At 39.3% G+C, this 57,671-nt stretch carries 57 protein-coding genes and 1 pseudogene (2 of these 58 cut by a window edge); 23 read left to right on the top strand and 35 right to left on the bottom strand.

What is annotated here, in order from left to right; genetic code table 11:
• Together C5469_RS02935 and C5469_RS02930 are read right to left on the bottom strand one after the other, a co-directional pair.
• Positions 1–296 carry the start of a PhoPQ-activated pathogenicity-related family protein gene (locus C5469_RS02935; RefSeq protein WP_166302108.1) on the bottom strand. It extends 1,201 nt beyond the left edge of the window, so the window shows 296 of its 1,497 coding nt (coding positions 1–296); the start codon lies at positions 294–296; its stop codon lies beyond the left edge, outside the window.
• A 67-nt stretch (positions 297–363) separates the two neighbouring features.
• Positions 364–2,745: a M60 family metallopeptidase gene (locus tag C5469_RS02930; protein ID WP_166302105.1), complete on the bottom strand. Its 2,382-nt coding sequence runs from the start codon at positions 2,743–2,745 to the stop codon at positions 364–366.
• Positions 2,746–3,168: 423 nt separating this feature from the next.
• On the opposite strand from C5469_RS02930, the gene C5469_RS02925 reads away from it, so the two are divergent.
• Positions 3,169–4,776: an ABC transporter substrate-binding protein gene (locus C5469_RS02925; RefSeq protein WP_166302102.1), complete on the top strand. Its 1,608-nt coding sequence runs from the start codon at positions 3,169–3,171 to the stop codon at positions 4,774–4,776.
• 70 nt (positions 4,777–4,846) lie between these two features.
• Here C5469_RS02925 and C5469_RS02920 read toward each other — a convergent pair whose 3' ends face one another.
• Entirely contained in the window at positions 4,847–5,092 is a 246-nt protein-coding gene (locus C5469_RS02920) for a hypothetical protein (protein ID WP_166302099.1), read from the bottom strand.
• Positions 5,093–5,759: 667 nt separating this feature from the next.
• On the opposite strand from C5469_RS02920, the gene C5469_RS02915 reads away from it, so the two are divergent.
• The gene (locus tag C5469_RS02915; RefSeq protein WP_166302096.1) at positions 5,760–6,383 is read left to right on the top strand and encodes an RES family NAD+ phosphorylase; all 624 of its coding nucleotides are present in this window, start codon (positions 5,760–5,762) and stop codon (positions 6,381–6,383) included.
• Between the two features lie 42 nt (positions 6,384–6,425).
• Here the strand turns inward: C5469_RS02915 and C5469_RS02910 are convergent, their stop codons facing one another.
• A complete protein-coding gene (locus C5469_RS02910; RefSeq protein ID WP_242689378.1) occupies positions 6,426–7,115 on the bottom strand; it encodes a hypothetical protein in 690 nt (229 codons plus the stop codon).
• 137 nt (positions 7,116–7,252) lie between these two features.
• On the bottom strand, positions 7,253–7,396 hold the full coding sequence (locus C5469_RS23460) for a ribbon-helix-helix domain-containing protein (RefSeq protein WP_278249742.1): 144 nt from the start codon (positions 7,394–7,396) through the stop codon (positions 7,253–7,255).
• A gap of 197 nt (positions 7,397–7,593) precedes the next feature.
• On the opposite strand from C5469_RS23460, the gene C5469_RS02900 reads away from it, so the two are divergent.
• The gene (locus C5469_RS02900) at positions 7,594–9,204 is read left to right on the top strand and encodes an ABC transporter substrate-binding protein (RefSeq protein ID WP_166302090.1); all 1,611 of its coding nucleotides are present in this window, start codon (positions 7,594–7,596) and stop codon (positions 9,202–9,204) included.
• 287 nt (positions 9,205–9,491) lie between these two features.
• Complete coding sequence (locus C5469_RS02895; protein WP_166302087.1) at positions 9,492–9,782, top strand: hypothetical protein; 291 nt, start codon at positions 9,492–9,494, stop codon at positions 9,780–9,782.
• A gap of 475 nt (positions 9,783–10,257) precedes the next feature.
• On the opposite strand, the gene hcaD is transcribed toward C5469_RS02895, so the two are convergent.
• From hcaD to hcaE, 6 genes are read right to left on the bottom strand one after another with little or no spacing between them, the layout of a single operon-like run.
• A complete protein-coding gene (gene hcaD / locus C5469_RS02890) occupies positions 10,258–11,433 on the bottom strand; it encodes a phenylpropionate dioxygenase ferredoxin reductase subunit (RefSeq protein WP_166302084.1) in 1,176 nt (391 codons plus the stop codon).
• A 13-nt stretch (positions 11,434–11,446) separates the two neighbouring features.
• A complete protein-coding gene (locus tag C5469_RS02885) occupies positions 11,447–12,388 on the bottom strand; it encodes a 3-carboxyethylcatechol 2,3-dioxygenase (RefSeq protein WP_166302081.1) in 942 nt (313 codons plus the stop codon).
• Complete coding sequence (gene hcaB, locus C5469_RS02880) at positions 12,385–13,221, bottom strand: 3-phenylpropionate-dihydrodiol/cinnamic acid-dihydrodiol dehydrogenase (protein WP_166302078.1); 837 nt, start codon at positions 13,219–13,221, stop codon at positions 12,385–12,387. The genes C5469_RS02885 and hcaB overlap by 4 nt, the downstream gene beginning before the upstream one ends.
• A 2-nt stretch (positions 13,222–13,223) precedes the next feature.
• Positions 13,224–13,538 (bottom strand): 3-phenylpropionate/cinnamic acid dioxygenase ferredoxin subunit, encoded by a 315-nt coding sequence (hcaC, locus tag C5469_RS02875; protein ID WP_054476473.1) that lies wholly within the window; start codon positions 13,536–13,538, stop codon positions 13,224–13,226.
• The gene (gene hcaF, locus C5469_RS02870) at positions 13,538–14,080 is read right to left on the bottom strand and encodes a 3-phenylpropionate/cinnamic acid dioxygenase subunit beta (protein ID WP_166302075.1); all 543 of its coding nucleotides are present in this window, start codon (positions 14,078–14,080) and stop codon (positions 13,538–13,540) included. Before hcaF ends, hcaC begins: the two co-directional genes overlap by 1 nt.
• Positions 14,077–15,438: a 3-phenylpropionate/cinnamic acid dioxygenase subunit alpha gene (hcaE, locus tag C5469_RS02865; protein WP_166302072.1), complete on the bottom strand. Its 1,362-nt coding sequence runs from the start codon at positions 15,436–15,438 to the stop codon at positions 14,077–14,079. The genes hcaF and hcaE overlap by 4 nt, the downstream gene beginning before the upstream one ends.
• Before the next feature lie 136 nt (positions 15,439–15,574).
• On the opposite strand from hcaE, the gene hcaR reads away from it, so the two are divergent.
• The 3 genes from hcaR (at position 15,575) to C5469_RS02850 (ending at position 18,321) form a co-directional block, all read left to right on the top strand.
• On the top strand, positions 15,575–16,453 hold the full coding sequence (gene hcaR / locus C5469_RS02860; RefSeq protein WP_166302069.1) for a DNA-binding transcriptional regulator HcaR: 879 nt from the start codon (positions 15,575–15,577) through the stop codon (positions 16,451–16,453).
• A 115-nt stretch (positions 16,454–16,568) separates the two neighbouring features.
• The gene (locus C5469_RS02855; RefSeq protein ID WP_166302066.1) at positions 16,569–17,468 is read left to right on the top strand and encodes an alpha/beta fold hydrolase; all 900 of its coding nucleotides are present in this window, start codon (positions 16,569–16,571) and stop codon (positions 17,466–17,468) included.
• Between the two features lie 70 nt (positions 17,469–17,538).
• The gene (locus tag C5469_RS02850) at positions 17,539–18,321 is read left to right on the top strand and encodes a fumarylacetoacetate hydrolase family protein (RefSeq protein WP_166302063.1); all 783 of its coding nucleotides are present in this window, start codon (positions 17,539–17,541) and stop codon (positions 18,319–18,321) included.
• A 153-nt stretch (positions 18,322–18,474) separates the two neighbouring features.
• Here C5469_RS02850 and C5469_RS02845 read toward each other — a convergent pair whose 3' ends face one another.
• The 9 genes and pseudogenes from C5469_RS02845 to upp form a co-directional block, all read right to left on the bottom strand.
• Entirely contained in the window at positions 18,475–19,416 is a 942-nt protein-coding gene (locus tag C5469_RS02845) for a pseudouridine-5'-phosphate glycosidase (RefSeq protein ID WP_166302060.1), read from the bottom strand.
• A gap of 99 nt (positions 19,417–19,515) precedes the next feature.
• A complete protein-coding gene (locus tag C5469_RS24685; RefSeq protein ID WP_479687568.1) occupies positions 19,516–20,580 on the bottom strand; it encodes a thioesterase domain-containing protein in 1,065 nt (354 codons plus the stop codon).
• A gap of 1,479 nt (positions 20,581–22,059) precedes the next feature.
• A pseudogene (locus C5469_RS24680) lies at positions 22,060–23,304 on the bottom strand (amino acid adenylation domain-containing protein); the annotation flags it as partial.
• A 593-nt stretch (positions 23,305–23,897) separates the two neighbouring features.
• Positions 23,898–25,076: a questin oxidase family protein gene (locus tag C5469_RS02835; RefSeq protein ID WP_166302054.1), complete on the bottom strand. Its 1,179-nt coding sequence runs from the start codon at positions 25,074–25,076 to the stop codon at positions 23,898–23,900.
• Between the two features lie 19 nt (positions 25,077–25,095).
• Positions 25,096–25,533 carry a DMT family transporter gene (locus tag C5469_RS02830; RefSeq protein ID WP_166302051.1) on the bottom strand — a complete coding sequence of 146 codons (438 nt, stop codon included), beginning with the start codon at positions 25,531–25,533 and terminating at the stop codon, positions 25,096–25,098.
• Positions 25,533–26,009, bottom strand: a complete 477-nt coding sequence (locus tag C5469_RS02825; RefSeq protein WP_166302048.1) for a DMT family transporter — start codon at positions 26,007–26,009, stop codon at positions 25,533–25,535. Before C5469_RS02825 ends, C5469_RS02830 begins: the two co-directional genes overlap by 1 nt.
• Entirely contained in the window at positions 26,006–26,674 is a 669-nt protein-coding gene (locus C5469_RS02820; RefSeq protein WP_166302045.1) for an HAD family hydrolase, read from the bottom strand. Before C5469_RS02820 ends, C5469_RS02825 begins: the two co-directional genes overlap by 4 nt.
• 49 nt (positions 26,675–26,723) lie before the next feature.
• Positions 26,724–26,948, bottom strand: coding sequence for a tautomerase PptA (pptA, locus tag C5469_RS02815; RefSeq protein ID WP_166302042.1), 225 nt, complete (start codon positions 26,946–26,948; stop codon positions 26,724–26,726).
• A gap of 53 nt (positions 26,949–27,001) precedes the next feature.
• Entirely contained in the window at positions 27,002–27,658 is a 657-nt protein-coding gene (gene upp, locus C5469_RS02810) for a uracil phosphoribosyltransferase (RefSeq protein WP_166302039.1), read from the bottom strand.
• 906 nt (positions 27,659–28,564) lie between these two features.
• Here upp and C5469_RS02805 point away from each other — a divergent pair.
• The 4 genes from C5469_RS02805 (at position 28,565) to C5469_RS02790 (ending at position 32,024) form a co-directional block, all read left to right on the top strand.
• Entirely contained in the window at positions 28,565–29,320 is a 756-nt protein-coding gene (locus C5469_RS02805; protein ID WP_166302036.1) for an FNR family transcription factor, read from the top strand.
• 120 nt (positions 29,321–29,440) lie between these two features.
• Complete coding sequence (gene uspE, locus C5469_RS02800; protein WP_166302033.1) at positions 29,441–30,400, top strand: universal stress protein UspE; 960 nt, start codon at positions 29,441–29,443, stop codon at positions 30,398–30,400.
• Between the two features lie 293 nt (positions 30,401–30,693).
• Positions 30,694–31,434: a class I SAM-dependent methyltransferase gene (locus C5469_RS02795; RefSeq protein WP_166302030.1), complete on the top strand. Its 741-nt coding sequence runs from the start codon at positions 30,694–30,696 to the stop codon at positions 31,432–31,434.
• Positions 31,431–32,024 carry a hypothetical protein gene (locus C5469_RS02790; protein WP_166302027.1) on the top strand — a complete coding sequence of 198 codons (594 nt, stop codon included), beginning with the start codon at positions 31,431–31,433 and terminating at the stop codon, positions 32,022–32,024. The genes C5469_RS02795 and C5469_RS02790 overlap by 4 nt, the downstream gene beginning before the upstream one ends.
• Positions 32,025–32,354: 330 nt before the next feature.
• Here C5469_RS02790 and C5469_RS02785 read toward each other — a convergent pair whose 3' ends face one another.
• From C5469_RS02785 to C5469_RS02755, 7 genes are all read right to left on the bottom strand, one after another.
• On the bottom strand, positions 32,355–33,320 hold the full coding sequence (locus C5469_RS02785; protein ID WP_166302024.1) for an urease accessory protein UreD: 966 nt from the start codon (positions 33,318–33,320) through the stop codon (positions 32,355–32,357).
• Positions 33,317–33,952 carry an urease accessory protein UreG gene (gene ureG / locus C5469_RS02780; RefSeq protein WP_166302021.1) on the bottom strand — a complete coding sequence of 212 codons (636 nt, stop codon included), beginning with the start codon at positions 33,950–33,952 and terminating at the stop codon, positions 33,317–33,319. Before ureG ends, C5469_RS02785 begins: the two co-directional genes overlap by 4 nt.
• A gap of 52 nt (positions 33,953–34,004) precedes the next feature.
• Complete coding sequence (locus C5469_RS02775) at positions 34,005–34,691, bottom strand: urease accessory protein UreF (RefSeq protein WP_166302018.1); 687 nt, start codon at positions 34,689–34,691, stop codon at positions 34,005–34,007.
• Entirely contained in the window at positions 34,688–35,284 is a 597-nt protein-coding gene (locus tag C5469_RS02770; protein WP_166302015.1) for an urease accessory protein UreE, read from the bottom strand. The genes C5469_RS02775 and C5469_RS02770 overlap by 4 nt, the downstream gene beginning before the upstream one ends.
• 75 nt (positions 35,285–35,359) lie before the next feature.
• Entirely contained in the window at positions 35,360–37,075 is a 1,716-nt protein-coding gene (locus tag C5469_RS02765; protein ID WP_166302012.1) for an urease subunit alpha, read from the bottom strand.
• 147 nt (positions 37,076–37,222) lie between these two features.
• Positions 37,223–37,618 (bottom strand): urease subunit beta, encoded by a 396-nt coding sequence (locus tag C5469_RS02760; protein ID WP_166302009.1) that lies wholly within the window; start codon positions 37,616–37,618, stop codon positions 37,223–37,225.
• Positions 37,619–37,711: 93 nt separating this feature from the next.
• A complete protein-coding gene (locus C5469_RS02755; protein ID WP_054476505.1) occupies positions 37,712–38,014 on the bottom strand; it encodes an urease subunit gamma in 303 nt (100 codons plus the stop codon).
• Positions 38,015–38,320: 306 nt separating this feature from the next.
• On the opposite strand from C5469_RS02755, the gene C5469_RS02750 reads away from it, so the two are divergent.
• The 4 genes from C5469_RS02750 to C5469_RS24390 all read left to right on the top strand — a co-directional run bounded on the left by C5469_RS02750 (position 38,321) and on the right by C5469_RS24390 (position 40,474).
• On the top strand, positions 38,321–39,334 hold the full coding sequence (locus tag C5469_RS02750; RefSeq protein ID WP_166302006.1) for a HoxN/HupN/NixA family nickel/cobalt transporter: 1,014 nt from the start codon (positions 38,321–38,323) through the stop codon (positions 39,332–39,334).
• A 305-nt stretch (positions 39,335–39,639) separates the two neighbouring features.
• A complete protein-coding gene (locus C5469_RS24675) occupies positions 39,640–39,804 on the top strand; it encodes a recombinase family protein (RefSeq protein ID WP_479687566.1) in 165 nt (54 codons plus the stop codon).
• A gap of 197 nt (positions 39,805–40,001) precedes the next feature.
• A complete protein-coding gene (locus tag C5469_RS02740) occupies positions 40,002–40,262 on the top strand; it encodes a type II toxin-antitoxin system ParD family antitoxin (protein WP_242689377.1) in 261 nt (86 codons plus the stop codon).
• 47 nt (positions 40,263–40,309) lie between these two features.
• Complete coding sequence (locus C5469_RS24390) at positions 40,310–40,474, top strand: type II toxin-antitoxin system RelE/ParE family toxin (protein ID WP_166302000.1); 165 nt, start codon at positions 40,310–40,312, stop codon at positions 40,472–40,474.
• 184 nt (positions 40,475–40,658) lie between these two features.
• Here the strand turns inward: C5469_RS24390 and pntB are convergent, their stop codons facing one another.
• Positions 40,659–42,047, bottom strand: a complete 1,389-nt coding sequence (gene pntB, locus C5469_RS02730) for a Re/Si-specific NAD(P)(+) transhydrogenase subunit beta (RefSeq protein ID WP_166301997.1) — start codon at positions 42,045–42,047, stop codon at positions 40,659–40,661.
• A gap of 10 nt (positions 42,048–42,057) precedes the next feature.
• The gene (gene pntA / locus C5469_RS02725) at positions 42,058–43,587 is read right to left on the bottom strand and encodes a Re/Si-specific NAD(P)(+) transhydrogenase subunit alpha (protein WP_166301994.1); all 1,530 of its coding nucleotides are present in this window, start codon (positions 43,585–43,587) and stop codon (positions 42,058–42,060) included.
• A gap of 393 nt (positions 43,588–43,980) precedes the next feature.
• Between pntA and ydgH the strand changes: the two genes are divergently transcribed.
• Positions 43,981–44,934 (top strand): DUF1471 family protein YdgH, encoded by a 954-nt coding sequence (ydgH, locus tag C5469_RS02720; protein ID WP_166301991.1) that lies wholly within the window; start codon positions 43,981–43,983, stop codon positions 44,932–44,934.
• A gap of 73 nt (positions 44,935–45,007) precedes the next feature.
• Here the strand turns inward: ydgH and stlE are convergent, their stop codons facing one another.
• The 4 genes from stlE to C5469_RS02700 form a co-directional block, all read right to left on the bottom strand.
• A complete protein-coding gene (gene stlE, locus C5469_RS02715; protein WP_166301988.1) occupies positions 45,008–45,250 on the bottom strand; it encodes a stilbene biosynthesis acyl carrier protein StlE in 243 nt (80 codons plus the stop codon).
• Between the two features lie 201 nt (positions 45,251–45,451).
• On the bottom strand, positions 45,452–46,600 hold the full coding sequence (gene stlD, locus C5469_RS02710) for a beta-ketosynthase StlD (protein ID WP_166301985.1): 1,149 nt from the start codon (positions 46,598–46,600) through the stop codon (positions 45,452–45,454).
• Positions 46,601–46,604: 4 nt separating this feature from the next.
• Positions 46,605–47,549: a stilbene biosynthesis aromatase StlC gene (stlC, locus tag C5469_RS02705; protein ID WP_166301982.1), complete on the bottom strand. Its 945-nt coding sequence runs from the start codon at positions 47,547–47,549 to the stop codon at positions 46,605–46,607.
• 827 nt (positions 47,550–48,376) lie between these two features.
• A complete protein-coding gene (locus C5469_RS02700) occupies positions 48,377–48,640 on the bottom strand; it encodes a hypothetical protein (protein ID WP_166301979.1) in 264 nt (87 codons plus the stop codon).
• On the opposite strand from C5469_RS02700, the gene C5469_RS02695 reads away from it, so the two are divergent.
• A complete protein-coding gene (locus tag C5469_RS02695; RefSeq protein ID WP_166301976.1) occupies positions 48,618–50,009 on the top strand; it encodes a basic amino acid/polyamine antiporter in 1,392 nt (463 codons plus the stop codon). The two genes, C5469_RS02700 and C5469_RS02695, sit on opposite strands and share 23 nt — an antisense overlap.
• Positions 50,010–50,288: 279 nt before the next feature.
• On the opposite strand, the gene C5469_RS23995 is transcribed toward C5469_RS02695, so the two are convergent.
• Both C5469_RS23995 and C5469_RS02690 read right to left on the bottom strand, forming a co-directional pair.
• Positions 50,289–50,423 (bottom strand): hypothetical protein, encoded by a 135-nt coding sequence (locus tag C5469_RS23995; protein ID WP_278249740.1) that lies wholly within the window; start codon positions 50,421–50,423, stop codon positions 50,289–50,291.
• Positions 50,398–50,880 (bottom strand): alpha/beta fold hydrolase, encoded by a 483-nt coding sequence (locus tag C5469_RS02690; RefSeq protein ID WP_242689376.1) that lies wholly within the window; start codon positions 50,878–50,880, stop codon positions 50,398–50,400. The genes C5469_RS23995 and C5469_RS02690 overlap by 26 nt, the downstream gene beginning before the upstream one ends.
• A gap of 767 nt (positions 50,881–51,647) precedes the next feature.
• Between C5469_RS02690 and C5469_RS02685 the strand changes: the two genes are divergently transcribed.
• The 6 genes from C5469_RS02685 to C5469_RS02660 form a co-directional block, all read left to right on the top strand.
• Positions 51,648–52,178 carry a fimbrial protein gene (locus tag C5469_RS02685; protein ID WP_166301974.1) on the top strand — a complete coding sequence of 177 codons (531 nt, stop codon included), beginning with the start codon at positions 51,648–51,650 and terminating at the stop codon, positions 52,176–52,178.
• Between the two features lie 61 nt (positions 52,179–52,239).
• On the top strand, positions 52,240–52,968 hold the full coding sequence (locus C5469_RS02680) for a fimbrial biogenesis chaperone (RefSeq protein ID WP_242689375.1): 729 nt from the start codon (positions 52,240–52,242) through the stop codon (positions 52,966–52,968).
• 42 nt (positions 52,969–53,010) lie between these two features.
• Complete coding sequence (locus C5469_RS02675; protein WP_166301971.1) at positions 53,011–55,545, top strand: fimbria/pilus outer membrane usher protein; 2,535 nt, start codon at positions 53,011–53,013, stop codon at positions 55,543–55,545.
• A gap of 19 nt (positions 55,546–55,564) precedes the next feature.
• Positions 55,565–56,557, top strand: coding sequence for a fimbrial protein (locus C5469_RS02670; RefSeq protein WP_166301968.1), 993 nt, complete (start codon positions 55,565–55,567; stop codon positions 56,555–56,557).
• Between the two features lie 319 nt (positions 56,558–56,876).
• On the top strand, positions 56,877–57,203 hold the full coding sequence (locus tag C5469_RS02665) for a tlde1 domain-containing protein (protein WP_036771101.1): 327 nt from the start codon (positions 56,877–56,879) through the stop codon (positions 57,201–57,203).
• A gap of 31 nt (positions 57,204–57,234) precedes the next feature.
• On the top strand, positions 57,235–57,671 hold the 5' portion of the coding sequence (locus C5469_RS02660; RefSeq protein ID WP_166301965.1) for a hypothetical protein. 91 nt of this gene lie beyond the right edge of the window; 437 of the gene's 528 nt are visible here — the first part of the coding sequence; it begins with the start codon at positions 57,235–57,237; the stop codon falls past the right edge of the window.

The following is a 57,671-nucleotide window of genomic DNA, read 5'->3' as shown; positions in this document are numbered from 1 at the left end:
ATAAATATATCAACATCGTGTTGCCATTGAGCAGGTAGGACAACGTCCCCCGGAGACCAAAATTGTGAGGTCAATTGATAATGACGCAGCTCAATCTGAAGCAGTTTTTCTTTTCTTAAAAGCGAATATTTAAGGGGCTGTGTTGCCAATGCTGCTCGATAACAGGGAAGTACATTGGTGAAGTTAATATTGGTCCCATCAGAACATTTTGATTGTTCTGCATTAGACTGAGCGTAACTATTAGCAGCAGCCAATAACCACAGAGCAATAATCACCATTTTGGAGAAATTAAACATTATTTACCCTCAATATATAATTAATTAAATAATATACGATCATCATATTAATCTGCATTAAGTATCCTTATTCAGCTAATATCAAATCGCCGGTTTGATAAATAACATAAATTTTCGTACCCATTCTAACTTCGATACTACAATGATCATCTTCTGTTAAAGTCATGTTAGTTGACCAGACTTTATTCGATAAAGATGAATACGCTGGCTTACCCTTATTTATTTCTGATTGATAAGCACCATTCTTTAGAGAAACATATTTATTATCCCGGAAATTTTCGTTAGCGAATGTGACTATCAGTTTATTTTTAGCCAATTCAACACGGACTATGGTTTGTTTTAAGAACATAAATTGTGCATCATCTACTTGTGAAAGATAAATATCCTTCTTCTTATACGATATTCCGCTATCATTTATATCTTTAATCAGTTCAGATAAAGTGTTTTGAGTAATATTATCATTTATTTTAGATTGGGATGAGTCCGTATATAAACCAGCAATTCTTTGCTTTATATTTTCTTCTGCAAAAGTTGTTTCGAATATTGCATAAGTCCCATTAGGTAATCGTGCTTGAATAGCTAATTCATTAGCATCATTTAAATTTTTATTTGTTACCCACGTTGATGGCGGAATAGAGCTGGAATAATAAGGTTTTCCTTTATTTATTTCCGATATATATTTGTTATTTTTCGTTGCAACATATTTATAATTTTTAAATAATTCATCCCTGAAATTCACGGTTAGATGATTAGAATCGATATTTATACTCATGAAGGTATTTATCAGGAACATCTCCTGTGCACGATGAAATACAGATGACATTTTGTTACTGTCATTGGCCTGTTTGATAGCCTCAAATATATTATCTAACTCGCTCTGGGTTACATTATCAGCAATTTCTGTATGATCTTGATCTTTGAATAAATTATTCAATCTTTCCCATAATTTAAAATCATAAACTGTCATGTTATAAACAGTGTATCTCTCTCCATCAAGTCTTACTTCAATTTCAATGAGATCATCTAAGGTAAAATTATGCGAGACTTTAACATTCAGACCACTTTCATCTAATTTTACGCTGCAATAAAACGGCTTGCCATCTTTTATTTCTGCAAGATATTGGCTATTCTTTTTGATGACATATTGATATGGAGTATGCCAATCAAGATCGATAGTAAATTCAAACTTACTTTCACTTAATAATGTTTTACTTATACTCTTCATAAAGTAAGCCAACTCAGGAATATATTTCTGCTGTGGCATCTTTATTGTAATCGAATTTTTGTCATCATTTTCCCAAATATTTTTCTCTAATGGTGGTAATGTTCTTAATATTTCTAATGTTTTCTCATCAGGTGTAATTCCCCATTTATCGAAAAAATCGGCTAAATTGATATTGGTCAGTTGAGATGAAGATATTATAAGCTGTTGTTTTTTATCATTATTGCTAACAGGCAATGAATCCATTAGCCTATAAGCTTGATGAAGCTGAGGATAAAATCCATTGCCGAATGTTAGTCTTAACTGCCATAGCATTCCTAACTTTATATTAATATCTTGAGCGTCAAAATTCTTTTCTTCGGCAACTAAATATTCTTTGATTTTAGGATAGTATTTATCAATGAAACTCGCTCTATCATAAAAACCTTCTTGTACAGCTAAAGAATACAAGTTTACTGTAACCTCAGACATTCCTGTTCCACCACTCCAGGTATAAGGAGATTGTTGCCTTTGATGACCACTTTCATGCCAAATTCCCCAGCCATTATTGGTAGTTAATAATCGTTGCAGGGCCGCATTGCCATTAAAGCCCATATGTCCATTAGTTGCAAACATATATAAACGATCCGCTTCTACATATAATAATTTATTTGGATCGGCCCTGTAGTCTACTTTCCCATCCTCTAATATTCCCGATATGCTATCCTGATGACGAATAAAGTCATCATAATATTTCATTAACGCATTAGGATCAGTCAGATATTTCTTAGCACTATTATATCTTACAACAATTATTGCTCGTTCACTGCTAAGTTGAACGACAAGTGCATCAGAATATAAATCCATCATATCTTCCCAATCTGTATTATTGGTTTCATTCAATTTAAATGATGGAACTTTCTGTAACTCTGATTGAATAATAATCTTCACATAACCATTATTATTGTTGTTGGTAAAACTGAGTAAACCTTCATTTTTTGAGGTGAATTTATTTAACCCTTCCGTTAACAAATATTTTTCTGGTTTATTAAGTTCAGGAACACCAATCACTGCATTTATAGAACTATTTGTTTCTCCTTCAACATTGATAATAATTTCCTGTCCGAAAATAACGTAAAATCCCGTTGGTTGCATTTCACTGTGTGCAAAAGATCTTCGCTGTATTTTTTTGTATTCATTAGCAGATCCATTACCATGTAAGGTTATCGCTTTCTTATTATCTATCATATTATTACTACCTTCTAGTTTGGGTTTGGAACATTGAAAAAATGCAGAGTAATTGAATCACGAATTAATGATTTCGTTTGAAATAATACCACTGTCAAAAAATTACCCAACAACTATAAAAGTAAAGTCGTCCATCAAGAAATGATTCTATAACACCCAAAAACTCCCTATTTCAAATAAAACAACAACTCCTGCGGTAAAGGGCCTTTAGATTCAGAATACATAATTAAATCCATTATTTAAATCTCATGACATTGATGAAGCTTCACTAAACATTTTATACTAATACTTCATTGTGGTTATATCTATCCCATTTAAAATAGGATATTCAATATAATCATATAATTTTAATCTGAATTTTATCAACCAATTGATTCCCCTGAATTAAATACCAAAAAATGAGATCCTCCTGGAGAACAAACAATGGCGAAAACAATAAGAAATATATCTTTACTCACAGGTATTATACTTGGCAACTTGACATTATCTCATGCAGCAATTATTCCATCTGGTACACAACTGGCAGTTAACCAAGATATTATTCGTAATAATGGTTCAGAACCCGCATCTCTTGACGTCCATAAAGTCGAAAATGATGTCGAGTTTAATATTATTAACGATTTTTTTAGTGGATTAGTCAGTACAGATCGTGATGGCAAGTTAACCCCTGATTTAGCTGCTCGTTGGGAAACCAAAGATAATAAAGTATGGTTATTCCATCTAAGAGAAGGAATAAAGTGGTCTGATGGTTCACCGATTACTGCACATGATGTGGTTTTTAGTTGGCGTCGTTTAGTTGATCCGCAAATGGCGTCTCCATATGGCAGCTATATTGAAAATATGCATATAGTAAACGCCAAAGATATTCTCTCTGGAAAGAAAAAAACCAATGAATTAGGTGTAAAAGCACTGAATAATCTGACAGTAGAAGTAACGTTAGAACAGCCCGTATCCTATTTTTTACAGATGCTGGCATATCCTATTATGGTGCCAATTAGCCAAAAAGCCGTTGAGAAATATGGCGAGAAATGGACTCACCCAGATGTATTCGTCAGTAGTGGCCCATTTAAATTGGCTGAATGGATCGTCAATGAAAAAGTGGTTGGAGTCAGGAATCAACAATATTGGGATAATGTACATACCGTCATCAATAAAGTCACCTATCTCCCAATATCATCAGAAACAGCAGATATAAATCGATATCTGTCAGGAGAAATCGATATAACAAAGAGCATCCCATCGACTTTATTTAAATCTTTAAAAGCAAAATTAGGTGATCAGGTTCACATTACACCCGCATTAGGTGTTTATTATTATGATCTGAATAACCAAAAAGCGCCTTTTAATGATGTTAGGGTCAGGCAGGCATTAAATCTAGCTTTAGATAAAACCATTATAGCAAATAAAATATTAGGGCAAGGTCAAGAACCTGCTTATAACCATACTCCACCGAATACCGGAGGAATGAATCTAGAGCAGCCTGATTATGCATCGTGGACACAACAGTCAAGGATTGAAAAAGCCAAACAGTTATTGAATGAAGCCGGTTACAATAGCAATAATCCATTGAAATTTAACTTGCTTTATAATACATCAGAAGAGCATAAAAGAATTGCGATCGCAGCAACATCAATGTGGAAGAAAAATCTGGGTGTAGATATTGTCTTACAAAATCAAGAGCGAAAAACAATGTTAGATACAATACGTCAAGGTAATTTTGATATGGTGAGATATGCACGGATTGCTGATTACAATAATCCGGCATCATTTTTAAATAACTTTGTTACTCATAGTTCCAATAATACATTTTTATACCGCAATGAAATTTATGATAATTTGGTGAGAAAAGCCAAAGCAACAAATGATCAGAAATATTTCCAGCGAGCAGAAAATATTCTGGCAAAAGACGTCCCTGCTATTCCTGTGTTTTATTATGTTGGTGCCAGACTGGTAAAACCTTATATTGGCGGATATTACCTGAGTCCACTCGGTTTTATGTCGTCGAAAGATCTTTATGTTATTAAGCACTAGTGTGATATTATTGTAGTATTTTAAATAAAAGGGAAGTTAGTGATCGACTTCCCTTTTAAAGGACGATTGATTAATCAGATACAAATTCAAATTCTGCAATAGTATTATCAAAAGAACACATATCTTCTTTAATCACTTTATTTAGCTCATCGACATTTCCACCATTAAAAGGAATTATAATTTCATTCCCTCTATAATCAACCTCACGCCAATCTACGCCCCAGTTTACTCCGGATTTCTTTCCCCACTTCTCCATCCATGCCCGAATTGTTATCGGACTTAGATTATATCTTATCGGAATTCTCACACGCGGCATAATCTTACCCTATAGTATTCATGTGGAATACAGTTGTTTATTATTCATCATTATCAATTTCTTTAATGACATCACAAATTAATGATATAGAGAAATCTACTGATTTGCAGTTGGTTGATGTAATCCCTATATTTTCAGAAAACAAACCTATCCTGCTAATTAAACAATAGTATAATTATGTAATAAATCAATCATCAATATAAATCTTGATAATTGATTTATTATTCCATTTTGTTATTAATAATTTCTCTGCCACAAATTAAATAGAGATAAGTCTGAGTGTGGATATTATTTTACAGAATCAAGAATAAGAAACAATGTTAATTACAATATATCGAGATTATTTTGATATCAATTGAGATTATATAAGCCAATCTTATTTTACATCGTCGAAAAATCTACTGGCGTTATTAAACACAATCACCATATCCTTTCTCTTTTTCATACAGGTTGTCATCAATGTAAATTCAAGTTGTCGTTACGCCCCCCGAGCGGGTTAGGTCTCATATTTAACTTTATTTATCAAAACATGTACCGTCCCCCCTTGTGCGATCCCTTTTCTATAATACACTTTTAGTTACTGGACAAATGTCCGGCGTTACACTTTTGTCGTAACCAGACCGGAGACAACTTATAGCTGAAACAGGCAGGAATAAAGGAATGTTCAATGGTAACAAAATCAGGTGAGACCCCCGATTCGGTGGCAAAGAAGATCAATACACTCACCATCGATAAAATCACACAAAGCATCATCACCATTTCAGCCGGCACGGTTTTTTATCGACTGCAAGAGGGTGAGCATGCAGGCAGTGGCGTGTTCTTTAACCACAACGGGGAACACTCTCGATACGGGCTAACAAACGGTTCAAATGGCAGCCTGTATCTAGCCAACTCACCGAGAACATCGATGAAAGAGGTATTTCAAAACCTGCCAGCTATTACAGACCGAGAACTAGACGAATACCACATGGTTACATTGGTGACAGAAAAGGACTTGCGCGTTGTGGACATTACCCTGCTTGCGCCGAAAATGCACGTAACCGCCCATCAACCAACTGGAACAGACTATCGGAACACCCAGAAGCTCGCCGCGAAGCTGTTACCACACGCAAACGGGCTAGTCTACATGTCTAATGTCACACTCGAACCCTGCGTAGTACTTTGGCATAACGATCCATCGGGTAAAGGCGTGATACACACCGCAGAGCTAAAAGTGCTTAGAGATTTTGAGTACGAAGGGGAAATAGCCGAAGACATTCTGGTGAACGACCTGGATATTCCAGTAATATGACAGAATGGGTAACTAGCAAAAGAAGCAGTTACCCTTTTTTTATTATGCGGCGTCTTGAGTACCAAATAACTTAGCCAAGCGAATAATTGCCTGAAGTTTATCATCCGAAATACCCTCTCGCAGTATATCGATGATAGTGAATTCTTGATCCTCCGGCAGGCGATAATCCAGCACGTTACGTTTCTGCGCGAAAAAGCCGTACTGCATCACGCCGCTGAAACGACTCAGGTGAGGTAGAATCTCCGCCATTCCTTTCAGCACACCTTTTTCACTTTTACTTTCATCATCTGAAAACTGAAAAACGGGATAGATAAACTCACCATCCTGTTCAAGAGCCAATAATTTACCGGTGTCCTTTTTCTTTTTAACCGTTACCTTACTGACACCCAACAGCTTTGCTACTTCAGCAGAACTTAACACCCCGCCATTTTCACGTACATTGTCAAAAAAACGCGCGCGACTACGCACACGGTTGAGTAGCCTTCTCTTTTCTGGCGTCAGTTCAGACAGCGCCCACGCCGGCATAGCCTGAAACAACATGCTGACTAGAAACTGGTTATCCGGCAACGCTAACTGACGCTTAATACCAGCATTACCTTGACTACGGATATTATTTGCCAATTCTTTTACGATATTCTCAAGGCGATCAGCCGCTGCATCTGCATCATCGTACTCATGATGAGAAACCGCCACGTTACTATCAAGACTGGTTCTCCTATATAAAACTTGCATAATGCACCTCATATTAACGACTGATGATACAAAAAATATACATACAATCGTTAACCAATGCAAATCTTATCCACCTGTACCGTGATCAAAAATCTGCCCTTTCCTTATCAACTGATATCAATCAAGAACAACTTTTATCAGTGTTTACGCGCCCAGTCCAGAGCCTCATCTACCATCGAAGTTAGATCCATTTCGCTTATATCCGCGTTAGAAACCTTAATCTGTTCCGCGGTCAGCTCCAATATGTGTGACCGCACCGCCTCTACTATAAAATGGGACAAATCCCCGGGAGCATAGATAACTATGTGACCGGGGTGAGTGAGTGCAGCCGACAAAGAGGCAACTTGAAAGATAACGGGTATATCTATAATTATCCCTGTTTACTTACCTAGACAGAGTAATTTACAGAAAAGCAAATATCAGGTATTGCTCAATTTGCAGTTTAAATTCTAAAAAATGTGAGCTTATTGGAGAAATTATGATGAAAAAGGCGGTAAGAAATATATCTTTATTCACAGGAATAATAATTGGGAGTTTGACATTATCTCATGCAGCAATTATTCCACCAGACACACAATTGGCAATTAATCAAGAAATTGTCCGTAATAATAGTTCAGAACCCGCTTCTCTTGATGTCCATAAAGTTGAAAGTGATGTTGAATTTGATATTATCAATGACTTTTTTAGTGGATTAATCAGTATAGAACGTGATGGAAAGTTACATCCTGGTTTAGCTGCCCGTTGGGAAACTAAAGATAATAAAATATGGGTATTTCATCTCAAAGAAGGAATAAAGTGGTCTGATGGTTCACCGATTACTGCGCATGATGTGGTTTTTAGTTGGCGACGTTTAATTGATCCGCAAATAGCATCTCCATATGGCAGTTATATTGAAAACATGCATATTGTAAATGCCAGAGATATTCTTGCTGGAAAGAAAAAAACTGAAGAATTAGGTGTAAAAGCATTGGATAACTTAACAGTAGAAGTGACGTTAGAACAACCGCTATCCTATTTCTTACAGATGCTGGCCCATCCGGTTATGGTGCCAATCAGTCAAAAAGCTGTTGAAAGATATGGTGAGAAATGGACTCAACCGGATGTGTTTGTCGGCAGCGGGCCATTTAAATTATCGGAATGGATTGTCAATGAAAAGATAGTTGGAGTCAGGAATCAACAATATTGGGACAATGAACATACCGTTATTAATAAAGTCACTTATCTTGCCATAACATCAGCAACAGCAGCCGTAAGTCGCTATTTATCGGGAGAAATAGATATAACAAAAAGCATTCCATCAGTTTTATTTGACTCTTTAAAAACCAAATTAGGCAATCAGGTTCATATTTCACCTACATTAGGTGTTTACTATTATGGATTTAATACCCGGAAAGCACCTTTTAATGATGTTAGAGTCAGACAGGCATTAAATTTAGCTTTAGATAAAAATATCATAGCAAATAAGGTATTAGGGCAAGGTCAAAAATCTGCTTATAATCATACCCCGCCAAATACAAGTGGAATAGATTTAAAACAACCTGATTATGCATCATGGACACTGGCGAAAAAAATTGAAAAAGCCCGGCAGTTATTGAATGAAGCCGGTTATAATAGAAATAACCCGTTGAAATTTAATCTTCTTTATAATACATCAGAAGATCATAAGAGAATTGCTATTGCAGTGTCCTCAATGTGGAAGAAAAATCTAGGGGTAGATGCCATTTTACTAAATCAAGAATGGAAAACCATGTTAGATACAATGCATCAAGGTAATTTTGATGTCGTAAGACATGCATGGATGGCTGATTATGATCATCCAGCATCGTTTTTAAATAATTTTGTTACCAATAGCTCTAATAATACCTCATTATATAGTAATGATATTTATGATGACCTGATCCAGAAAGCTAAGGCAACAAATGATCCAACATATTTTCAGCAAGCAGAGAATATTTTGGCAAAAGATATTCCAGCAATTCCTATTTACCATTATGTTAGTGCCAAACTGGTAAAACCTTATATTGGCGGATATTATATCAGCCCTCTCGGTTTTATATCGTCGAAAGATCTTTATGTTATTAAACACTAACCGGACAATACTGGAGTTATTATAGCATTTAAATAAACATTACGGTTTGAAAAAATTTAACTCGTTTCAAACCGTAATAAATCATCCGATAGTTTAAATTAAAAACTGCTTTGATAATTTATTTCAAATATTAATTGTAGTGATCAGTTATTTTATGAAATGAAAACCATAAAGAATATCAGATTAAATAGGATTTTCTCATCTACACTTAATGTTGTTAGTCCAAAGCAACATCCTAATAAGTCAAATCTTAATAAAATCAGATTGGAATAGTGAGGGGTTGTAATATGGGCATGATTCATGTTACCAACAATACGAAAAATGATACGATTGAAGTTTCAATTAACTACTGGAGCACTGATTACGCACGATTCACAGTGTCCGACAATTATTTTAATATCAATCCTGGATATTTTAGGGCTGCTTGGTTTGTTGAAGATTCGCGCGGTTATATCATGTCAGTCAAAAAGTTAGGAATCACAGCTTCATATTTCATTTTACCTGACACCAAAATTATTGTCGGAGAAAATCGAGTAACAGAAAATGAGTATGTGATAAGACCTTTATTGGTAAGCTAGTTCATTTATATTTAATGTTGTTAGTCCGAAACAGCATCCTAATAAATCAAATCTTAATGAAATCAGATTGAAATAGTAAGGGAGTTGTAATATGGGCATGATTCACGTTACCAACAATACGAAATGTGACATAATTGAAGTTGCAATTAACTACTGGAGCACTGATCAAGCACAATACAAAGTGTCCGACGATTATGTGACTATAGTTCCTGGAGGTTCCAAAGATCCTTGGGTTGTCGACGATTGGCGTGGTTATATCATGTCAGTCAGAAGGCTAAAAATCATATATTCATATTTCGTTTTACCTGATACTAAGATTATTGTCGGAGAAAATCGAGTGACAGAAAATGGGTATGTAATAAAACCGTTACTTGTAAGATAGTTCATTGCCTTAATTGAGTATAATCGGTGACCATCTAAACGGTCACCGAATTCAATAATAAAACCACTTATATACAAGCTAGCTATTCAAATATTACACCGAAACCGAAACAACCGTAGGATTAGCAAGTAATTTCCGTAAATTCCGCATTTCCCTTCCCTGATTGATGGCAACAGCACCTACTAAGATTTTATTTTCTGTACCGATCAAAATGGCTTTATCTGATTGCAAATCACCTTTGATATGCCAATTTTCAGCCTGCATTTTACCAATCATTTGAATGTTAATGCCCCATTGATCGGTCCAGAACCACGGAGCACCTAGTTGCGGAGGCTCCAGCCCCATCATGGCATGCGCGGCAATAGTCGCCTGGCGGTTAGCATTTTCCCAGGTTTCGCGGTGCTGGAGTTCACCGGTCAGTGGTTCTCTCTGGAGGCAAACATCTCCGGCTGCAAAAATATCCTGCTCAGAAGTCTGACAGTGATCGTCAATGACAATACCCCCATTGGTAACCAAACCCGCATCAACCGCGAGCTTATCCCTGAATTCGGCACCAATACCATAAATAATGATATCCCCGATCACCGTTTCTCCAGTGTTCAACATCAGAACTAATTCACCACCCCGCTTTTGCGCGGAAACAATATTGGTATCAAGGAAGAATTGAACCCCTTTTTCTTGATGACGATACAAAAGATAGTCCTGCAATAACGGAGGGGCACAACGTGCCATGACACTATCAGCCTGCTCAATAACTGTCACGTTTGCACCCAGTTCACGAGAAGTTGCCGCCAGTTCCATACCAATAACACCACCACCGACAACTAAAACCCGTTTACCTTCTTTCACCGCCTGGCGTAAACGTTGCGCATCATCCAATGTTCTCAAGGTATAAACATTTTCACCCAGTTGATCGAGTAACGGAAACCGCCTGGCTCTCGCCCCCATTGTAAGCAGGAGTTTGTCATACCTGAGCTTGTCACCATTTTCCATAACCACGCAATGTTCCAATGGGACAATATGGCTGACCGGCTGACCTATGCGCAAATCTATCCGGTTATTCAGATAGAATTCTTCAGAGAACAGATACTTCGGTTCTGTTTCCGATTGCGTCAGATACTCTTTTGATAAGGTAGGCCGCTCATAAGGCGCATGATATTCTTTACCAATTAAAATAATATCACCATCAAACTGTTGCTGTCGCAAGGTTGCGGCAGCCATAGCTCCCGCTTGCCCAGCCCCGACAATAATAAAAGTCTGACCTCGCATATTACGCTCCTATTTAAGCCACCGGTTGAGCGCTGACCATTGCCATCCCAGCCAACCATTCCCGAATAGGTTGGTAATAATGCCGTTGTACCTGATATTCACCATAAACAGAAAGCGCTGCAAAAGCCGCAATCCAACAGCGAATCTCCTGTCCCCCTTTACCACCCTGAATGTCGATTGCTTCATCCGTTAATGAAGCAAGGCGCTGTATATCTCCACTACAAAAAGTATTCAGCAATTCGTCATCCCACTGGGGACTCAATGGAACAGCAACATTTTCGCCACGAACCAACGCTTCTCCAACCGCAATCACTCGGCTTTGCCGTTTCTGACGAGCCTCTTTTGTTGGATTTCTGCCTGCTATCAAGAATTCCTCAACTTGTGGCGAAGCCTGTCCAATCTGCGATATCGGTGGATCATGTGATAAACCACCAGAACCGAGCAGCAGTACCCGCTGATCTGTAGTAGACAGAAACTGACCAACTGCGCGGCCCAACGCAACTGCACGATGGCACCCAGGTAATGGCCTGGCCGCACAGTTAATAAATATTGGGATGGTTGGATAATGCTGTAAATCCTGACAAAGCAACATCAAGGGTTGAGTAAAACCATGATCAGCTTGCATCCGCCAGGATTGGGCAACATCAATTCCTGCGTTATATAAGGCAGAAATTAATTCTTTCGCTGTGTTTTCAGGAACATTTAGTGGCCCTTTACCAATATCCCAATCCCCCACAGCATTCGCCCTCACTCCAACACAAAACGCTGGCATGAGATCATAGAAGAAGCCATTAAAATGGTCAGGTGCGAAAATCACAATTAACTGTGGATCATATGCTTTTACCTGTTCAGCCAGTTGCTGAAAAACCTGCCGAGCATGCTTTTCTGTCGTCTCAGTTGGAGAACAAAAATCCATCAAAGGCGTGTGTGAGGTACAAATCAACTTAATGGTCATCTGAAATTCCTCTTCTTATCTGGTGACATGACTCCCGCTGTAACCTGGCGAATTCCACGGATACTTAGCCCTGCATCAGCCGTTATCATGACACCGGTTAAAGTGCGATTGTTTGCACGAGAAGCGAGCATGACATACGGGCCGGTGAAATCCTCCGGTTGAGGGGTGAATTGCAGAGGTAAAATCGCACCGATAATTTCCGGGGACAAGCTATCTATAACGGATTGATCTTGTTGGGATAATGCTACAGGACCTCGAAGATCACTTGGCATACCACAAGGCGCAACCCCATTAACTCTAATAACCGGCGCCAATTCATAAGCTAACTGACGGATCATCCCGACGGCTCCATGTTTGCTAGCGGTATACAGCACACCACCCCCACCAGAAAACCATGACGAACCTGACAGCGTAAAAATCATGCTGCCTTCTGATGCTGTCAGAGCAGGTAATGCAGCTTTAGCGCCTAAAATGTACCCTTTCAAGTTAACAGCCATCAGTTCATCAAACCCTTTGTCAATCTGTTCTGCTGATGCATCAAGCAAGCTAATTTTGTGATCCCAAATGCCAGCATTACCAACAAAGCAGTCTAGTTTGCCAAAACATCGGACAGTTTCAGTCACTGCCCGCTCATTATCTTCAAAAGAGACAACATTACCCTGAATAACGCAGACACTTTTACCAAAACAATGAACCAAGGCAGCCGCTTTCTCCGCAGATAATTCCAGTATACCAACTCTGGCACCTTCAGCGATAAAACGCTCTACCAAAGCCAATCCCAAACCAGAACCGCCGCCAGTTAATAAAATGACCTGATCTTCAAGCCAACTCATTATTACTCCTCCGCTACTGTGATATAGATTTTTCCATCCTCAACAACAACAGGATACGTTTTCAATGGTTCTGTAGCGGGAAGACAAAGCGCCTTCCCGGTTTTGAGACAAAAGCTGGCCGTATGCAGTGGACACTCAACTGTCGCATTGTCTTCCAGATACCCTTCGGATATAGAGGCATTACCATGACTGCACCGGTCATCAACAGCATAGAACTCACCGTCATAGTGAAAAAGAGCAATATCAGGCGTGTATTCAACCTTACGCGCTTCTCCATCGGGCAGTTCTTCAACAGTACATACAAATAACTGGCTCATCAGAATAAAACACTCAAGTTATGGAAAGTTAAAACCGCCTGGTCTAGGGTAATTTCACGTCGGCAAATTAACCAGCTACCGGTTTCCAAATTACGGCGAACACAATCCAACCGCTTGCCGACATAAAAAGCTTCATCTCGCTCTTTTTGTGAACGGTACAACAGATAGTTGGACTGAACATGAAATTGGTCAGGCGAATCAGTTTCAGTAATCACCAAGTTTGTTAGTAAATGACGAGTGCGGGACGGCGGTTCTTCTGCCCACGCCATACCGGTTTCCAACCGAGCAATTCGGCGTTCAAGCTGAAATTTATTATCGTTAAATAACCAAGTTGTTGGTGGTTGGATGCTCTTGCGGCGATCACGGGTTTGTGCATTAACAATAGTGCGCATGGTATAGCTGAGATCTTCTGATAACAGCTCAAGCCAATCACGAAATTGCCATTCATCCAGTAAAGCTGCTTCGTAATACAGAAACTGGCTTATTTCATAATGCAGCTCTGACGTTACCCGCTTTTCTTTATTGATGATTAGTTCTTTCATTTAACCAACTCCTGCTGATAAGCCCGACTCTTTTCCTCTATCTCATCCCAAGTTTCACTGGTGAGTAAGTCAGCCCAGCGTTGATACATGCCGCGGGCTACAGTTTCAGAAAAAACATCGTTGGTCACACCTGGAATTCCATCATTTCGCACCCTTTCTCGTCCCAGTCCCATTTCCAGACACAACGTGCTGTTACGAGCTTTGTAGCCTTTAAGTACCTTCTGGATTTCCACCCAATTTTCAGAATCATCTTGTTCCAGAAAACCTGATGGGCCAAATGCACGAGTAGTACTGTTTTCAAACGCTTGTTTTACCTCTGGAGAAGCCGCTTTATCTGCAATGCAAAATGCCCATACCTCCACTTGGTCTGGCCCTCGTGGATGCCAAACCCGCATAGTAGCGGTACCGTTCAGCCAGGAAAGTGTCGGGAAAATATTGTTGTGACCCGCAAGACGCAATGCCCGGACTTTCCCCAGACGTTGCTCTACTTCGGTATAGGTTTCACGGTAGTAACGGGCAACAGCACCATCAACCCAAACATTGGCATCCGGTTTTTCTGTCAAGAAAAATCCACAGCCGTGACCATTTTGAGCGAATTGCACCGCATCTTTTGCTGTTTCCCAAACGGGTCGTGCAGTCTGACCAGCACCTAATGCTTTTTCATCGTCCCCCTCTTTTACCCCTAAAACTTGTACAGCAGAGGCATGGCTAAATAAAGCATGGTATTGATCGCCGGCAAACTGCTCAGCCGGGAATTTCCAGTTACAATTGATGAGCCATTTTTGTACACCGCCAATGACTTCTGTTCCTCCCTCACGGCGATCAAGTACACCATCAAGATACCAAGCCATATCACCGAGATAATCAATCAAGGACGGTGCCGTGGTATCCCAGTTACCGAAAATTAACCCTTTATAACTTTCCACACATGGCACTTCCTGAAGACCCCATTTCTCTTTACAAAGCCCATGCGGATAAGCTCGCGCTTCCAACGGAACATCAACTAATCGCCCATCAACACCATATGCCCAGCCATGATAAGGACAAGTAAACGCGCGAGTATTGCCGCTATCCGCGTAACAAACCCGCATAGAACGGTGACGGCATTGATTTAGAAAGGCTTTAACGGAACCATCTTTCTGGCGGACAACGACAACACTGTCTTCTCCCATATAAGTATTAAAAAAGTCGCCCGGACGCGGGATTTGGCTCTGGTGAGCCAGAAATAGCCAACAACGACCAAATATTCTTTCAAGTTCTAATTGGTAGAGTTCAGGATCGATATAAATCTGAGGAGTTACACGACCAGCTCGGGCATCAATCAGGCGGTAGATATCTGAATTTTTGCTCAATGTCATATTATCTGATCCTTATGTAAAAGAAAGGTTGACTTTTTGCCAACATGAAAAATGAATGCTATTAATAGATTAATATTTTGTGAAATACATTGTTTGTTTAATTTAAGACTTTTTTTCGATATATGAGGAAACGGCAATGGAATTAAGACACTTACGATACTTTATTGCAGTAGCAGAAGAATTAAATTTTACTAAAGCTGCGAAAAAGTTGCATACCGCACAACCTTCGTTAAGTCAGCAAATAAAAGATTTAGAGGATTATATCGGATCTACGTTGTTAGAAAGGAACAAACGCAGAGTTTCTTTAACCAAATCTGGGGAAGTTTTCCTACAACAGGCCAGAATTATTCTTGATAACGCAGAGAAAGCCAAAAAAATGGCTCTCAGAGCGGCCCAAGAACAAATTGTGTTAACCATTGGATTTGTGCCATCAGCCGAAGTTAAAGTATTACCTGAAATTATCCCAACATTTCGTTTTTCTCATCCTGGATCAAAAGTAGAACTCATCAGCTTATTTCAACCAGGACAAGAAGAGAAATTATTACAAGGTGATATTGATGTCGCTTTTATGCGTCCACCAATAGAGAGTGATTATATTGATTTTAAAGTTATTCTTAATGAACCACTGGTCGTTCTGATGCCAGCTAACCATAGGTTAAGATACTGTGAAAAAATCTCAGTCAATGACTTACACGGTGAAAACTTTATTGCTACTGATTCCATACATTCCGGTATCTTACAACAGATTATAGAAAACTATTTTGCTGAACATAATGTTGTCCCTAACACGATTCAGACAGCTAATAATCTTTTATTAATTTTAAATATGGTCAGTATGAATTTAGGATGTGCAATAGTGCCATTTTATATCACTAGCATTATGACAGATGCCGTTGTCTGTCGGCCATTATCAGGGTATTCACCCACAATAGATATAATAATGGCATGGCGAAAAGACAATAAATCAGAATTATTAGCACATTTAATAGATGTTGTTGAGAATAAATATTTATAAATATAACAGTTATCGTTTTCACATTTAAGACCAGACATATTAAGTATTAGTGAATATTTCTATCCACCGTTATATTAATAATGAATTAACTCAAAGAAAATAAAGGAGATATCACGTGTCAATATCGACTAATCTTCAACATAAACCCGTACAACCGGAGTTCTGTTCTCTTTGGTCTGCAATTGCTAGTGGTGAAATTCATCTGCATTATATTGATGTAAAAGGGATAAGAACTCGTGTTCTTGAAGCTGGCAATGGCCCTACTCTGATTTTCCTACATGGTATTGCAGGCCATCTTGAAGCCTATATGCGCAATATTCTGCCTCATGCCGCCCATTTTCGTGTACTAGCAATTGATATGTTGGGACACGGTTTCACGGATAAACCTGACCGTGCCTATGAAATTGCCGATTATGTAGAACACTTGCGGGATCTTATCGAAACATTAAATCTGGAGAAAATTCATCTTTCTGGTGAGTCTCTGGGTGGGTGGGTTGCAGCCCGGTTCGCTGCAAAATATCCACAATACATTCACCGCCTAGTGTTGAATACCGCGGGTGGTATGATTGCTGATCCAAATGTAATGGAGCGCCTGCGTACTCTAAGCTTGAATGCAGTGAAAAACCCAGATCGGGAAGCGACTCGCAAACGCCTTGAATTCCTGATGGAAGATCCGGCTATCGTGACAGAAGACCTGGTTGAATCCCGTTTTGCTATTTATCGTCAACCAGATATGTTGTCCGCAATGGAAAGCATCATGTGCCTGCAAGATATGGATACCCGTTTACGTAACCTCCTGACCGAAAATGAACTGAGGCAAATTCAGGCTGAAACGCTGGTATTATGGACAACCCACGATCCAACAGCATCAGTTTCTGTGGGGCAACGGCTTGCCAAACTGATCAAAAACAGCCGTTTTGTTGTTATGGAACAGTGCGGTCACTGGCCTCAATATGAAGATCCGGACACATTCAACCAAATTCATATTGATTTTCTGCTAAATGGCAATAAATAACGCCTCTTTCAAACGAGTGATATTCCAATCGGAATGTCACTTTTTATCGCCTGGCCTGGAGCAACAACCGATGAATAATATAATAAACCACCTCAGCGAAAAACTGTTTCAATCATGGCGAAACAATCAAGCTATCGCTCCAATTTCCGATAATTATCCAGAATTGACATTACACGATGCTTATCTTATCCAGCAAAAAGTTATTGCTCATCGTCTGGAAACAACCGGTGAGCGAATTGTTGGTAAAAAAATCGGTATCACTAGCCAAGCGGTTATGGATCTATTGGGCGTAGACCAACCAGATTTTGGTATTCTCACCTCAGATATGTATTGCGAAAATAATTCCACTGTATCCGTTAAACAATTAATTGCCCCCAAAGCTGAAGGTGAAATTGGTTTTATCTTGAAACGTAATTTGCGTGGCCCGGGTATCACGGTTGCAGATGTGCTGCAAGCGACAGATTATGTCGTACCTTGCATCGAAATTGTCGATTCCCGTATCCGTGACTGGAAAATAAAAATCACAGATACCGTCGCCGATAATGCCTCATCAGGCTTATTTATCATTGGTGATGGAACCCGTCTGCCATCAGAAATTGATTTAGCTACCATCACAATGACGCTGGAAAAAAATGGTAAATTGATTGACACCGGTATTGGTGCCGCTGCACTGGGGCATCCAGCCAACGCAGTTGCCTGGCTAGCGAATATGCTAGGAACGCTGGATATGACATTGCTCCGTGGAGAAATCATTCTCTCTGGTTCTCTCGCCACAATGGTGCCAATTAATGCTGGTGATAAGTTGAAAATTAACTTACTCGGCTTGGGATCTGCTGGAGTCAATTTCGTCTGACAAGGTGAGTCACCCAACACCCACTGAAATAGGTTTGTTCCTGACAAACATTTATCCACTCAAGTTCAGTGTCTTAGTCGCCAACCGTGGACTATTAAAAACACAAATTACCTACCTCCCAAAAGAGGCGGTAGGTTCAGTGACTGCGATATTTTAAAACTGATATCCATTTTCATAAAAGCCGTGGGCTACCGCCAACTTTCCAGCAACTTCTGCGGTATTAACTAATACAGCCATATTTGCTTTCGCAGAGACCCCATCGGTTTCTCGGTCAATCATTCTCATCAGATACTTTGTCAACGAGTTACCAACAATATTATTCCTCTTAGCCTCTAATACCGCTTCTCGTATAATCATATCAATCTTTTGACTATCTATCGCATCCTCAGGCTTGGTTGGCGTCGTAATTAATATCCCTTTTCCTCCCGGCAACATCCAATTTATTTCAATAGCTTTAGCAATTACAGCGAGTTCATCAAGACGTTGTGGGCTTTTGAATCCGCTGGAACGGCAGTAAAATGCAGGAAAATCATCCGATTGATAGGATATAATTGGCACATTCCACGTTTCCAAAAACTCCAATGTTAATCCAATATCGAGGATATTTTTTGCGCCAGCGCAGACTACAGCAACACGGGAACGCGTTAACTGAGTCAAATCTGCTGATATATCCATACTCGTCTCCGCGCCTCGATGTACACCACCAATACCCGCAGAACAGAAGAACTTAATACCCGCTATTTCTGCTGCAAGCATCGACGATGCCACCGTTGTAGCCCCCATTCCACCACTCGCTAACACAACCGGAAGATCTCGACTCGTGACTTTTGGAACGTGAGATGCTGTAGCAAATTTCTCAATTTGCTCATCTGACATCCCAATTAAAAACTCACCATTATCTATTCCTATCGTTGCGGGTACTGCCCCACTTTTACGAACAGCCTGCTCAACACTCTTAGCTGTTGTGACATTATCAGGATAATCCAAGCCATGTGTAATCACATTGGATTCCAAAGCAACAACCGGTTTTCCCGAATCAAGTGCTTCTTTTACCTCAAGGCTGAATTTAAGTGGAGCGCTATTACTGATACTCATGTTATATACCTTTTAATTCTCTTAATATTATCTTCTAAATATATCTATTAATATCGACTTGTTACATCTTACGGATTGCATTTCTATATTACTGGCAATTTAAAATTGCTGGATTATTTTCTCAATCTCAGCAACACCTTCATTTTCCAACAGTTGATAGTGATCCGATATTAATTCAATTATTTTAGGCGATATTGATGAAACCACATCCGATTTTTCAATAAATGAATCATTATCTTTATTCGCCTTGAAAATAGTTATAGGCGTCTTTAGATATCGGCGATAAAGCTCATCAGCACTGTACCTGAAATCATAAGTTAAAGTCACAATCCTAACGATACGTTTTACTAATGATGGTTCCAAGTTTTTAAAACGACTACATATAAAGTTAATAAATGTCGTTTCACTATTCACCTGTTCTAAGCAAGTTTTAACCATTGGGCTATTGATCGAACGGGCAAACACAGAAAAAAGTATTTGAACAAAAGCCGGATTAGTAAATTCAGCTCCTTGATCATGATATTCCTCTTGCGTCATATTAAGATGAGGAGATCCCGGTGCTAACAGGTTCAACACCTTAACTTCTTCTCCAGCTTGTTCAAGCTGGTACGCAGCCTCAAATGCTACCCTGGCACCAAATGAATATCCCCATAATGTATATGGCCCTTCTGGCTGTATTTTCTTTATCTCTTTAATATCTTCTTCTGCCATTTTCTGGATAGATGAAAACGGTATTTCACTCTCGTTTATCCCATGTGCCTGTATTCCATAAAATGCCCTGCCAGGGACAACTTTATTGGCAAGCAACCTCAAACTCATAGGATATCCGCCCAAACCTGGCCAGCAGTAAATGGGATCTTCACTTGCTTGATTCAATAAAATTAATCTTGATATTGTTTTAGAATCTGCTTGTTCAATCCATTTAGCCAATGCTTCTATATTAGGAGATTGAAAAAGTATCTGTAGCGGAAAACAAATATTAAAGGCCACATTGATCTTATTAACCATAGCAACAGCCATCAAAGAATTACCACCACTTTCGAAAAAATCATCGTGAGCAGACACTGAATCCCATTTCATCACTTCCATCCAAATTTTTCCAAGCCTCAATTCAGTATCTGTACGTAATGGCACTAATGGTTTCTGTGTTGAGATATCCTCCATGACTTTTGATTCTGACAAAGACTGGTAATTTACTTTTCCATTAGCCATCAAAGGTAATTTATCGAAAACTAATACCTTATTTGGAATCATATATTGAGGAAGTTGTTGATAAAGATCATCTTTAATGATCTCAACCGGCCCTTTCATATGAACAACATCTTCTTTCATGCCTTCACAAGTATATTGCTCCTGGCTAATACCTCCACCTATGCAGAAATAAAATGCCGCCATGGGTCGATCAAGTGCATTGAGAATAGATCGCATCCTTTTCGCCGAAGGTAAATCGTTATTACTCTTAGAGCTGTAACCTGATGACATTAATCCAATACACAATTGATTACTTTGCAACGCGTGTAATCGACGACCCAGTGTAATATAATAATGCCATTCAGGGACACAATGTGGAATAATTGACACACCAAAACTGGAACGATCATAAACTTGCTGATTAATCGCGATAACATCCTTTTTCCTAACAATATCATTACTTATTCGTACAAATTCTCCGTTAGAAAAGTGATATAAACCACACGGCATCTCAGATATTTTATTATCATGTGTTTGTAAATAAATATCAGTATCAAATGGTAGCAATCGATTTTCATAGCTACATATTTCAAATGCACCGAGGTAATCATCCTGAATATCACCATCATACCAATCAGGGCATTCAGCTTGATACTCACTTTCACCAATACCTAAGCCGATTTCCGGCAATATATCGTCAAAGAGACCCAGCATATGACCCGCTTCCATTTCCAGAACTTCTTGTATATTGTTCTTATAAATGGGTTCAATGGCTTCATGCTTTCCAATAAAATGCACTTTTATCGTTGGCTTTTGCCGACGATTCAATGTTGAAATTTTTATTAACTTATGTGTCACTGGATGATAATAGTAAATCCCCGCATCCAAACTGAGAACGTTATGCAATTCAAAATACATTTGCGTCGCATAGAGAGCACCTGGTGAAGCATAGGCATATTTGGGCAATAAACGTTGATTACTGGTAAATTGACCAAAATAACGCAACACATAGCCAAAATCTTTGAGGGTTAAATGACTCAGTGGCAAAGAGCAAATTTCACTCGATTTAGTGGCTGTCAGCAATGTTTTTAATTTCTCTACCGTTATTTCTTCTCCTTCAAAATAACGATATGTCTTGCGACAAAATGCAGATTCTCTTTGCTTTTTCTCCCCTTCTTTAAAAGGAAGTAAGATTTCAGTACGATTTTTACACAATTCTTCACTTCGACAACCCGAATTAGAAAGTTGAGCTTTCACCTGTAGTTTATTGGCTTTTGATTTGTGATGAGAACTACTATTACCTTGATCCATCAGCGCAGCCTCTTTCTCATCCAATTCCACACAGGCTATAAGATTTTGGAAACCCGTTCTGGCATCTTTCTTAATTAACATTGCCGCCGTTTTTATCCAGCTATGCTCTTCAATCGCATGACGTATTTCATCAAGCTCAATACGGTAACCTCGTAACTTGACCTGGCTATCAACCCGACCAGCAAAATAAGTATTACCATCAGCCCCTCTGGTCACCAGATCTCCCGTTCGATATAACTGCTGGTGTTGAATTCCGGATACAAGGTGATTAAAAATAAACTTATCTTTTGTCATTTCTGGCCTGTGCAAATAGCCACGTGCTAACTGAACACCTGAAATATAAAGTTCGCCAACTTCTCCAACAGCCACAGGTAATCTGTTCCTATCAAGAACATAGTATTCTGTATTATCTACAGGTGTACCAATTGAAATAGACGTTTGATAATTCGGCAAAGTCTCATTTGTCACCCGGAAATACGATGAATTAATCGTACATTCTGTTGGACCATATAAATTAATTAATTCACAATGCGTAAAACTATTCAAAAATTGCGCGGCTAATTTGGTTGTCAGTGCTTCTCCCCCACTGAATACTTGAGTTAATGATAAGCAATCCAAAAAATTAGGATTATCCAGTAACGCTTGTAGTAAAGTAGGAACACATTGCAAAGTCGTTACTTGATGCTGAAGAATAGTTTTGATAATTGCATCCGGATCACGATAGCACCCTAAAGGACCAATAATCACCGGGCAACCGATTGCAGGTGCTAAAATTTCCCATTGAGCAGCATCAAAACTCATTGGCGTTTTCTGCAAAATCCGAGAGTGAGATCCTAACCTAAACGCTTTTGCAAGAAACCTCATTTGATTCACAATACTGTGATGTTCAATCATGACTCCCTTTGGTTTACCCGTACTACCAGAGGTATAAATAATATAAGCCAGACTGGTAGATTTGGGGGCTTGAGCCGTGTTTAGAATATCTTCTATTGTTCGTGTTTTTATAGTCAGAGCGACATCTTCTGGTGTCACAATTAATACTGATTTTGGTGCAATATCCTGTAGCTGTCCTTTTAAATGCGATTGCGTAAAAATCACATCAATGCCAGAATCTTCTATCATATATTTAAGGCGTTCAGCTGGATAATCAGGCGATAATGGCAAATAGGCTTTATCCGCTGATAAAATACCCCATGCACCACAAATTAAATCTATAGAAGGGTCACAAAAAAGCCCAATACCCACCGAATTCTTTGAGCTAATTTCTGACAAACAATACCCTATCTCTTTCACTTTCAAATAGAAATCAGCGTAGCTGAGTGATTCTTCTTTATCAATAACAACATACCTACCTGCCTGGCGTTTAATAAGTTGACTCTCAAGCATATCCATCAAGGTTATTGCTTTTTCTTTAAAGTCAACATCAGTGATTAAATCACATTGTGTAATATTATTTTCTAACATTTTCAATAACTTTATATAAAAATAAAATGAATGTCTTCGTAGTTAAAAATGACATTTTATCTACGAAACTATAAGTGTCTTTTTACTCATGATTTATGACTTATATTTCATTAAAATCATTCAATAAAATGACGTCAACAAAGGCACACTCTTTGCGGCAGGTTAATGCCTTAAAGATTATCTAAAAAGATTAATTTATTAGATGATGAGATTCAAAAATTTATATTTTGATTATTCAACACTCTCCGTAAATAAAACGATCATAACTTTCACTGGTGATATTAGAATATTTATTCGTAGTTTCGTGATCAAATCTACCTATCTGATCACGATAATAAATTATACCCTTCATCCTTTAACTTGCTGCTTTGTTGGCTGCTTTCACTTACCCCAGTCACATAGTTATCTATGCTCCTGGGGATGCATTCATTTGCCGCCGCGCTGCAACTTGAAATCTATTGGGTATATACTACTCATCATTATCTCCATTAAATAAAATCTTAATAGCCAATTTATTACTCAATCGGTAATTCTTCGAAAGAAGGAGGAAGCAAAGGCGTACTTGTAAATTGATTTGCTGCTGCCCTATAAATAGTTAAACCATATTCTTTCCACAATTGATGCATAACATAAACAAGTTTCGGATTATGTTCTTCTTCTTCCTCTAATGCCCTTGCAATAATATGCGCCCACTCCTGCTCCCAGAGAGAATAAGTCATTTCGTCTTGCCTGAAAGAATAAACCTGATTAAGCACAGAAAACTTAGCAGGCTTCGATAAGTCAGTTGTTGAGAACAGAATGCACAACATACCAACCCAATAACCTTTAATAATATTTTTACTTTCATCAGCAGGCAAACGTGCAGCGATCTTTTTCATTGCAAACAACGAAGTAACTAAATGAAGAAGCAAAAAATCACCGGGTTTAGCGAGATAAATCAATGTCACGACATAGAACAATTGAGCCCAACTTTCTTCTACATTTTGTGTCTCTATCCAAACCGGCAAACGGTATATTTCTGGATGGCCTTGCATCAAGAGGCGAGCAATACGATATTGAAGGCCGGATCTTTTTAATTCAGGATGTATTAAATCTGTATCGGCTAAATCTTCATTATCAATCAACGAATTCACCCAATCGGTCAATTCTACTTTTCTCTTTTCCCACAGTGTTGAAATTCTCAATATAGAATCAAAAGCATTCTTATCGTTTAGAGAACTATCAGTAAAAGCGCTCTCTGAATGGCAAGGCACATACGAAAATGCCATGTAAGCAAGCCCTTCAATAATCATCCAGGGATGATCGATATCCAATGCCCAACCTAAATGGATTGTACCGTGAGTTAATGCACCAGCCCATCCAGGCCAAAGAGTCGGCATATATTCTTGTAATACCTGTTCAATCCCTTTCTTTTTAATTTCTTCTTCAAAATAATCACAGTAAGAAGAATAACTTGTTCTTTTACCCAAGAAATGTTGCCAGTTCGTCCTATCTATCACATGCTTTAATGTTTTAGGTGATTCAAGCCCCATACCATAGGGCGTCAATTTAGCATAATTATCATAATAGTCTTTAATTCTGCCAGCGTTGATCCCTAAGCCATGAAGCGCTATAACAGCATGTTTAACATGATTAGTCAGATGGCCGTTAAATTCAATATGATATGAACGATCATTAAGTAATTTGTTAATCATTTTTTTACCCCATTGTTTCTTATTTTGACTCAGTCGTTTTCCTAGTGAGATAAATCCCAACTAATACAAACAATACTCCAACAATCCTCGCTAACCCGGGAGTAATACCCTGATATAGCCAATCAAGCAATACCGCTGATAACATTTGCCCTGCAATAACAAGGACAGCAGCATTCATCGCACCTAATTTAGGAAAAATATAGCTACTTACTGCCACAAACAGAGCGCCAAACACCCCACCCATATAAGCCGCTGTGGGGATAGCGTTAAAATCCCATTCATTCCACTGCCAGCTCGATAAAAGCGTTAAGATCACTGTGAGTAGAAAAAAACCACCTATATGATTCCAAAGCGAAGCACCAAAAGAACCAATTGAGACACTCAACTGTCCATTAATCGTTCTTGCCGCAGCGATAAATATGCCATTTAACAAGGCAATAAAAATCAAACTCAACATTAGTTGCTTCCCCCAAAGAGAATTAACATACTGCCAAATAGAACAAAGCAAATAACATATAAATCTTGTATCACTATCTTTCTTTTTCTTGTTCCTAAAAGTCCAAAATGATCAGCAACCAAACCAAAAAATATTTGCCCAACTAAACCTAATGAAATTGTACTAGACAACGGTAGTCCACCATTAATAACAACAGCCGCTAACACAACGGTAAATGCACCAGGAATACCACCGAGATAAAACCATATAGGGATATTCGATTTCGTCTGTTTCTTTTCGTTCGTTTCTTTTTTAGAAAAGAGCGCAGATACAATAATACATAATATCAAAGCAACAATCGCTCCAATACCATGAGCTACCCATGATGCAAAAAAGGGTGTTGTACTTTCCGACAAAATGCTATTGGTGTAAATCATCAACGTCAGTAGACTTCCACCAATAATTGCTAGTAAAATATTTCTTATCGTATTAATCACTTAAACATATTCTCCTCAATAATATGGAGTACATCATCAAAACAATTAGCTATCCAGGTTGGCTTAGCTTCTTCCAAGGTACAGACATTATGTATACCATATGTCACAGCGATTGATCGCATACCAACTGAATTCGCCATATAAATATCGTGAGTTGTATCACCTACCATGACCGCCATCTCTGGCATAGCACCGTAGTATTCCAGGATTTTCCTTCCTGATTCTGGATCTGGTTTAGGTTTTGAAACATGATCAGCACCAATTACCCTATCAAACACAGCGTCTATACCCGCAGCCTGAAGTAATGCTGTTGCACTTGCTGTAAATTTGCTGGTCGCTACCGATAGTTTTATTCCCCATTTATTTAAAGTCATTAATCCATCTTCAACACCAGGAAATAACAACTCCTTTGCTTTCGGCAGAATACATAGACGATACTGCAATTGATATTGTTCAACGGCTTTAGCGATTAATGCCTCTTCAGGAGATACATTTAAAAGCGTTGCAAATGCTTTCTCTAAAGGTAACCCAATCGTAGTGCGAATGTTTTCATCTCCCGATAATGGAATATTTAACACCTTAAAAACAGCATTGAACGTTTCCACTATTGCTCGAGAGGTATCAAACAATGTACCGTCCAAATCGAAGATGAGTATTTTGCTCATTAAAACACCTTTAAAAGATCATCAATCATAAAAATGAAAAAATACTCACTTAGTAATTTGGATATTTAATCAAAAAAGTTTTTTTAAATTTAATTTCAGGGGAATAAACCTTTTCATTCCATTTGTCTTTTTCGATTGGCTCTAATGAAATGGAAATAACATCCTCTTTGCAATTAAACATTTTTTTTACTACCTTCATCAATTCTAAAGATAGGGTGTCTTTATCTTCTTGTGAAAGATAAACAGGAAAATGTTTTATACTAATATGTGGCATATGTAATCCTTGAAAATATTAAATATAATTAATCTACTTTTGTTATATCGTATTCACGATGGTTGATAAGTTCCAAAATAGCGATCACCAAAATCACCTATGCCTGGATTCATAAAAGCATCTTTATTAAGCCCATTCTCAATTGAAGAAGTCACAAGTTGAATTTTAGGGTATGACGCCATGATCCTTTGAAGACCAACAGGAGAAGAAAGAAAATTAACAACAATAATATTATCTTCAGGCACCCCTTTTTCCTTTAATAAATCTATAGCCTTAGCTAATGATCCTCCCGTAGCCAGCATAGGCTCAAAAAGTAAAATAGTTCTCTGCGCAATATCATCAGGTAAGTTCGAATAATAATAATGAGGCAGTTTTGTTAATTTATCCCTTTGAATAAGAATTTTCCCCGTTGGAAAATCAGGATACATTCTTCGGTATTCACCTTCTATACTTTCTCCTGCTCGTATTATCGAAACACCACAAAGTTTAGTATTTAAAATAGCTCCGTTATAAATATCCCCAATTGGGGTTTGAATATTATGAGAGGTATAGGGGAGCAACTCGGATGCCGCCTCTAATAATAAACGAATGATACGATCAGAATAAAATACAAACTCCGATTGTTCGGCTTTACGATTACGTGCTTTTGTATGCAAAGAAGCCAAATACTGACTTTTCGGCAAAACATGTACGTTATTATAATTATCCATTATAACTCCAAATTAATATTTATAGATAAATGCTATTCAGCTGTACCCAGTATCAAATAAACCCGTGACAATCAAAGTGTCTTCTATAGTTGCAAACGAAATCAGGTAACGCAAGACAAATATTTTGGCATATTTTGACGTTTCAACGGTGTACTGAAAAAACCAAACCTATTTTTGGGAGGATGTCTGATGTCGATTTTATAGGGAGAGTGCTTAGCAGAATTATATTCACTGTGCTTTTACCTCTTAATTATACCACTACAAATTTAGATCACCACATATCGATTGAAAGATAAACTCTCATATTTATTTTCTGAATGCAATAGCCCGAATCTACGGTATTAGTGTTATATATTGCTATTTTATTATTCAAATAGTTGTATTTAACAATAAAATCAAAAATGAAGGTGCTTAAATTCAAACCGTATTTTCAGACTTGTCTTATTTCTCTATAAACCTTTATAGGGCTCGTAATCTGACTTATCAGAGAAATAAAAAAATAGATAGACTCTAAAAGATAACTGTTATCCACCTTTTCTTTACTGATTGAGGGGTAGTTCGCATATTGCCGGTAATATTACAAACATTAATGAATGAATTGCAACATTTTACCCAATACCGCAACGCCTTGCTTTCCCTCAGCGCCAAAAAGGCCAAGAAGTATGTCTTACCCTACTTAAGCCCCTCACCAAATTCAAGCCACTGATATTGAATACCGTCTTGTTATGACAACGACCAAACATCAACTTTGCGCCACGTAATAATTTAATGTGATAATTTCTTATCGCTAAGATAAAGGATAATACATTTTCTCAAATAAATTGCAGAAAACTATTATAGCTCTTACCAGAATCATAAAGAGATGCTAAAGTTGAGCCATATCAATATTTCTAATGAGCATGCCATATGATCCAGGAAAAACGTGTTATTCGTCGAATCCAGTCCGGTGGTTGTGCGATCCACTGCCAGGATTGCAGCATTAACCAGCTGTGCATCCCTTTTACCCTGAATGAGCACGAGCTTGATCAACTCGATAATATCATTGAGCGTAAAAAACCCATCCAGAAAGGACAAACTCTGTTTAAAGCAGGCGACGAGTTGAAATCTCTTTATGCTATCCGTTCTGGAACAATTAAAAGCTACACCATCACTGAAGAAGGTGATGAACAAATTACAGGTTTCCATCTCGCTGGGGATTTAGTCGGTTTTGATGCCATCCTTAATACTCAGCATCCAAGTTTTGCACAAGCCCTGGAAACATCAATGGTCTGTGAGATCCCATTCGAAACATTAGATGACCTGTCTGGTAAAATGCCTAATCTCCGCCAACAAATGATGCGTCTAATGAGTGGCGAAATTAAAGGCGACCAAGAAATGATACTGTTGTTATCCAAGAAAAATGCTGAAGAACGATTGGCTGCATTTATCTATAATCTTTCCCGCCGTTTCGCTCAGCGCGGTTTCTCACCAAGGGAATTCCGTTTAACCATGACCCGCAGTGATATTGGTAATTATCTTGGTTTAACCGTTGAAACAATCAGTCGTCTGCTTGGACGTTTCCAAAAAAGCGGAACTCTCGGCGTAAAAGGTAAATATATCACTATCGAAAATATGGATGCATTATCTGACTTAGCCGGAAAAAAATCTGTTTCAATTTCCTGATTTTTAAGCCAGATCATCTTATTTTGTTGATCTGGTTCACCACTGACCTGTCCAGTTTGCTTATATTGGTTTATCTTTAGTATTGAAGAATGTTTTGTCTAGCCTCTGTGAGGAACCATTATGGCAAACTATCAAAACCTTTTAGTTGCAATTGACCCAAGTCAGGATGATCAACCGGCATTAAGACGTGCAGTTTATATAGTGCAACGTAACGGTGGCCGGATTAAAGCCTTTCTGCCTATTTATGATCTATCCTATGAAATGACTACCTTGCTTTCCCCTGAAGAAGCTAGTGCTATGCGTCAAGGTATGATCAACCAGCGTACAGCCTGGCTTAAGCAACAAGCTCACTACTATCTGGAAGCCGGCATTGATATTGAAATAAAAGTGATATGGCACAATCGGCCTTACGAAGCGATTGTTCAGGAAGTCATTGCTGATAAACATGATTTGCTTCTGAAGATGACACACAAACATGACAAGCTGGGATCTTTGATTTTCACCCCACTTGACTGGCAGTTATTACGCAAATGCCCATGTCCGGTATGGATGGTAAAAGATCAGATATGGCCGGATAAAGGCTCTGTTCTGGTAGCGGTTAACTTATCTGATGAAGAGTCATACCACCATGAGTTGAACTTGAAACTGGTCAGGGAAACCCAAGACTTGGCAAATCAGATAGTGAAAAACCCAGAAATTCATTTGGTCAGCGCTTATCCTGTAGCACCGCTGAATATTAGTATTGAACTACCGGATTTCGACCCAAGCGTTTATAACAGCGCATTGCGTGGTCAGCACCTTATCGCCATGAAAGGACTTCGCCAGAAATTCTGTATTGATGAAAAATATACTCACGTTCATGAAGGGCTACCGGAACAAGTTATTCCTGGAATGTGTGATGAAATGAGTGCAGGTATTGTTGTTCTCGGTATTCTTGGCAGAACTGGACTGTCTGCTGCTTTTCTGGGAAATACCGCAGAACATGTGATCGACCATCTAAAATGTGACCTTCTGGCAATCAAACCAGATGGTTTTGAATGTCCAATCAAAGCTGCCAAAGGAATAACAGCAACAAAATGATAGCAATTCAAATGTGTAAGGTACTTGTCTGTCTGTTCCGGTTATCTTCCGTTTCCTCGACCAGACAGACGCACCGCCAGCGTCACCCACCCTAATCAACGAATTGCGGCGGATATTCGAGCATACAGCCGAGTATGGGGATAAACAGTCCGCTCCAAACTGAAATAACCCCCGAAAATTTAAATACAATGAATTAACTTTCGAGAGTAACCACAAGGTTAAGTAAGATTTTAGCAGTTGGAAAAACAAGTAAATATTGATAACTAAATATTTTCAAGGGGGATATTAAATTAATGAACAATTTAGAAGATACAGAAAAATATTACGATAATTTAGCCAACGACTATGATTATTTTTATAATGACAACATAAGCCTGGCGGAAGATGAAATTATTAAAGACATTATTTCCAGATTAGTAACTCCATTTAGCAGTGTACTAGACTGTGGTTGCGGTACTGGATTGGCAAGATATCTTATGAAAGATATTCCTTGCCAATATACAGGAATAGATATTTCAAAAAATATGTTAGAGATAGCACAAAATAAGTATCCAGAATGCCATTTTATTCATGGTGATTGCTCAAAAATGCCCTATATAAAGGACAATTCCATTGATAACATCATTTCGCTGAATGGTGTCTTCTCTCACATTATTAATTATAATGATGCCATACATGAGATGTGGAGAACACTCAAACCCGGTGGTAATCTATTTATTATGGTATACAGTCGCTTTGCTATAAGAAGGTTACTTTCCGGCAAATCTTTCAGTATCAAAAGCGGGTATGATATACGGAACAATATAAAAAAAAGAAAGTCTTGCGCACCTGCTGTTTTTTGGTCTTTAAAATCATTAAAGAAAGAATTTAATTGCTTTAATGAAATTGAAGTTTTTGGGTTAAATATATTTGCCAGTATTTTAAAAAGACAAAGTTCAATTGAGGATATAATTTCTTTTTTAAGGAAGGAAAAACATCTTCCTCTGTTTGTGCAGCAGTTTTCTCATGCATTGATTTTAAAGGCTAAAAAATGAAAGAAGTCATAATGTTTTTGAATTTTTCTCAATATGTACCATATTTTATATCAATATTTAACGGGAAGACAAAGCCATCCGTCAGTGGATGGCTCTGCTTTTCATTATCACTATTGGTAACAATAATAGCTTCTCTTTCACTTGGAACTTACAGTGTAATCATTTCATGTGGTTTTAGCCTATTATGCCAAATAATTATTATGTTCATTGGCTTACGATACAATATGGCTCTGCGACCAGATAAAACTGAGAAATTTATATTGTTGATTATTTTCATAAGCATAATTGCATGGGTGGGTTCAGGAAGTCCATCATCAGCAATATATATAAATATATGCGTTGATATTATTGGCACAGTTCTTATCATGAAAAAATTATATCAATTACCAGATACAGAATCACTCTCTACCTGGTTTATTGGCACTATTGGATCTGGAATTGCTGTCTGGTATTTTTCTATTGCTATAGATAGCCTAGTTAGTTATATCTACTTAGTAACTGTTTTCACTTCCAATCTTATTATCATAGGATTAATAATATTTCAAAAAATAAAATTTTTAGAGAAAAGAGAAAATGATAAAGTTTTTTAAATTTACTTTCATTAAACAAAGCTTCTTTACGGCCTTGTTATTCGATAGTTCCAACAAATATTTTTATACCCGTTATCACTCAAGTTGCCTCTTTGTTGGCTACACTCACTCTCCCCGGTCACATAGTTACCTATGCTCCCGGGGATTCGCTCCCTTGCCGTCGCGAAGCCTCTTGAAATCCATAGGGTATATATCGCATTTCCTCTTTTTCACTATAAATCACAAATGATTTATTCTACGTCACTTTTGCTCATAGCCTATGCAAGATAAAAAAACATTCGTTATCAGTATATAGCGATGAAACCCAAAACCAGATTTTTGTCCTGGATTTCAACGCCAGATAAACGGCTCAGGCAGTGTAACACCAAGGATCTCCTCCCGCGCTATACACCAGAAAAGACGGATACTGGCTTTAACTTGATGAGTTTCTTTCCCCAGTGCCTTAAATATCAAGCCACATTGATTAGGTAAGCGGCTAGCACCGCTAGCTATACCCGTTTCAGCATCGTACTGCGGCGCTATACGCGCCAGAATACTATCGTGATGAACTTGAGGTGTCAGCAGGATTACGTTACCAAACACATGAAATGGCCCCATCACCCCTACGTTGTCCAGCGGTTGTTTTTTAGGTTCCAGTACATAACGTTCTGCAAACAATATCTTGTCATCGAAATCAATCGCCGTAATAAGTGATGAGTAAACATCAAATTTAAATCCCTGATCCGCTGGGTGATATTTACGGCCAGACATGATTATCTCAGAATAAATCAGCGTGGCCGTTGGGTGGATGACTATTTGAGTATCAGTGATAAACCGAGAGCCACTATGAGGTATCACCGGATCGGGCATCATTTCCAGATAGCCTCCCTGCTCTATCTGGATGGTTTGTGCCTGCGCCGCGTAATTATTCACCATCGAATGAATCTTGGTAGCCGATTGGGTAGTAACATGCCCAAACGCATCCTGAGCAACATGAATGTCCAGCGCCAGCCTATCTCCTTGCAATATGCATCCTGATGTGGAGATCATAAATACACACGGCATCTGGGGTAATGCCTCATCCCAATACAACGCTCGCTGCACCAGATAAGGAACCTGACGCTCCATCTGAGCCAGAATACTGCGCTCACCACGCTGGGCAAACCCCAATCGAAGATAGCCACTTTTACCCACATCACCACTTGCCATCTGCGGAGGTTCATCCTGAAACAACGCAAATTCCGGAGCGTTGACACCAAGATCATGAACGCGTTGACGTGCTTCATTGGCGTTTTGCTGCAAGCCCGTAGACGTCATTGTGTCGCCTGTAGCGCATGAGTAAACAGAAAATCACGCATAATCATATCTACCAACGCTTGAACACCCTCACCGGTTTTGCAATTCGTGAGGATATAAGGACGCTGACCACGTACCACCTGAGTGTCACTCTCCATTACCGCCAGACTAGCACCGACATGAGGGGCCAAATCGATTTTATTGATCACCAGAATATCGGCCTGAACCAAACCGGGACCATTCTTGCGTGGGATTTTCTCCCCTTCGGCCACATCAATCACATAAATATAAAAGTCTGCCAGTGCCGGACTAAAAGTCAGTGTCAAATTATCACCACCACTTTCAATCAACACGACATCGCTGTCAGGAAAACGCGCTTCCATTTCCTCCACCGCAGCAATATTCATACTGGGATCTTCTCGTACTGCTGTGTGAGGACAAGCACCCGTTTCTACACCGAGTATTTTCTCCTCATCCAAAATGCCTTTCAGTGTCCGCTTGACCTGTTTAGCATCTTCAGTAGTGACAATATCGTTGGTAATAATCAGCGGTTTTATTCCGCGCTGGATCAAGATAGGTGTGATAACTTCAATAATGGCGGTCTTACCTGAACCCACGGGACCACCAATACCAATACGGGTAATCTTTTTCACAGGAATTTCCTCACACGATTAAGACGTAGTTTAAAGCGATATCAGGATCAGGTTAGTTACTGAATAACCGGGTAAAAGCACTAACATGTAATGCTGCCAATACATCAGTCACGGGTGCATAAGATGTCATCTGCTCAATTCCCCCTTTCTCCGCCTCGTCACAAAACTGCTCAATATCCTGATTCAACAAGAACAAAATACGTTGAATCTCAATATGGGTAACACGCATTAGACGTATAGCCGCACTGAGTATTGTCATGGCAACGCCATATTGATGCATAACAATCACTTCACGCGGAGGAGCGCCCAATGCACTCATGACCACCGCCAGGGTAATCGGATAGGTGCCAGCAGCAATATCGCTCTTTATTTGTGCCAGCCACCATGCAATCAATGACTCACCCGTTACCTCAACAGCCATTTCTGCTAACTTTTTCCCCATCCGCGTTACCATAGTGCGACCTTCTTCATTCAATTTGCGGTTAAGCACTGCCCAATCATGAGAGATAACGGCATCATGCTGTCCACTATTCAATGCCTGACAAGCAGCAACGACCGCACGACCATCACCGCTAACGGCCTGTAACAACGCTGTCCGGGTAAACTCGCTTAGCGTCACCACGTCATAGACGATTTTGCTTTGAATAGCTGATTCCAAACCGTTTGAGAAAGAAAACGCACCAACAGGCAACACTGAATCCGCAAATTGCATGATTCTGATTAAGCGGAGAGCATTCATTTCAGTTTAATCACATGCTGATTGAGAAATGTGTTATCGACATGAACGTGTGTTGCGGAATCCTCTGCCCCACCAAATAATAAACGTGCCTCAGCGTTGTTAAGAGAAGGCAAAATCTCTTCGCCTTTGACAAAAGAATAAGGCAATGCATGAAAACCGTGAGTTTTCATGACTGAATCCATCACCTTAGTTGATACTGTCAGCGGAATATAAATCTGGTTATTTTTAATCACTGATTTCCAATGTTGGTTACCTAAAGCGTGACCAAGTTCAAAACTGGTTTTCATTATCGTTTCTGAATCTACTGACAGTAATGACTTCAAATGAATAACCATCACATCACGCAAACTCATCTGTACAATAACAGCCAGTCTTTTGGTTTCATCCCACAATAAAATATCGCCATCAGACAATACCTGATGACGGTCAAGGGAAATACCCAAATCCAACCCATTAAGCGTGGATTTACGGCAACGGCTTTTTTGAGCTTCCCATTGCGAAAGTACTAAGATATCCGGCGAGATCCCTTGCAAACGATCTCGCCAGAAAACATCTTTTTTGGCATTACCAAGAATATGTTCAATAATAATCATCAAATAATCCTCTAAACGCGTGGATCGGTTAATCCAGCCAGAAAAATATTCTCTGACCAGACAGTAAAAAATAGATTAACTGAAGAAATAGCGCTGATTAAGCGCGACTGTCCTGACCGGTTTCACTGTGGCATATTCACCATTCACCTTGACGGCAAAGGTTTCAGCATCTACTTCAATGGTTGGCGTTTCGGCATTACGTACCATATCTTGCTTGGAAATAGCCCGGCAGTTGCGTACCGCTATGACCTGGCGCGCCAAATCAAGCTGCTCTTTTATCCCCTGTTCCATTGCCGCCTGGGATACAAAAGTTACACAAGTTTCTTGAAGAGTTTTGCCTAACGCGCCAAACATCGGACGATAAAATGTCGGCTGTGGTGTCGGTAATGAAGCATTCGGGTCGCCCATTACCGCCCAGTTAATCATACCGCCTTTGATGACCAACTTAGGTTTTGCGCCGAAGAAACGCGGCTCCCATAACACAAGATCAGCCATCTTTCCCACTTCGATTGAACCAAGTACGTGGCTTATCCCCTGTGCAATCGCCGGATTAATCGTAATTTTGGCGACGTAACGTAATACCCGGAAATTATCGTTATCCGCTGCATCTTCCGGCAACTTACCGCGGGCTGCTTTCATGGCATGAGCAGTTTGCATCACACGCAGCCAATTTTCTCCCACACGCCCCATGGCCTGGGAGTCACTGGAAAACATCGACAATACCCCCATGTCATGCAAGACATTTTCCGCAGCAATGGTTTCCGAACGCACACGGCTTTCAGAGAAAGCAACATCAGCCGGTACATTGGGATTAAGGTTATGGCAAACCATAATCATATCAAACAGTTCTGCTTGACTATTGATACCGTAAGGCAACGTGGGATTGGTAGAACTGGGTAACACATTCATCTGACTGGCAACTTTAATGATATCCGGTGCATGCCCGCCACCAGCGCCCTCAGTGTGAAAAGTATGAATGGTGCGCCCTTCAAAAGCATCAATGGTATCTTCAACATAACCACCTTCATTCAAACTGTCGGTATGTACTGCCACTTGAATATCCATTTCATCCGCCACCCGCAAGGCATTACGTAATGCAGAATTGGTTGCTCCCCAGTCTTCATGTACTTTCAGCCCCACAGCTCCGGCCTTAATCTGCTCCACCAGTGGCATAGCCACCGCAGCATGGCCTTTTCCCAAAATACCTATGTTAACCGGTAAGCCTTCAAAAGCACGCAACATTCGGTGAATATGCCACGGACCCGCGGTGACAGTTGTACCGTTAGTACCATCAGTGGGACCAACACCACCACCAAAGAAAGTCGTCACACCATTGGACAAAGCATGTTCAGCTTGTTGGGGAGAAATAAAATGAATGTGGGTATCAATGCCCGCCGCCGTGAGAATCAGATGTTCACCAGATATCGCATCAGTACTGACGCCAACCACCATACCGGGAGTAACTCCATTCATCATACTGGGATTACCGCTTTTACCTATCCCGACGATGCGGCCATCTTTTATACCGACGTCAGCTTTGACTACCCCTTGACGTGCATCCAAAATAGTGACGTTGGTAATCACCAAATCCAGGACATTTGCGCTGGTCATACGATTATCTGCACCCATGCCATCACGCAGAGATTTACCCCCGCCGTAGACTGACTCCTCTCCATAACCGCGCAGATCTTTTTCAATTTCAACAAACAGATTGGTATCACCCAAGCGAATCTTATCACCGATAGTCGGACCAAAAAGACCCACATATTCCTGCCGGGAAATGGTTGGCATAGTTTTATTCCTTTGTTCGAAAGATCTTACGATGTTCGTCAACCCTACTCGATAGTTTTATACCCAATAGATTTCAAGTTGCAGGGCGGCGGCAAGTGAACGCAGCCAACAAAGCAGCAGCTTGAAAGATGAAGGGTATATACCCCGTTAGCTAGCCCGGCGTACAACAATGATTTTTTCTACATGCTCACCGGTAGCAACAGTGCCTTTACCCACCCAGCCATCAACTAAGTTATTAAATCCATAAACATTTTGTTTCCCACCAATCAGGATCAGTGACACTTCAATTTCATCTCCGGGTTCAAAACGGATTGCGGTTGTGGCAGTGATATTGAGTCGTTTACCGAACGCAGACGCGCGATCAAATTGCAGAGCGTTGTTCACCTCAAAAAAATGAAAATGAGATCCCACCTGAATAGGGCGATCACCTGAATTACGAACTTTCAATTGAATAACCGGACAATCTTCATTAAATGAGATTGGGTCTTTAGCAAGGATATATCCCCCTAACGGAGTGATATCTTCTTTATTATTATTTTTCATCAGAAAATCTCTACGTTATAGACGTGAATCAAGACCATAAATTAATATTCTGTCTGGATAACTTTTCCTGCTATTTATAATCTATTCTGAAAATTATTGAATAGGATCATGTACAGTCACCAAACGACTGCCATCAGTAAATATTGCTTCAACCTGCACATGTGGAATGAGATCAGCCACACCATCCATAACATCTTCTTTAGTTAGGACGTGCCTTGAATCATTCATGACTTCTTCTAACGTTTTCCCCTCTCTAGCCCCTTCCAAGGCAGCTGTGGTAATAATAGCGACAGCTTCAGGGTAATTGAGCTTTAAGCCGCGAGACTTACGCTTTAATGCAACATCAGCCAATGTATATACCATGAGTTTCTCAATTTCTCTTGGCGTTAATTGCATAAAACCCCCTAATAATTGGTTATTCCATACAGTTACAATATTATGTCAAAATAATTCTGAATACTGGGTCATATATCCTTTAGAAAAAAGTTTTGACATAAGAATCATATTATGTCAATTAAGATATTCTCCTTAAAACAAGTTAGTCCTCTTACCTCTTATTTAAGTTTATCCAAGGTAATATTACAAGTTGACTATTATTATGGTTTAGCAGAAGACCGTACATTATTGCGTACAGCGGATACTAACTGTTTTTTCTCTTAGAAATCACCCGCAAGCGGGTTTAATATCAATAGGTCTCTTATTATGCATAAAAAACGCGCACTCTCTCTTCTTGTTGTTCTGGTTGCTGCCAACATACTTGCCTGGATTTGGGCATTTATTGCTTTCCGTCATCATGCGGTAATGATGGGAGCTGCTCTGTTGGCTTACGGTTATGGTCTACGCCATGCGGTAGATGCCGATCATATCGCCGCAATTGATAACGTCACCCGTAAACTGATGCAGCAAGGCAAATCATCCATTGCGGTCGGCGCTTTCTTTTCCCTAGGACACTCTACCATTGTTATTCTGGCCTGCCTCGCTATCGTCCTGACCTCAATGGCTTTTAAAGATCAGATGGGTTGGGTCCATGATTATGGCGGCATTATTGGTACCTTAGTTTCTGCCTGTTTTCTACTAGCAATAGCGCTGATTAATTTACTGATACTGAAAAGCGTCTATCAGAAGTTTCAGGAGATCAAACGAGGAAGGACTCTGGCTAAAAGTGATTTATCTGTACTAGAAACAGCGCCGGGGGGAATAATGACCCGCTTGTTTCACTCAGTGTTTCGGCTGGTAAACAAAAGCTGGCATATGTATCTGGTTGGCTTTCTGTTTGGGTTGGGTTTCGACACGGCTACCGAAGTTGGGCTGTTAAGTATATCCGCTGTCGGCTCTCTTAGTGGGCTTCCGTTGTGGTCAATAATGGTATTTCCTGCCCTATTTGCCAGTGGTATGGCGCTAATCGACTCACTGGATAATTTTGTTATGGTGGGAGCTTATGGTTGGGCTTTTTCCCAGCCAGCGCGCAAGATCTACTACAACATGACTATTACCGCCGCCTCCGTTGCCGTAGCACTGTTCATTGGTGGGCTGGAAGCGCTCGGGCTTATCGCTGACCAGTGGGATTTACACGGCATTTTCTGGGACACCATTGGCGCATTGAATGACAATATGGGTAACGTTGGTTTTTGGGTCGTTGGAATTTTCATTCTGTTCTGGACATTATCAGTGATGAATTATCGCTGGCGGGGATACGATACGCTGGAGATTAAGTAACAAACACGGAATTCTTTACATGTGTGCGGTGTATTACACCCAGAAATGTTGTTATGCTCGCGACATAATGATAGCATTTGTGTTACTAGTAGGGGTTATAAGCCGGAATCCCAGAAAATTCCGTCACTCTGATTTTACCCTCCAGACTAGTGAAGTTATCATCACCATTCTTTTCAGAAGATCACTGAGTTGTCCGACAAACGAACATTAGCTGGTCATGCCGGATATAGTCCGAAAACTACTTGAACAACGGAATTTCGGACAATAGGATAGACGGACGGAATAACGGACAAACAAAGAGAAAAATGACACTGATCGGCTATGCGCGAATATCAACAGCGGAACAAGATATTGCTTTGCAGACGGATGCTCTACTTAAGGTAGGTTGCGAACGAATTTTTGAGGACACTAAGCATCGTCCACTAGATCAGCATCAATATCACAGTAAAATATTGACTTTATTCCCCTAATAGGGAATTTATTTTGATAAGTTAGAAAATATTGATTTTAATAGATTACCATTTAAAGCTCTAACATTAGAAAGAGTAAAGTGACCATCTATCTGGAGTGTGCAATAAAGAACACCCTATGTACGTAATGGAATACTTTCGGAGTGTAAGAATATGTCTTATACTATAGAATGTTAATTATCTGAATGAGGTGTATTATGGTATCGCGTACAATGACGGTAGATACCGGCGAAGAATTATGTGGTTTTGTAGAAAGCCTAGTTGAATCAGGTTATTACAAAACTAATAGTGAAGTCGTTCGGGAGGGATTACGGTTATTACAGGAAAAACAAGCTGAGTCCAAACTTGAAGCACTTCGTCAGCTAATTGATGAAGGTGATAACAGTGGAGAAGTTATAGCGTGGGATCTCAATACTTTCCTTACACGTATGAAAAATAAAACACACAATGTCCAGTAAAACATTTTTTCTAAAGCCTAAAGCTGAACAGGATTTAGAGGCTATTTTTGAATACAGTTATCAAGAATTTGGCCCGGAATTACAGCCATATTCGACTTGGGCTAAAGGCATTCCCGGTTGCTTCACACATTATCTTTTTTCGTTTAATTGCAAATGGGATCATTATCGTAAGAGTCTTACACAAATCTATGGATTATCAACGGCACATCTGATCATCATGGGGTTGTAAGCCGAAATCCCAGAAAACTCCGTCACCCTAAATTTAGCTCCGCTATAAGCGCATCGAGGTCAATAATTTTACCCTCGTTCAGGAAGGTATAATGCCCGTTCAGCAAAATATGCAATTAGAACCCCACAAAATATTTATGTGGGGTTTGTAGTTATAACGATAAAAAATCACAATGCACGCAGGATTGCTTCTACGCTTGCCTTCGCATCACCAAACAACATTTGGCTGTTGTCTTTAAAGAATAGCGGGTTCTGCACACCAGCGTAACCTGTGTTCATGGAGCGTTTGAACACAACAACGTTCTGTGACTTCCAGACTTCCAATACTGGCATACCAGCAATCGGGCTGTTTGGATCTTCCTGTGCAGCCGGGTTAACGGTATCGTTAGCACCAATGACCAGTACCGTATCGGTATCAGAGAAATCATCATTGATTTCATCCATTTCCAGAACAACGTCATAAGGAACTTTTGCTTCCGCCAACAGTACATTCATATGTCCAGGCAGACGTCCCGCCACTGGATGGATACCAAAACGAACCTTAACCCCCTTTTCACGTAGTTTGGCGGTGATGTCATGTACCGGGTACTGTGCCTGTGCAACAGCCATACCATATCCCGGTGTGATAATGACAGAAGTTGAATTTTTCAGCAGCTCAGCAACTTCTTCAGCCGTGGTTTCGCGGTATTCTCCCATCTCCTGATTATCACCGGTTGAAGAACCATCAGTACCAAACCCTCCGGCAATTACACTAATAAAAGAACGGTTCATTGCCTTACACATGATGTAAGACAGAATCGCCCCTGAAGAACCTACCAGCGCACCCGTTACAATCAGTAAATCATTGCTCAGCATGAAGCCAGCTGCCGCTGCCGCCCAACCAGAATAGGAGTTCAACATTGAAACCACTACCGGCATATCTGCCCCACCGATAGAAGCCACCAAGTGCCAACCAAACGCCAGTGCAATTGCAGTCATAATTAACAGCGTGAATACTTGTAAACCGATACTTTCCGTTTTCACAAAAGTAACTAGCAATACAAAAGAGATAACTAATGCTGCAAGATTTAATTTATGACGATTTGGTAGCATCAGCGGTTTAGAAGAAATTTTCCCACATAATTTACCAAATGCGACAACAGAACCTGTGAAGGTAACCGCACCGATGAAAACCCCCAGGAATACTTCTGTCAGATGGATATTTTCCATTATCGGTTCAGCAAAACTATCGTGAGCAATAAAACTGTTAAACCCGACTAATACAGCAGCTAAGCCGACAAAGCTGTGCAAAATTGCGACCAGTTCCGGCATTTCAGTCATTTCAACTTTATTTGCCAAGCGAATACCAATAACCGCGCCGATCACCATCGCTAGAATAACCCAAACAACACTTCCGGTATCTGGCCCGAAGATAGTCGCAATCAATGCAATTGCCATCCCGGTAATACCAAAAATATTCCCACGTTTGGAGCTTTCATGACGTGACAAGCCTGCAAGACTAAAAATAAATAAGATAGCGGCAACAATATATGCCGCTGTAACTACTCCACTCGACATAAGTTACCCCTTAGTCCTTACGAAACATTTTCAGCATGCGTTGAGTCACAGTGAAACCACCGAAGATATTAATGCTGGCAATTAATATAGCGATAAATGAAAAGAAACTGACCCATCCACCATCACCAATTTGTAATAACGCGCCAACGACAATAATTCCCGAAATCGCATTAGTTACCGACATTAGCGGTGTATGCAAGGCATGGCTGACATTCCAGACCACGTAATAACCCACCACACAGGCCAATGCAAATACAGTAAAGTGAGACAAAAACTCTTTTGGCGCGACATTAGCTAACCAACCAAACAGGATAATAGCCAGTGCCAACAAACCATATTTTAACCAAGGAGAAGTGGGTTGGGACTTTGGTTTTTCTGCTTTAACAGGTGCTGTTTTTTCCTTCGACTGGACAGAAACCTGAATGGGTGGCGCCGGCCAGGTAATTTCCCCTTCTTTTACTACTGTCACACCGCGAATAACAACATCGTCAAAATCAATATTGATTTCGCCATTTTTCTCTTTACACAGTAACTTGAGCAGATTAACCAGATTGGTACCGTATAGTTGTGAGGATTGCGTTGGTAAACGGCTTGGCAAATCTGTGTAACCAATGATTTTTACACCATTGGCTGTAACAACCAACTTGTCTGCCTGCGTTAATTCACAATTACCACCCGTTTGAGCTGCCAGGTCAACAATCACGCTACCCGGCTTCATAGATTCAACCATCTCTTTGGTGATAAGACTTGGAGCCGGTTTTCCAGGAATAAGAGCAGTGGTTACAATAATGTCAACTTCTTTTGCCTGTGCAGCAAAAAGCGACATTTCAGCTTTGATAAAAGCTTCGGACATGACTTTTGCATATCCGTCACCACTGCCGGCCTCTTCTTCAAAATCCAGTTCCAGAAATTCTGCCCCCATGCTCTGAACCTGTTCTTTTACCTCAGGACGGGTATCAAATGCGCGAACAATAGCCCCCAAACTACCCGCAGCACCAATAGCAGCCAAACCAGCGACACCAGCACCAATAATCATCACTTTGGCTGGCGGGACTTTTCCGGCTGCCGTGATCTGACCCGTAAAGAAACGACCAAATTCATGAGCGGCTTCCACTATTGCCCGGTAACCTGCAATATTCGCCATAGAGCTTAGCGCATCCAGTGACTGTGCTCTGGAAATACGCGGTACTGAATCCATAGCCAGAGCCGTTACTTTGCGATCAGACAATTTTTGCATTAACTCAGGGTTTTGTGCCGGCCAAACAAAGCTGACCAACGTACTCCCTTCTTTCATTAATGCTATTTCGTCATCATCAGGCGCATTGACCTTTAAAATGACATCTGAGCACCAAATATCATTACGATCAGAAACTTCAGCGCCTACCTGTTGGTAAGCACTATCTCCGAAGCTGGCCAATAGCCCTGCTCCATTCTCAACAACGACATTGAATCCCAATTTCAGCAGTTGCTCCACAGTACCTGGCGTAGCTGCAACACGTGCTTCATTGGTAAGTCGCTCTTTCGGTACACCAATACGCATAATGTCCCCTTATTAAGGCTTAAGATTAATGACGATTATTGCTTGTTGAGGTCAATTTATCGACTAAATTAACGTTATTACTGCCATTAGCAAAATCTATCAATGAATATTTTAATAACCAACGGAAAATCCTATCGGTGATCCATCACTAATTGAGTAAGAAAAATAGCTAAATAGTATTACCAAAATAAATTGCAATTTTAACCAGGTCACTCGCTATGTTGATGAAAATTTATGGTGTCATATTCTATAAATTTGTATTCATTCATACTGATAGCATAAATTCGTGGGACATTAGCTATTATTACATGTAATAATTGTGGGCTATGTGATACACAACGATGTTCAGCAAGTTATAAATATATTTAATGCGCAAGGCGGAAGGATTTTTTTATGAAGCTGAAAACAACGATCATCGCAGTTGCGGTGCTCTCATTAACTAGTATTACCATTGCTCAGGCAGCCCAGGAATTATCCCCGGAGAAAGCAGCAGAACTGAAACCATTCAAACGTATTACAGTTACAGGTCCTTTTAATGCTATTTATGAAGCTGCTGATGCCGTTTCCCGTCGGGCAGATAAAATGGGCGCAGATGGGTTCTATATCCAAAGCCTTGACGATCTGAATAATAGCGGTAACCTGCGCGTTGTAGCTGATCTGTATCACAAAGATGCAGAAAAAGTTGATAACTCAACTAAATATCGTATATTTCGCGGTATTAAAGAATTACCCAAAACAGAAGCAATTACACTGGAGCCATTCGATACCGTAACCATCAGTGGTTTTTACTCCAGTGAACCAGATTTGAACGAAGCCATTGCAAAAGAAGCAAAGAAAAAAGATGCTGATTCTTTCTTTATTGTGCGTCAATTCTCAACCAATGATGGTGGCAATCAAACGGTTACAGCTTATGTTTACAAAGCAGATGCCCCAAAACGCCAAATTCAAGCTAACGAAGCAGTTATCCCGGCTGATTCAGACTCAGGACGTGCTGCACTGGCCGCTGGCGGCGAAACGGCTAAGAAAGTGGAAATTCCAGGTTTAGCCTCTTCAACGTCAACCAGTAATTCTGTTGGTCGTTTCTTTGAAACTCAGTACTCTAGAGGTGAACGTTACACTGTCACTCTCCCTGATGGTACGAAAATCCAGGAATTGAATAAGGTTAGTGCTGCTCAGATGGTACCTTTTGATTCCATTACCTTCTCAGGTTACTACAACAGCATGACTGATGTTTCCTATGAAGTTGCTAAACGTGCGGCGGCTAAAGGCGCTAAGTATTATCATATTACCCGTGAATGGCAATCCACTGGTGGAACCGCTACTATCAGTGCAGATCTGTTCAAATAGCTCTGGATTACCCTAAGAAAAAGGCACACATGATAACCATATGTGCCTTTTTTACTGAAGGATACCAAAATTGTTAGCTAGCAGATTCTAATTTCAGACGAATACAATCAATGGCGTTTTGTATAGTTACCATTTCTTCCGCTTCTGAATCATCAATCGTTATCCCGAAATGTTCTTCCAGAGCCATAATCAGCTCCACATTGTCTAACGAATCGGCGCCCAATTCTTCAAATGTCTGTGTGGTAAGAATCTGGGCTTCAGGGATTCCAAGTTGTTCTGCAACAACACTTTTAACATGATTCTCTAAATTTTCCACGCTATTATTTTCCTAATGTACTAATTACACGGGGAAACTTGTTGTTTCCCCATTTATACCCGTTATCTTTCAAGTTGCCTCTTTGTTGGCTGCATTCACTCTCCCCGGTCACAGAGTTACCTATGCTCCCGGGGATTCGCTCCCTTGCCGTCGCGATCCATCTTGAAATAAATAGGGTATATCATTGATAAGATTAGATATTTATACAACAGTTAGGTGCATGAATGCCCCTGAGAACCGGGCACTTTCCGGGATATAACATAAAAGACTTTGATCTTTTTTCAGTTTACCCGAATTAACAAGCTCTTCCAGCATGATATAAATAGAAACGGACCCAGTATTCCCTTTAGTCGTTAAGTTAGTAAACCAACGCCCCTGATCAATACTAAAATTAATATCATCAAGACCTGCTGACATTTTCATACGGAAATATTCAGATGATATATGAGGTAAGAACCAATCAATGGAGTCTGCTGATAAATTACGCTTTTCTACAGTTCTTCTCAGAGGTTCACTAAGCGTATATTTAACGACCCGCTCATTTAAGTGTCTAACATCTTGTTTAATACAGAAAACAGAATAAGCAAGCCAATCAGCCGGATTCATTTGCGACCAACCTTTTAAACTGCCATCTGCTAATTTTTCTGCACCAGAATACATACATGTATCTAGCTCATTAGCAAAAGAGTACATGTCTATCCAATCAACTCGTAACGAAATACCATCAGCCCGCGGTTTATTTTCGAGCAAAACAGCACCAGCACCATCTGAAAGCATCCAGCGCAGAAAATCTTTCTCAAAAGCAATTTCAGGACGCAGTTCCAACTCAGCAACCCGAGCGTCACTTTCATTCTGGAAATTACGCGCATGTAGTACAGATGAAGCTATTTCCGATGCTGCTGCAACCGCATTATCTGTCGTTCCCGAGAGAATAGACAAATAAGCATATTTCATCGCTGTCATGCCCACAATACAAGAGCCTGAAGTTGAAACAATTTCGCAGGGTTCATTCTTGAGTTCACCATGAACCATAACAGCATGGCCAGGTATAATCTGATCTGGGATAGCTGAACCTGCTGCCAGACTTTGCATATCATCTAAAGAAAAATGTTCATCGACCAAACCTTTTATTGCTTCAGCCGCCAGTTGAGCACTTGAATAGGTTGTCTCACCAGTTTCCGGGTCCAGTGCATAATGGCGGTACTTGATACCATTATTACGCAGTACTATATGGCGAGATCTTGATGGTTTGTTACCAACAAAACCAAGGACAGATTCCATTGTGTCATTATCTATTGGATTTCCCGGCATAAAGGCGGAAACTTTAGTGATATAAACGTTATTACTCATTTAATTATCTATCTCCTTTATTATCATAGCGGGCAGAACCGGATGGTTGTTCATAGTATTTTTGTAATTCATTAAGACGTTTCTTAAGTAATATTGTAAGTAAACGGCGAACAACGATTGAAATGGGCAAAACCACCAACACCATCAATACCAAATAGATCACAAACAGAGTCAATAGAGAACGCCTTACCCACTTTCCTCGTTTACCTACACGGTAAATAAACCCGGACCAAAATCTAAATCCTCGATGTATAGAACGCTCACCGAAAATAAAAGATTTATCTACAAATACCGCCCCTAAGCCTTTCAACATTGGGGCATCATCTTTCTCTTTATCCGCTTTAAGAGCTGTTAGTAACGCATCTCCAAAACGTTTAGCTCCTTGAATATCTTCCTTTGACACCCCAGCTGGCGGTACACTAGAAAAAGGCTGTTTTTTTCCTGTCATTAACCATAGCGGGGTTGTGAACAATGTTACAAAGAAGTTTGTTTTATCAACAAAAACCACATTGTCGCGTAAGTACGCTCCACTTTCGTGTAAAAATTTTTTGACCGTTTCCTGGGCTATCAGCCACATGTTTCGACAAGCTATAACCGTCACTACCGGCTTACCGTTAAGTAACCGTTTTCCTTCTTCGCTCTTAAGAAATGCTGTTATTGGAAGAGATGGTGACAAATACCAAACTTGGTAGCCCAATATCACCAAATCAAAAGGTTCTTCATCTTCCAAATGTAAAGGTGCTATTTCGGGTGGATGTAACTGCACTGTTTCAGGAAAAGCATTAATAAATTTAGAAAACGACCAGGGAAATTCATATTCTGGAATCGGTTTCAGAACGACTTCACGAATGTATATCTCGTCAGATTCATGCAGAGGTGCGATTAAGCTCTTCACCACCTCGATCAATTGACCACTTTGAGAATACGACACCACCAGAACACGTTTCATATGTTCTAACCTTATGAATATTTAATACTAAGCCATTCATCGGCGCTTAAAAGATAATAATTTGAATAACAATTACCCCTAACTATCTGGAAATTTTTTTTGACATATGTACATATGATCATTCCTGAAAATTAAAAATGCACCAAAAAAAATGAGCTAATAAATGACAGGTTAATATTTTCACAAACAATATAAATCAAAGTAGTCGTTGTCAACATGATTTTCTAATTTTTATATAATAATAGTATCATGTCACATTGACTAACATTAATTTGTCACTGCTAAAAATAGTTAATTAAAAATATATTAACCCAAACCAAAAATTAACAAAATCAATTAAACCCCCAAGCAAAACAACAAGTAAATCAATAACTTTTAATTTAATTTAATTTAATTTAATTTAATTTAAATAATAATTTTATTAATTGCAAATATTTAATGGATTAACTTAACGATTTAATATATAAACTAAGGGTTATTATTACCAGACAATAACATCGCATAAAAAAATAAAAGTTAAAGCAAAAGAACTTATTTGATGTAATAATTTTTGTTAAATTTTGATATTGATTAAAAAAATTAAAATGAAAATTACTTAATTAGTAATAGCATCACTATGCTTTACACTTATCATTTATTTCCCTTAGTACAATAACCGGAATTATAAAAATTACTGACATAAATTGATATACCCAATGGATTTCAAGATGGATCGCGACGGCAAGGAAGCGAATCCCCGGGAGCATAGGTAACTCTGTGACCGGGGTGAGTGCAACCAACAAAGAGGCAACTTGAAAGATAACGGGTATAAAATAAATTGTATAGCATTACACTTTACCCACTTTACCATCGCCAATCAGTGCATAAATTTTGTAGTTATTTGCATAGAAAACCATTGCATCCGGCACATACCCTCCGTAGAATCGCCCTCTATTTCTAGGTTTAACCAGTCTGTTTTTCTGTTCTGTACAGCTTGGACGCGATGAAAACCCAATACTTAATTCATCTGTTATGATCAGGGTAACGAACTGGATAACAATGCAGTTTAGTGATTTTAGGAACATATCTTTGGAAAAAAAACTAGGTCTCACAGCTCTTACTGCTCTGGTACTCAGCTCTATGGTTGGTGCGGGTGTTTTCAGCTTACCGCAGAATATGGCTGAGGTCGCCAGTCCAGCCGCGTTAATGATCGGTTGGGGAATAACAGGTGTCGGTATCCTGTTTCTGGCTACCACACTGTTACTTCTCTCCCGTATTCGCCCAGATCTTGATGGAGGAATTTTCACTTATGCTAAAGAAGGCTTTGGTGAATTAATAGGCTTCTGTTCTGCCTGGGGATATTGGTTATGTGCAGTAGTTGCCAATGTCTCCTATCTGGTTATCGTTTTCGCGGCACTGAGCTTTTTTACTGATAAAGAGAGTGTAGTCATTTTAGGTGACGGTAATACCTGGCAGTCTTTATTAGGAGAGTCTATTTTACTTTGGTTAGTACACTGGCTGGTACTTCGCGGCGTTCAAACCGCAGCCGGAATCAATAAACTGGCAACAATGGCAAAATTACTCCCTTTAGGTGCTTTCATCATTCTTGCTGCGATAGCATTTAAGATGGACGTCTTTAATCTTGACTTTAAAGGTATCGACCTAGGTGTTCCTGTCTGGCAACAAATAAAAGATACCATGTTAATTACCCTTTGGGTTTTTATTGGTATCGAAGGTGCTGTTGTGGTTTCGGCTAGGGCGAAAAAGCGGACAGATGTTGGTATTGCGACTATGCTGGCTGTTGTTGCAGCATTAGGAATATATATATTAGTCACCCTACTCTCGCTTGGATTAGTACCACGGCCTGAGTTAGCAGAAATGCGCAACCCATCAATGGCAAATCTGATGGTAGGACTTGTTGGTTCCACCGGTGAAATCATTATTGCTACAGGATTGATTATTTCCGTTTGCGGTGCTTATCTGAGCTGGACAATCATGGCGGCTGAAGTGCCATTTATCGCGTCCCAACATGGTTCTTTTCCAAAAGTTTTTGGCCTGCAAAACGGCAATAATGCGCCATCATCTTCATTATGGTTGACGAATGGTGCTGTACAACTCTCTCTCGTTTTTATCTGGTTAAGTGGAAGCAACTACAACTCATTACTGGCAATTGCATCAGAGATGATTTTAGTGCCCTATTTCTTGGTTGGTGCATTTTTATTAAAGGTCGCTTTTAATCGTAGTAGTAAAGGGTTATTACTGATTGCCAGTGGTGCTTGTATTTATGGCATATGGCTGCTCTATGCATCTGGTTTGATGAATTTACTATTGTCTGTTGTTCTCTATGCCCCTGGAGTTATTGTTTTCTTGTATGCACGCAGTCAAAATCCACAGAAAAACAACCTTTATCTGGTTGAAAAGTTCGCTATTGTCACATTGCTGATAACATCAATCCCTGCAATCTGGCTGTTAATTAAGTAATCTCGTTAAATTCAGGCCATTACAGGGAAGTAATGGCTTGTTGTATTTTCATATGGTGATTTGTTTCTTTTTTGAACTATTATGACATATTTTTAGTGATATGTTTAAATGTATGTTGTAACTAATTTTGTTAAAGTAACTGATTGGATGGTTCTTGCGTCTTTTTATCGAATCCGAAATACATTTTGTAGGTGAAACAAGGCCGCACCGTCTCTGCTTGGGACATTCGCGCTGAAACAGACGCAGTTCGAATGCCCTGACAGAGACTGGATATTGCTCTTAGTCACTCAGTTTGTCGGCCCAATCCGCAATCACATCTGCCGTTTCGATTGGCTTCTCAGCGGGCAGTGCATGGCTGGCCCCTTCGATTACTGCGACAGTAACACGGTTACCGAACTCGTCCTTTGCCTCCATCCGAAGGCCAAGATTTCTCAGCCCCTGCCAGAAGCACTATGCCACGCGTCATTTCGGGATAATCCGAAGCAATCATCTTGGCAATCCAATGACCATAAGCATGACCAACCACGATTGCCTTACCACCTTCCGCAGCAACCACCGCTGCAAAATCGCCGGCAAAGTCGTGGAAGGTCACATTCTTCATCGAACCGGTCGATCCTGCGATTCCGCGTGGTTCAGGCAGAGCCACACGATAACCGCGCGCCACCAGTCGATCCGCAAGCGGCGCGAACTCTGCCGTTCCCCGCCCTGTTGAAGCGATTATCATAATCAGAGGTCCCTCCCCGCGCACCGAATATTCGATTGATGCCGCGCCATTAGTGACGGTTTTCTGCTCTGCTTCCGTGGCCGAAGCAGGCTGCGCGACTGCGAACACAATGACCAATAAACCCAATGCAAAGACGAACTGTTTCATTTTTCCTCCTTACTGCGTCGATTATGCTGAAGGTTATCCGAATACGGGCTATCTGCACGCACCATAGATCCGCACAAAGCCCGCGTTTCGATAAATTTATTATTGAACCGGAAAGACAATACTGAAAATCCCTCTTATTGAGCAGAATACGTTCGAAATATATTGCAGTTCAAAGCTCATATCAGCAAAGAACTATTTGTATGGTGAGAAGTAAACAGAAAGATCAAATAAGAAATATAAACATGATTAAGCTATATAGTAACTTAATCTGAATGACTTATTCTATCATGTATACACATTTTCAAAAGAAGAAAGTAACCACATGAAATAATAATATCAAGATAATAAAATAGACAAAAAATAAACTTTTCAGAAAAATATATTAAGTGTGATTTATGTCACATTTGATTTTATAACTAATTATTAATTAATAAATATTCGCATTAGTTAGCAGAATAGTTTATTTCATATGATGAATCACAATAAACCATGAGAAAAATTCTGTTTAACCTTTAATTATAGATAAAAATATTAAATATACAATATTATCGAGTCATTCTTTGGATTCTTACGAATTAGTCGCTATTATCACCCATACCTTATCCTAAATAAGAAACGCCGAACAAAACATAGTTTGAACTATGATTCTTATTACTGGATAAAAATTTTAGATATTTACATGCTGTATTGACATTTATACAGTTTCGGTTAAATCAATGTTTCTGTTTCCCTGACATAATACTCGCCAGGGTTAGGATCTATTTAAAATGAAAGCTAAACTGATTATTTCATCCTTACTTGCATCTTCTGTATTTATTTCCGTAGCAAATGCAGCAGATGGAAAAATCAACTTTACAGGTAATATCATCGCTAATGCTTGTAAAATCGATACTGATTCTGCAAACCAAAACGTGAACATGGGGACAATTAGCTCAAGTGCATTTAATGGTGTAGATAGCACCGCCGCCGCAACACCTTTCAGCATTAAACTGAGCGATTGCCCACCAGAATACATTAATGCACAAGTTAAATTTGATGGACAAGCAGATAGTAAAAATAGCAATTTTCTGGCCCTATCCAACGATAAAGGGCAAACGGTTGCCGCTGGTATTGCGATTGGCATCTATGAAGAAGACAGCTCAACGTTGATTCCTCTAATTAAAGCATCCAAACTCCAGGCTTTCACTGATCAAAAAACGGCAGAATTGAAGTTTATTGCAAAGTATATTGCAACAGCTCAAGCAATTAGCCCAGGCTCTGGTGATGCAGTCGCTAACTTTACTATTGTTTATAATTAAGACAACTAAACTTAACAACAAAGCTTCATTCATGTTTTGTTGATAACAAAGAAATATGGGCATGGATGCCCGCCAATTCCACAAAATAACGTATATTCAAAACGGAGAGCTTACCGTGCAGTACCAACGTTTATTGACAATGATATTTCTATATATTATCAGCATAAATTTTGCTATCGCTGGTGTCGTCATTGGCGGAACCCGCGTTATTTATATCAGCGACAAAAAAGAAGCATCCATCTCTATACACAACCCAGAAAAAGATGCACCTTATCTGATCCAGTCCTGGATTCAGGATGAAAACGATAATACGAAAACTCCCTTTATTGTTACCCCGCCGATTTTTAAGCTCACAGCAGGTAATGAAAATATCCTGCGTATTGTAAAAACAGAAACTAACCTACCTGACGATCGGGAATCACTTTTTTGGCTCAATGTAAAGTCTATTCCTGCCTCGGTAAAATCAGATCAAAATCAATTACAAATTACAGTTAAATCAAAGTTTAAATTATTTTACCGTCCTGTAAATTTAGCAGAAAAGTCAAATATCGCCTACAAGCAGCTCAAATTTCGGGCAGAAAATAATCTATTGATTGCTGAAAACCCCACCCCTTACTTTATTTCATTTTCATACCTTAAGGCTGATCAACATGAAATAAAACCAGCAGGAATGATTAAACCTTTTAGTCAACTGAATTGGCTCCTACCTGTAAAAAACATAAAGCAAGTTAGCTGGAAAGCTATTAATGATTTTGGTGGTGTGACTGCCGAAGAAAAAACGAATATTTAACAAAGCAGTTACATTAATGTATTCTACGTTAGAAAATTAATTATGGAAAAGTACTCACGGCATAAAATTAATAAAAATCCATATCATATTGAATACCCGTGGCGCCTATTACCTCTATTTATGACAATAGGAGTACTTTTTTGCTCTACTAAAGCTTATTCTGAAGATTATTTCAATATTCATGCCTTAGAAACAGGTACTGATTCACCTGAAAATATTGATCTCTCTATTTTCACACAAGATGACTACCCTCCGGGTACTTACTGGGTAGATATTTATCTTAACAAAGATAAGGTAAATACCAGAAACGTGACCTTTGTTATGACAAATAACAAATTACTACCTAAACTGACAATTCAACAACTACAGGATATGGGAGTAAAAATTGATACATTTCCAGAATTAGTCAGTTTACCACCAGAAACAGAACTGTCTGATTTAAGCCAATATATTCCATCAGCAAGTACAGCCTTTAATTTTAGTCAGCAAAGGCTAGATATCAGTATTCCACAAGCGGCGTTAAACAATCAGGCAAGAGGTTATGTTTCGCCTGAATTATGGCAACAAGGATTAACTTCATTGTTAGTTAATTATAACTATAGTGGATCAAATAGTTGGCAAGATAACAAATCTGGCCCTAAGCAAACCAACTATTTGAACCTCCAAACAGGTGCTAACTGGCAGGCATGGCGTTTGCGTAATTATTCCACCTATACCAGCCGTAATAAGAGTTGGAAAAGCATTAATACCTATTTACAGCGAGATATTCATTCACTGAAAGGGCAATTAACCTTAGGTGACAGCTTTACATCCTCCCATATTTTTGATGGTAGCCAATTTCGTGGCCTACAGCTAACTTCTGACGATAATATGTTACCAGACAGCTTAAAAGGGTTTGCTCCTACTGTCCGAGGAATTGCCCAAAGTCATGCTCAAGTTACGATCAGGCAAAATGGCTATATCATTTATCAGACTTATGTCGCACCTGGTCCATTTGTCATTAATGATCTTTTCTCAACCACATCAAGCGGAAATCTGGAAGTTATTATTAAAGAAGCAGATGGTCAGGAACGCCGATCTACCCAATCATTTTCGACTGTTCCCATTATGCTACGGGAAGGAGGAATTCAATATTCGGTGACGCTGGGCCAATATCAATCATCAAATAATCGTGGAAGAGAACCCAATTTTGCCGAAAGCACATTAATCTATGGTCTTTCTAATAATATCACCACCTATGGCGGTACTATTTTATCAAAAGATTATCAGTCAATTGCTTTAGGATCAGGCTATAATTTAGGTAGATTAGGTTCTCTCTCCTTTGATATAACCCACGCAAATACTGATTTACGGTCAAATACCCGTGCCGAAGGGCAATCTTACCGTTTTCAATATGCAAAAGATCTTTCATTAACAGGGACTAATTTTACTCTGGCGGGTTATCGCTATTCGACACGTGGCTTTTATGACTTTAAAGAAGCCAATGATATAGATAATTCTAATAATGGTGACTGGCGTTATCGCACCAATAAGAGAAGTAAGCTGCAATTGCATATTAATCAGTCTCTGGGGAATTTAGGTAATTTATATCTATCTGCTTTTCAGCAAAATTATTGGCAACAAAATGGCTATGAACGCAGTATCAATGCCGGTTATAGTACCAGTTATAATAACATCAATTACAGTCTGAATTATACTTATAACCAACTCCCCGATACGAATAAAAACGAGCAACTTTTCTCATTTAGCATACAGGTTCCATTAGATCGCTGGTTGAAAAATAGTTGGGCCTATTACAACCTGAATACGAATAAAAGCAAGGATATTTCCCACCAAACAGGTTTAAGTGGTACGGCACTTGAAGACAATAATTTAACTTATAGCTTACAACAGAGTTACGCAAATCACAGTACTGGAGTTGGTGGTCATGCTCATGCAGAATATAAAGGATCTTATGGTCAGATTAGTGCCGGTTATAGTTATGATCGGCATTCTCGCCAACTGAATTACGGCCTTCAAGGCGGAATTGTTGCCCATCCATATGGCATCACCCTTTCACAACATTTAGGCGATACCTTAGCATTAGTCAGGACTGATGGTGCTAAAGGAATAAAGATCCATAATAATGTGGGGATTACTACCGATAGGAACGGCCTCGCGATTATTCCTTATATTAGCAGCTACCGAAAAAACCGAATTGCACTGGACACCCATTCATTAGCCGATAATGTCGATATTGATGTTAATGCCCAAACGGTTATTCCTACTCAAGGTGCTTTAGTTCTGGCTAATTTCCAAACCAGAATAGGTCATAGGGTTCTGATAAATCTATATTATCAAAATAATCCTATTCCTTTTGGGGCAATAGTTACGTTAGAAAAACACCACAAAATTGATGAAAAAAATAGTGCAATCGTCAGTCATGAAGGACAGGTTTACCTCACCGGTTTACCTGATAGTGGACGATTATTAGTTAAGTGGGGTTATCAGGATATTCAGGAATGTGATGTCAATTACAAGTTACCAGAAAAAAAGCCTCTATCTGGCATTTATATAATAGAAGCTCACTGCAAATAACGATTTTCAGGAAAATACTATGATTAATATTTACAATAGAATTAAATACTCACTGATTATCACTAACTTATTTATTGGTTTGGCAATGAGTCCTTATAGTTTTGCCGCTAACTGCCAGTTTGACAAAGAATTTAAACCAGAAATCACTAACCTGTCTTTTGGCACCTTATATGTGCCAAGGGATCACGCTATTGGTACAACCATTTATGAATATCGTGCTGATGAATTAGCCAATAAAGGCAATATCTTCTATTGCGATAAAAGTGTTAAAACATCATGGGGATATACATCCTACAAAAGTGCAGATTACAACAAAGACGCTATTTATGAATCCGGTGTTCCCGGTGTTGGTATAAGAATAAATACCTGGGGTCCCGGCTATGGTTTGGACTGGTTACCCCGTATTACTCATGACCCTGTAAGCTGTGACAATTCAGCCCATTGGTATTGTGGTAATACATGGGGATATATGACAATTCAACTCATAAAAATAGCACCAACAACAGGTTCTGGTATCGTTAAAAACGATCAATTAATTCAGGCACGAATAAATGATAATATTGTTCATACTTACCGTTTGGGAAATACCCGGATTATTACTAAAAGCTGTTCACTGAAAGATACTAATATTGTTGTTCCCATGGGTGATATCAAAAAAAGCGATTTTTCTGGTGTTAATAGCACCGCAGGAGGAAAAGATTTTGAGGTTATTTTAGATTGTGATGATGATGTTAATATTCAATTAATGCTTGATGGAAATAAAGCAAAAAATAACTTATATCATGTCTGGGCACTCGATCAGAATAATAACCATACAACAGCTTCCGGTGTTGGTCTACAAATACTTCACAACAATCAACCCGTAATTATCCATTCACAAATCAATATCGGTAATAGCTATTCAGGCGGGAAGTTATCTATCCCTTTACACGCCCGCTATTTTCAGATCGATCGCAATATTACCCCCGGACAAGCAAATGTGACCGCGACAATCACATTAACGTATCAGTAATAAATTTATCTGCATCAGTTATAGATGAATTTATTTCTTAGCTGGTGCACTATTATTTAATTATTTTCTTTTTATCAAGATCAAGAACAACAAACCTTAGCGTTTCATTAAGAAATTGGGGGAATATCATTATTTATTTTTCCAGATTTTTTTCGACTATAATTCAGATGATCTCTAAACAATATCAGTTCTTAATTTATTGTTTTCAACAGCCATATTTACAAAAATATTATCTTTTTTACAAAATAATACTTTAAAAAAATTTTATTACATTTAGATTATCCCTCATGTTTTATATAAATTATTAATGAGGATAAATATGACTTGGCAATATTCACAAAGCACTGGAGTACTAACACATAATGGTTCTTTTATCGCAAAGGGCTATAGCGGTCGTGGCGCTGGGATAAATAATTCATCTATGGAGCAAGTTAAAGATGAAGGACCAATTCCTCGCGGTTATTACAGAATCAATGGTTACACTAACTCAATAACCAAAGTTACTGTGACATTAGAGCCTATTATGGGAACTAATACGTTTGGGCGTACTCTTTTTAGAATACACGGAGACAGAAAGGATGGTACATACCGGCAAGCATCACATGGTTGTATCATTATAAATGGCTCCAATCTCAGAAAAAAATAGCCAACTCTAGTGATACAATTCTGGTGGTCAAATGAAAAAACTGATTTTGTTTTTAATGCTGGTATCATTCTATTCACTAGCCGTAGATCGTCATATTATAGCTAAAAATCCATACCCAAATTTAACACCAGAGCAATTAACCCTACAAATAAAGCAGCAGGGTGCAAGAGCGGTAATTGCAAATATGCCAGAAGGAGACAACGGAGAATGGGATTATATAACAGACCATATTGCAAGTGGAGATATGGCATGGCTAAAAGTAGCGCCTTTACTTGCAAAAGGCAGTGACGCCGATTCATCGGAAACGTTATCAACCGCATTGGCAACCGCATTACCGAAAAACGCAAACGGAGTATTATCTATTCTTGATGATTCCAATGTTCCAATTAGCACTGATTCTGTATGTTCTCTGCCTTTTTATCAAGGAACGGAAGCTGAGTTGAATCAATATGTCGTTGACAGTATTCG

It is taken from the genome of Photorhabdus cinerea (assembly GCF_011189575.1).
Classification (GTDB): Bacteria; Pseudomonadota; Gammaproteobacteria; order Enterobacterales; family Enterobacteriaceae; genus Photorhabdus; species Photorhabdus cinerea.
The sequence above is the reverse complement of the archived record's forward strand: the minus strand, read 5'-3'. Positions and strand labels throughout refer to the sequence as shown.

Excerpts from the sequence above, each read along its gene's own strand:
- C5469_RS02775 (WP_166302018.1), bottom strand. The coding sequence starts at position 34,691 with ATGAATGCTCTCCGCTTAATCAGAATCATGCAATTTGCGGATTCAGTG.
- C5469_RS02790 (WP_166302027.1), top strand. The coding sequence starts at position 31,431 with ATGAAAGAAGTCATAATGTTTTTGAATTTTTCTCAATATGTACCATAT.
- stlD (WP_166301985.1), bottom strand. The coding sequence starts at position 46,600 with ATGAGTAATAACGTTTATATCACTAAAGTTTCCGCCTTTATGCCGGGA.
- hcaR (WP_166302069.1), top strand. The coding sequence starts at position 15,575 with ATGGAATTAAGACACTTACGATACTTTATTGCAGTAGCAGAAGAATTA.
- pntA (WP_166301994.1), bottom strand. The coding sequence starts at position 43,587 with ATGCGTATTGGTGTACCGAAAGAGCGACTTACCAATGAAGCACGTGTT.
- C5469_RS02665 (WP_036771101.1), top strand. The coding sequence starts at position 56,877 with ATGACTTGGCAATATTCACAAAGCACTGGAGTACTAACACATAATGGT.
- C5469_RS02770 (WP_166302015.1), bottom strand. The coding sequence starts at position 35,284 with ATGATTATTATTGAACATATTCTTGGTAATGCCAAAAAAGATGTTTTC.
- uspE (WP_166302033.1), top strand. The coding sequence starts at position 29,441 with ATGGCAAACTATCAAAACCTTTTAGTTGCAATTGACCCAAGTCAGGAT.
- C5469_RS02755 (WP_054476505.1), bottom strand. The coding sequence starts at position 38,014 with ATGCAATTAACGCCAAGAGAAATTGAGAAACTCATGGTATATACATTG.
- C5469_RS02910 (WP_242689378.1), bottom strand. The coding sequence starts at position 7,115 with ATGCAAGTTTTATATAGGAGAACCAGTCTTGATAGTAACGTGGCGGTT.
- C5469_RS02690 (WP_242689376.1), bottom strand. The coding sequence starts at position 50,880 with ATGAAACAGTTCGTCTTTGCATTGGGTTTATTGGTCATTGTGTTCGCA.
- C5469_RS02680 (WP_242689375.1), top strand. The coding sequence starts at position 52,240 with ATGGATGCCCGCCAATTCCACAAAATAACGTATATTCAAAACGGAGAG.
- C5469_RS02805 (WP_166302036.1), top strand. The coding sequence starts at position 28,565 with ATGATCCAGGAAAAACGTGTTATTCGTCGAATCCAGTCCGGTGGTTGT.
- C5469_RS02925 (WP_166302102.1), top strand. The coding sequence starts at position 3,169 with ATGGCGAAAACAATAAGAAATATATCTTTACTCACAGGTATTATACTT.
- hcaD (WP_166302084.1), bottom strand. The coding sequence starts at position 11,433 with ATGCGAGGTCAGACTTTTATTATTGTCGGGGCTGGGCAAGCGGGAGCT.
- hcaC (WP_054476473.1), bottom strand. The coding sequence starts at position 13,538 with ATGAGCCAGTTATTTGTATGTACTGTTGAAGAACTGCCCGATGGAGAA.
- C5469_RS02830 (WP_166302051.1), bottom strand. The coding sequence starts at position 25,533 with ATGTTGAGTTTGATTTTTATTGCCTTGTTAAATGGCATATTTATCGCT.
- C5469_RS02835 (WP_166302054.1), bottom strand. The coding sequence starts at position 25,076 with ATGATTAACAAATTACTTAATGATCGTTCATATCATATTGAATTTAAC.
- C5469_RS02900 (WP_166302090.1), top strand. The coding sequence starts at position 7,594 with ATGATGAAAAAGGCGGTAAGAAATATATCTTTATTCACAGGAATAATA.
- C5469_RS02845 (WP_166302060.1), bottom strand. The coding sequence starts at position 19,416 with ATGAGTATCAGTAATAGCGCTCCACTTAAATTCAGCCTTGAGGTAAAA.
- hcaE (WP_166302072.1), bottom strand. The coding sequence starts at position 15,438 with ATGACATTGAGCAAAAATTCAGATATCTACCGCCTGATTGATGCCCGA.
- C5469_RS24685 (WP_479687568.1), bottom strand. The coding sequence starts at position 20,580 with ATGGAGGATATCTCAACACAGAAACCATTAGTGCCATTACGTACAGAT.
- ydgH (WP_166301991.1), top strand. The coding sequence starts at position 43,981 with ATGAAGCTGAAAACAACGATCATCGCAGTTGCGGTGCTCTCATTAACT.
- C5469_RS02850 (WP_166302063.1), top strand. The coding sequence starts at position 17,539 with ATGAATAATATAATAAACCACCTCAGCGAAAAACTGTTTCAATCATGG.
- C5469_RS02915 (WP_166302096.1), top strand. The coding sequence starts at position 5,760 with ATGGTAACAAAATCAGGTGAGACCCCCGATTCGGTGGCAAAGAAGATC.
- C5469_RS02795 (WP_166302030.1), top strand. The coding sequence starts at position 30,694 with ATGAACAATTTAGAAGATACAGAAAAATATTACGATAATTTAGCCAAC.
- C5469_RS02740 (WP_242689377.1), top strand. The coding sequence starts at position 40,002 with ATGGTATCGCGTACAATGACGGTAGATACCGGCGAAGAATTATGTGGT.
- hcaF (WP_166302075.1), bottom strand. The coding sequence starts at position 14,080 with ATGAAAGAACTAATCATCAATAAAGAAAAGCGGGTAACGTCAGAGCTG.
- C5469_RS02675 (WP_166301971.1), top strand. The coding sequence starts at position 53,011 with ATGGAAAAGTACTCACGGCATAAAATTAATAAAAATCCATATCATATT.
- C5469_RS02785 (WP_166302024.1), bottom strand. The coding sequence starts at position 33,320 with ATGACGTCTACGGGCTTGCAGCAAAACGCCAATGAAGCACGTCAACGC.
- C5469_RS02670 (WP_166301968.1), top strand. The coding sequence starts at position 55,565 with ATGATTAATATTTACAATAGAATTAAATACTCACTGATTATCACTAAC.
- C5469_RS02750 (WP_166302006.1), top strand. The coding sequence starts at position 38,321 with ATGCATAAAAAACGCGCACTCTCTCTTCTTGTTGTTCTGGTTGCTGCC.
- C5469_RS02760 (WP_166302009.1), bottom strand. The coding sequence starts at position 37,618 with ATGAAAAATAATAATAAAGAAGATATCACTCCGTTAGGGGGATATATC.
- upp (WP_166302039.1), bottom strand. The coding sequence starts at position 27,658 with ATGGATAATTATAATAACGTACATGTTTTGCCGAAAAGTCAGTATTTG.
- C5469_RS02820 (WP_166302045.1), bottom strand. The coding sequence starts at position 26,674 with ATGAGCAAAATACTCATCTTCGATTTGGACGGTACATTGTTTGATACC.
- pptA (WP_166302042.1), bottom strand. The coding sequence starts at position 26,948 with ATGCCACATATTAGTATAAAACATTTTCCTGTTTATCTTTCACAAGAA.
- C5469_RS02765 (WP_166302012.1), bottom strand. The coding sequence starts at position 37,075 with ATGCCAACCATTTCCCGGCAGGAATATGTGGGTCTTTTTGGTCCGACT.
- stlC (WP_166301982.1), bottom strand. The coding sequence starts at position 47,549 with ATGAAACGTGTTCTGGTGGTGTCGTATTCTCAAAGTGGTCAATTGATC.
- C5469_RS02685 (WP_166301974.1), top strand. The coding sequence starts at position 51,648 with ATGAAAGCTAAACTGATTATTTCATCCTTACTTGCATCTTCTGTATTT.
- C5469_RS23995 (WP_278249740.1), bottom strand. The coding sequence starts at position 50,423 with ATGGAGGCAAAGGACGAGTTCGGTAACCGTGTTACTGTCGCAGTAATC.
- C5469_RS24675 (WP_479687566.1), top strand. The coding sequence starts at position 39,640 with ATGACACTGATCGGCTATGCGCGAATATCAACAGCGGAACAAGATATT.
- C5469_RS02895 (WP_166302087.1), top strand. The coding sequence starts at position 9,492 with ATGGGCATGATTCATGTTACCAACAATACGAAAAATGATACGATTGAA.
- C5469_RS02930 (WP_166302105.1), bottom strand. The coding sequence starts at position 2,745 with ATGATAGATAATAAGAAAGCGATAACCTTACATGGTAATGGATCTGCT.
- C5469_RS02920 (WP_166302099.1), bottom strand. The coding sequence starts at position 5,092 with ATGCCGCGTGTGAGAATTCCGATAAGATATAATCTAAGTCCGATAACA.
- pntB (WP_166301997.1), bottom strand. The coding sequence starts at position 42,047 with ATGTCGAGTGGAGTAGTTACAGCGGCATATATTGTTGCCGCTATCTTA.
- hcaB (WP_166302078.1), bottom strand. The coding sequence starts at position 13,221 with ATGAGTTGGCTTGAAGATCAGGTCATTTTATTAACTGGCGGCGGTTCT.
- C5469_RS02885 (WP_166302081.1), bottom strand. The coding sequence starts at position 12,388 with ATGACCATTAAGTTGATTTGTACCTCACACACGCCTTTGATGGATTTT.